The organism is Nocardia sp. CDC160 (assembly GCF_035818795.1).
Taxonomy (GTDB): domain Bacteria; phylum Actinomycetota; class Actinomycetes; order Mycobacteriales; family Mycobacteriaceae; genus Nocardia.
Map to the genome: position 1 here is coordinate 1 of NZ_JAYKYT010000010.1, position 57,671 is coordinate 57,671.

Below are 57,671 nucleotides of genomic sequence, written 5' to 3' on the forward strand. Positions count from 1 at the left end.
CGGCCGCGGTCGCGGTGGCGGTCGCGGCCTGCTCGGCGACCGGTGCCCATGCCTCGACCGCTTGCGGATCAACCAACCCACTCGACCCACCAGAACCAGACACCACACCCAAAGAACCCGAAAACACGGCTGCGTCCGTATCGGATCGTAGTCCAGCGATGGGCGAGGGCGGGGCAGACGCTGGTGAGATCGGAAGACTTGCAGATTGCCGGCTTATCGCCTGGATGCCTTGTCCACCACCCGTTGGATCGCGCCTTGGTTCCGGGGACGAGTCACTGGACAGTGGAGGTGTTGTGACGGACGAGGTTACTGATTGTGGGCGGACACCGCGACGGTGTGTCCATGGCGATATCTGGCTGACAGGTGAATCCGTAGCTGTGCCAGCACTATCAGTTTCAGTGTCCGTGATAGCCACGTCGGTCATGTCATCACCACGGCGTGAGAAGTGATCGCTGAGCGGGCGCATCCGCCGAAACGCGGTGTGTGGTAGGCGATAGCCTGCCACTGGTTCGATCCCACAGTTGACAATGCTGCCTCCTCCGGCCGCGGAAGCCCTCCGACTACTTGTTGCCGCTGCTGGTAGCGACAAGCCACACCCAATCTTCGCGAGTGCGCGTTCGACTGTGATTCCCAAACATGGGAATCACCGAAAATGAGGTCACCGCAGGTGGGCCGCGCCCCACTAGACATTCGGAATGCAACGGCCACGCTGTCGCTACAGAGTTGAAGGATGTGGACCATGGGCTGGCTCAAGGACATGGTCGTCGGGGCTGCGACGGCTGCCGGGGACGTCGTTCCAGAGCTCCTCGATGCTAATCCGGTCATTGGCTTTGTGGCCGCACCGCTTGCCGGAGCGGTGGTCGGTGGGCTTTGGACTGGTATTACAACCGGCAGCGTTAGCGCTGGTCTCAAGGCGGGAGCAGTCGACGGTCTTGGCGCATTGGGTGGTTGGGGGATTGGCAAGGCCATGACCAAGACGGCCGCTCGGCACGCCGGTCAAGCGGCCGCCCGGACAGTTGGACGGGCGACTTTGCAGTCTATCAACCGGGCGTTAAATGGGAGGGGCCGGCGAATCGTTTTTTCCGCTCTGGGTAGCGCGGCTGCAAGTCAGTTGACGCCGGACGCAAGACCAAGCAATAAATCTCAGCCTGATGTTTCGAGTCACAATGATATTTCGAACAACGAACTTCCTGCCCGCCTTCCGACTCGTCCTGCGGGTGTGCAATATAGAGGGGCAAATTCGGCAGCAGCTATACCGATGAAATTGTCGCGCGTTGACTCGCTCAGCGGGACGGTGTCGTCGTGACGATGCCGTTGCTGTTGGTTCCGGATCAGTACAACCCTCTCTGGCCGAAGTCGTTGTCGATCTCGCCTCCCGTCGAAGATTGGCTCGATGACGATACAGAGGAAGGCGTCAACGGAATTCTGCGCAGGGATTGGGAGAGTTTCGGTAGCGGATCGACGACGCCGCCCCCGTCCAAGGGATCTGTTCCGCAGGTTGATATGGCCGAAATCAGGGGCACTGGAGGTTCGGCGCTATCTGACAGCTATCTACCTGCGGCAGAGAAGTTGAAGTCGTCCTTCGATTCGATGCAGGCGTTGGACGCTAAAATCCAGCCATTGGTGAAGGGGTTGGCCGATAAGCGGGAAGCGGCGCAGAAGGAGATGGAAACTCTGATCCTGGATCTAAGCACACAAGCGTCTCAACCACCCGCGTACGGTCAGGACATGAACACCAGAATCCTGAGTTACGCAAACGACGGAGTGCAGCAAGCCAGGGGAATAATGGAAGACCTCCTCAACGACGTGCAGTCAGCAAGCGGCTCAATCGGCAATGCCGCAGGAGATCTCGCGGATATCGAGAAGAAGCTTGCGGACTTGACGAATATAGTCAACCAGCTGCAGGCCGGTCAGGGAAAAACCCCGCCATCCGGACCGAGCTGGCCCTGGGATCCTACTTCTAATCCCTTTACACCAGAAACCCCCGCAGTGCCGAGCGCTCCGTCCGATCCGACATCGAACGATGTCAGCGGCCAAATACAAAAAGCGATCGACAACCTCCAAACCTCGCTCGGCAATCAACCCGTCAGCCCAACCACTGACCAGACTCCGCCGTCTACAGGCGTCAACAACCAGGGTGCCGCACCAGGAGCGAATGGCCTCGATTCTCCGCTCGGTTCAATGGACCCGAGTTCGATGATCCTGCCTACGCTGCTGAGTCAAGCCATGCAGCAGCGGTCCGAAGCCGACCCTGGGCTCAACGGCCCACGCGAGCAAGCCGTACCACCGCCGAACTTCGACCGCAGTCCGCAATTGGCGGCCGCGGCGCCGAACGTCGCGGCTCCACCCGGGCCGAACCAATCTGTGAAGCCGGTGTCGGACTCACAAGCGCCTGCGCCGGCGACTCCCGCGCAAGCTCCTTCGACGACGCAACCTGGGGGCGGACCATCGGCCTCGACCCCACCGCCGGGACCGGACGGTCTCATACCGTTCCCATTCCCGGATGGACGGACACAGCGGGTCTTGCCGGTGGTCTTTCAGGCGTTGCATGCGGCCTTCTCGGGCAATCCCGATGTGACCGATGCGCAGAAAGCCTACGCGGCAACGTCGGCGAAATGGACCGACAGCAAGCACATCGGAGATCCGGTCGATCCGTCTCAATTGATGACCGGCTGTGTCGCCACCTGGGATAACCACACCGCCATCGCTGTGGTCTGGCCGGACAACGGCGGCAGTATCGATGTCATTGTCGATGGAAATTTGCAACCGTTTGCACCCCAGATGTCCAACGCGACTGGTGATTTCGGCAACTTTGCCGGATTCGTGCGACCCCATGGCGTCGGGCAGGCAGCAGATCAGAGCACCACCGCGATGCCTTCCGATCCCTCGGTACCGGTCGATCAGGCGAGCGCTGCACTGGGGTCGGCCGTTCCTGCGGTTCCAGCGATCGGATGAGACGAGGAGACCGTGGCTACGTTGAATGTCGACCCGCAGAGGCTCGCCGAAGTCGCGGTGGGACTTGCCGATCTGGCGCGTGAGACGACATTGGCCATGTATAGCGGATGGGTTGTGCCCGCCGGTGCCGATCCGATCTCGGCGACGATCGTGCCCGATCTCAACCAACAGACATCTGCCTTGCGTAACAGCTTGTTCGCGGTGCTGGCGGATACCCATCGGACTGCATTCGGAGCGGGAGCTTCAGCGGCCGACTACAGGGCAACCGACGGGGAGGGTGCTCGGATTATCAACGGGGGCAACGGTGATCTGCTCTCTAATCCGGTCGGGCCGCCGCAACGGTCAGCTGAGATAGAGCCGCCAGCGTTCAGGTTCCCGTCCTTGGCAGGGGCGATCGATCCGTTGGTGTTTGCACAACAACTCCACAGTGGTCCCGGACCCGGGCCTGCGATCGAATTCGCCGGTGCCGTCCGCAATTTCCTCGCTGGACCCCATGACGCGGCCACCAGCGGCATCGACAATGCGATGGCGGTCCTGCAGGATTGGACACCGGTGGGCGCCAGTGCCGTCGCCGAGCTGGGTCGGCATCGTGGCAGGCTCGATCAGCTCGGTTCGGATCTGGCGGATCTGATCGATGCGATCGAAACGTACGGGCAGGCGTTTGCAACGGCCAAGGCGAACCATCCGACGCCGCAGGAGATCATCGCTACGCGTCAGCAACTATTGGCGGCGATGCGGTCGAAGAACGAGTTCGCTGCCCAAGATGCACTGGCGAAATTTCAAGAGCAGCAAAGCCGTTCGGCGCAGACGATCGGCCAATACACCACGACGGTCAACACGAAGAATCCACCGAAGGCTCCTCAAAGTTCCGGCGGTGGAAGTGACCTCAGCTCTTTCGAGCAGATGCTGCCGCTGCTGATGAGTGCAATGAACACGAACACAGGTGGCCTAGCCGCGCTCAACCCGAACTCCGACCAATCCGCGGACAATCCGAATGACTATCTACCCGCGGACTACATCGATCCGAGTGGGCCATCACCATCCGACATCGGTGGCAGTTACGACAACACACCGATCGCTGATCCCGGTAGTCTGCCTGCCGCAGATCCGGCGCAGTCGGTCGAGGTGGGCCCGCTGCCGATGATTGCCCCTGTGGGGGCTCCGAACGCCGCGCTGCCGAGCGCGGCGGTGATCGAACCGTTGTCGACAACGACCACAGCCGCGGCTGCTGGTCGCTCCGCGAGTGGATCGCCCTACATGCCCTACATGCCGATGACACCGGGCATGGGCACACAAGGGGCCAGCGGCGGTGACCGTGCACGGGTCGTCGCATGGCATCCCGATCGTCTGATGTATGTCGATGACACACCACATACCGAGGCTGTGATCGGCGAGAAGCCGACGATAGCGCCGCTCGCGACTCCGGCGACTCCTATGTCGAGCCAGTCGCCGACCACCCCTGGAGGATCCTCGTGACCGATATTCATCCCGATGTTCAGGCGGCCCTCGACGCCGCACGCGAGCTGCGCAACAAGATCGCAGACCTGCGTGAGCGTATAGATGGGATACGGGCCCGCAGGCCCTCACCCAGCGGCGCGGTGGTCCCAGAGGTCGATGCGTTGGGCAGGCTCACCGGGCTGTATCTGGTGCCGGGAACGACGGCGCAGCTCGACAACACCGAACTGATCGCCGAGATCATGGCTGCAATCCGAGAAAGCACCCAGGATGCGGGGCGCCAGTATCGCGCCATCATGGATCAGCCCTTGGTCGATTCGGATTCGGCGTCGGCCGAGCTCGGGCAGTATTCATGAACGACAGTCCGGCAATCACGATCGCCGACGTGGTGCAGTGGCTACATGACGACGGTCTGGCCCGGCTGGCCGGAATCGCGAGCGCTCGCTCGAATCCTCTTGTCGCCTACACCGTCGAGGTGCAGACCGGGACGGTTACCGCATTTCCGGTCTCGGCATCCGACGCCGGATCGAATGCTCTGACACTGGCGGTCGACGACCTACCCGAGCCAGCCGATACTCCTCGACGGCTGGTCGCTGTCGGAGTGACAACCGCCGAGTCGGTTCTGGTGGTTGATCTTGCGGTCGCAAACACCGTGGCGATAAACGGCGATCAGCCGCAGTCATCCGCCCGAGCCTGGGCATTACAGCTATTACTCAACCCGGAGATCACTCTGACGACGAACTGCGCATACCTGGCGATCGCGGGTCAACCGCGCTTGCGCCATACATTCATCCCTGGCGGACGCACAATCGTCACGGTCGATGACTCACGGCCGCCGATCACCTCGATCATCCTCAATCACTCCGAGAACCTGACCGATCACCTCGATCTGGGTGTGGACGGAACAGCTGAGATGTATCTGGGTTCCAGATTCTGGAAGCTCCGGTCGGTGTTGAGGATGCACGACGAGACCTGGACCGAGCTGGTCGCAGGCATGACAGTTACGAGGCACCCCGAACATGTTATGGAGGGCGACTGATGTCCGCCATCGATCGAGCCCGTCCGGACCACTTCGATCACGAAGACGTCGAACCTGATTGGCGACAGCTCACCTACGAGGTGTTCAACCCGGACAACAACGTCGGCGTCGCATGTAACCGCGATGGTGAAGTCGTCGGCCTGCACATTACCGACGAAGCGCGGGACAACGGTGACGCTTGGCTAGCCGATGAAATTGTCCGGCTTGCACGGCTTGCGCACCTGAAGTCCCGGGTCGGATTGCGGGCAGAGATGGAGTACAAGGGCAGTTCGGCGTATACCGTCGACTCGTTCGACCTGCCGACCGAAGCCTCCTACCGATCCGCAGAGGCTTCCGAATTCGGTTCTCCAGGTGTGTGATCCTAGCAGGGAGCCCCTGCCCATCACACTCGATGTCGACCAGCCTGATGAAGTGATTGCGGCTGCTGCGAGATTCTCGAGCACGGTCGCGCTCGCCTCCGACCCTGTGCGGCAAGCGATTCGGGAGCTCTGGGTAGACGAGTGGGCGGAATCGGCCTTGGATCAAGCGATCATCGCGCATCTCGATCAGATGAGGGCCGTGTTACTCCGGGCTCTGTCGACCCGCGACCAACGCGCAGCGGCCGTATACGGGCGGGCTGTCGGCGCGGCGCGCATGCTGGACGAAACAGATGTTCGAGCCGCGATGGAGATCAATCGGTCGAATGGATCTTGAGACTCGCAGCCCATACTGGGATGCAATCGTCGGCGACAACTGGCCCTCGATTTCGCCCACCGTGTTGCGGGCTCTCGCGGCCTCCATCCGTTACGGATCCGTGCCGGACACCGATGGCGTTGAACAGGCCTGGCGTGAATTCGCCGATCGTGGGCGATCCAGTATGGGATTGCAACCGATCAAGAACGATATGTGGGCGCAAACGAATGACTCTCGAGCTGTGGCAGATGCACTGTCGATGACTGCTGACGTGCTCGGGGACAGCGCAGATCTGGTCGAGGAGACTCGCAATCGGATCCTCGATTGTGTCGATCATGCGACGCACAGCATCCGCGCGATAGTGCGCCCAGCCGCCGGCAGCACAGCGGATTCCGACACCGCTTCTCTGGTGCGGGATCAATTGTTTCACATCATTTCCCGTGCGGGAATCGATGTCGCGAACGCGGTCAACGACGCCTTGGCGGTGCATTCTTTGTCGAGTCGAAAGCTCGGGGAGATCGCAGTCTTGCTGGGAGTGCCCAGCCTGGGCGGCGCAGGCGGATCCGCCCAGGCCGGTGCGGCTGGACCGATAGACCATTCGTCCACAACACCCGCAGAGCCCAGCGAAATGACAACAACTCCAACGCTCTTCGCCGTACCGTCCCGAGTTTCCGAGGCAATCGCTGCTTCCAGATCCACGAACAATAGCTATCCAGAAGCCGCCGAACTGTCGCGGACGCCGACGACACCAGCTGCGTCCTTTATCGTCGGCGAGCAAGCCGACGGTGATCTGATTCTGGCGCGCAGACTGCTGGCCGGAGTCCTGGCAACGGCGGACTCCCCGCCGGTGGGGTTTGGTATCGCCGTATCGATGATGCGGCACAGTGATGGCGTCAAGGCCTTCGTCACATCGAATGACGGGCGCGGCTGGCTTCCGCGGGGCGTGCTTTTGCCCCGGCAGGTGTCGATGCCGTGGTCGTGGTCGGGGGTGGACAGCGCTGTGTGGGAGGGGTTTTCCGATCCAGCGCGCGTACTCGCCGAGTTCGGACTGGTATGGGGACAACAGTTTGGCGCCCACCTGACTGCCTTGGCTTCTTCTCAACGCATCACACCGAGCCTGCGTCGACAGATTGGACACGTGCCTGTCGACGAACGGGTGACGGGGACTCCTGAGTCGGACCCGCTCACCGCAGGCGCCGACCAGGTCGACCGACTCGGGCTTCTGATCACGCAACGATATCCGAATCGAGCGGCAGCCGTGTCCGAAACTTTGATCGGTCACAGATGTCTCGAAATGGCTTGGGACGCGAATGCTCTGGTGTCATCCATGGTGGCCGACTCGGTGGAGCTGCTCGGCACGCGGGGGCTGCGGGAGCGGATTCTGAGTGCTCTCCGTGATGATCGCCGACCGATCCCGGACCGGTGGTGGGATGAACTACGTGACATCGACGACCTGCTGGCTGCAACGACGATTCTGCGGCGCATCGACACAGAACGCATACCGCTAGGCGAAATACGCGATTCGCCTGATGCTCTGGCGGATCTGAATGCAATGCGCGCGTTGTCATTCCAACGGCGTTGCAACGAACTCGTGTTGTTGCTGTCGGAGAAACCGTCACAGCAGCTGTTTCGCGACGTGGCGTACACGCACATTCATGTTGTCGACCACCCGTCGTTCAGGAACCGGAATGTCGCTGCGCGCAACGCAGGACCGGCGTCGGTGATCGTGAAGTCACCCATCGAATGATCTGGCAGACCGCAGGTGATCGCACCTGAACGTCCTACCAACATCGCCATCATTGGGAAGGATCGACAATGGAATGGCCCGAGGCGGAAAGGATGCAGCGGTATGCCTGACGGGATAGATATGAACCCTGAGGATCTAATATTGTTGGCGCAGCATCATGAGACTGCAGCAGGCGATATTGGCGAGTGGTCGAAGCCTCCGCAGGAGTGGCTGGACAACTTCATTCCCACATACGGAACCATCTCACATCAGGTGTATGTCGCGCTCAAGGGCTATTACGCAGCCCGGCAACGCGCGGGTGAGCAGCTGCGCCAACAGCAACTCAACACCGCTGACGCGCTGCGTAAGGCCGCTGCCGCGTATCAACAGACCGATCACGACGGCGCAGCCGTTCTCCGTAACGCCAGTGATCAGTTCCCGGGCTCGGACACCCGACAGAGTTTGTCGTCGCCCAGATCGCCGCTGCCCCACGCTATCTCAACGCCACCGACCTTACATGCCAGCTCTACGGGGCCTGATGGGGGTCCAGCACGGCAAAATATCAGACCAGGTGGAGAACCGACAGGACAAAGCGATGCACCTGTAGGAACCACCTCGATACCGGGTTTGTCCGATACGCAAGCGAGTTCGACCGGCATACCTTTGAACCCGCCGAACAGCGTGGAATCCGGATCCGTGACCGACATCGGTCCTGTTCCGCCGCCTGTTGCCAGTGGTCCCGATGCTGGTGGTCCTGCAACCAGCGGCGGCCCCGCCACCGTCGGCGCGGGGCAAGGCCGTATCCATCAGGCCCCATCCTCGGGAGTCGCTGCGCCGGTGAGTAGTGCTCGAGTATCGACGTCGGCTTCCGGACCGTTCGCCGCGGCTGCCGCCGCAGCCGCAGAGAAGGCCGCCCGTCCTGCCTACATTGTCGGGGGCGAAGTGAATGGTGATCTGATACTGGTTCGAACGTTGCTCGCAAGCGTGCTGGCGGCCACGGACTCACCGATCGGAATGGCATGGGCCGCTTGTGCGATGCGTGGTCCCGACGGTGCGGGTATTTTCCTCACGTCGAACGAGGGGCGAGGGTGGTTGCCGGCTGGGCTATTCCTCCCACGTCAGGTATCGACACCCTGGCTATGGGATGACCTGCTCGGGTGGGAAGAGTCCGGGCCACCGTGGGAGGGTATCGCCGACCCGGCACGCATACTCGCCGAGTTTGGGACAGCATGGGGTGCGAAGGCCAACGCTCGAATGACCGCGTTGGTTTCTTCGAGTTCAATCGACCCTGGTCTGCGAGCCGCGATGTCCGACGTGGCGATGGAGGGGCCAGTTGACCCATCGTCCGACGTGGACTTGCGGACGCAACTAGCCGGAACAACTGATCGTCTCGGACTGACGGGATCGACCACCGCATTGGAATCCCTTGCAATGGCGGGGGACTCGTCCATTCGATGGCGGTGTGTGGAGTTGGCGGTCGACGCACATGTACAACTAGCGCGGTCAGTGCCTGCATCGGGGGAGTCGTCCGGTGCACGTGTGTTGCGAGACCGGATCCTCGGATTGCTCCGCGCTGGCGAAGCGGTCGGGGAAGACTTGTGGCAGCAACTGCGCGATGAGGACGCCATGCTTGTCGCGGCGATGATCTCGCTTCGTAGCGATGCTGGGCGGGTGGCGCTCGGTGAGGTTCGCGCCGACGACGCCGCAGGGAGGTTGCGTGGGGTGGTGTTCGAACGGCGATGCAACGAGTTGGTCCTCGGACTGGCGGGCGAATCGAATCGGCAGAGTCTTCGGGACGCGGTTTATGCACATGATCAGGTGATCACGCATCCAGCGTTCGTCACGGCACCCCCATTGATATCGGCACCAGTACCCGGCTCCATCACGGTCGCGGGCGAGTCCGTGCGACAACCTGCGGGACAACGAACAACGACGGAATCACCGGATTCCGACGCAAGTGTCGGGTCCTGATGGCGCTCCGCGTAGTTGATCACTGGAAAGATCCGGAATGGTGTGAGCCGCCGCGATGACTTCGAATGGACCAATTTCGGCGCCGTCTGATCCCAATCCGACGCCTTCGCCGAACGCGCAACCGACTGGATCGCCTGGATTCGCATTGAATCCATTGATCTCGGTGTCGGGCATGCGCTCAAATGGCACGAGTCCAATGCCGCCTGCTTCTGATCCGCCCTCTCCCGCATCAGACTCGCAGGAGGATGCCTCGGTTCTCCGCCCCGGCGATGCGCTACGTGCTGGTGAGTACCTTCGCAACGGCGATTACACCCTCAAGTATTACCCGTCAGGACAGCTCGTGCTATCAAGCGCTGAGCGAGGTGTTCTGCATACATGGACTCCGACCCTGATCTCTCCCCTGGACTTCGCCACCCGCGGTGGCGGGACCAGTCACCTAAGAGTGGATCCGACAGGAAATCTCTATATCGCTGCACCTGACCTCGCCGTACTGGGCGCGATGGGTGATCCGGGCGCTGTGATTGAGAACCTATACGGCGATTTCTTGCATGGCCAGAACATATCGAACAACCTGGGTCTCCAGTTGACCCGGGACGGCCGCGTAGCCGTCATTACCGCCCCGAATGTGGGTACCTATCTCCCCACCAGCCTGAACGCCGGCTTCGATCTGAACGACCCTTCGAGTTATGCAACGGATTTTCCTCTCTACCACCCGCTCGGCGCAAGCGAGAAATTGCGATTCTTGCTGAATGTAGGTGAGACTGTCGGTTCGGCTATCATCGCCCCACTTAAAACCAATAATCCGCAGGCCGTCCCCATCCCGTCCGGGCAGACATCGGGAAACCCGATCGAGGCACTCGTCGGCAGCGGGTTGTTGTCCCCCACGGACCACTCCGTCATGCTGGGCGCCCTGGATGCCAATCAGGCGAACATCCTGAACATCGTCAATCAAATCCATGCGAATCATCAATACGTCGCGACTAATACAAATCAAATACCGGGCAAGATCTCGAATACGCTGAAGGCAATCGACGCTCTTCGGAATGTCTTCAATACGTTATTGAGGTCGGCTGAATTGAGTAGTGTGCATCCAATGGATCAGATCGGTGGGTTCGGAAGGAATGAAACGGCGAACAACCTCATTCCACCGCCGATCGAGCAGGGCCTCATGAATGGTGTCGGAACACTGTTGGTGGGTGCCGAGAAGGAGGTGACCGACCTCTTGAACCAGATGAGTCAGGCAGCGAAGAAGACGCCGTCGGACCCCGCCATCGATCCTTCGTCTCACAAGGTAGGCAATCCCACCCCTCCTCCAGCGTCTGCGGCGCCCCCTGCCAACGCCGGAAACCAACATACTCCGGGCGACTCCACGCCCGGAGCAGGCAGTAGCAACCAGGTCGACGACAGTGGCGGCGACACCACGTTCCATCCCGTTGATCTGGGGATAAACCCTGATGCCACCAATACCACCACAACTACCGGCAACGCGGCCGCCGCAGCTATCCAAGCTCTAGCGGATGCGCTTGCAGCGACGCCGACGACAGGATCGAACAATGGTGAACCTTCGGGTGGATCCCCAACAGAATCCACCACAGATTCGGGCGTCACCACAGCCAGTAGTACAGGAGCTCCGGCGAGCTCGGGCTTCAACCCGATGATGATGATGACCCTCATGACGCTTCCCGGGATTATTCAGCAAGCTCTAAAGGGGGTCGGACAGACAACGAGTCAAAAGAACACACCGGACAAGTCCGATCGTAGGAGTCCCATCGCGCAGGGCCTGGAACAAACCCCACCGGCGAACGAGTCGGCAGATGCACCCGGTCAATCAGATCCAGCGGGCCCGGCAGCGGCTGACAACGCCACATCGAGCCTACCTTCGGCAGTGGACAAGGCTATCCACACTGAATTCGCTGACTCGAACGGTTCGAACGCGGTGGAAGCCTATAAGGGCACGACCGGAGAGGAAATACCCGGGAGCAAGCCATGGACTTGGATCGGCGGTGACCAGCTTCGAACCGGGGATGTGATCCAGTGGGAAAAGGGCAGCGCGCTGGTGGTGCACGACGACACCGGGCTGAAGGTCATCTATCAGGGAAACCCGATTCCGCTCGACCCCAACAACCCACCCAGCAAAGACTATGGCTCATTCCAGGGGTACAGGCACCCTACCGGCGCCTTCCCGGACGACGCCACAAGCATCTCGGCGCCTTCCTCGAGTACACATCCACCCGCTGTGAACTGAGCCGTTACGCCCAGAGGAGTCTCTGGGCGAGATCACGCGAGCACATCTGCAGGCTCGGCCTGTGTGGCCGGTGCCGTAGAACCCGTGACGTTCTCGTCCGAGCGGTCAGTGCTGATGTCGACGGCCTGGGGGTGGTTCTTCGGGTTCGGATCGCTCGCGGGGTCGGTCGGCGTTGGGTCAGCCGGATCAGTGCCGTCGGATGTTGTGCCGTCCTTACGCGATGGATCCTTGTGCTCGAGTAACTGAGGTATCGCAGCGATCAGTGGTGTTGCGATCGACGCAGCGGCGATCGCCAGCATCGGGAGGATGGAACCGAGGGAGCTGTCGCCGCCGGTACCGCCGTTGGAGCCAGTGGCGACGGAGTCTCCGTTCCCAGAACCACCGGGGCTGACGGTGTAACTCTGGGCGATAGCGGAGATTTGGCTGTATATGCCTTGGACAGTGTCGGATATTCTTCCGAGCAGCTCGGTTTCCTGCGCGCTGGTGAGCTTTGCGGCACCGACGGATTTCAAGTCGCTGTTCAGTTGGTCGACGTGATTCTGGATGTAGGCCATCGCGTCACCGTTATTGGCCGCGACTGTTTTCGACATCTTGGGAACTTGGTCGTCCAGCAGCCGCAATCGTGTCTGTCGCTCCTGTATCTCGGCGAGGGTCTGCTTGTATTCAACGGTGCCTTGGCTGCGGCTGAGGACTTCGTACGTGACAGGTTGTATTAGGTCATCGACATTCGGAGGCAGCATCGGCACACCCTGCCCGAGCAGGTCGACTGCGGTTTGGATTTCTGTTTGGGCCAACCCGATGAGAGTCTGAAGGGCCGGCGACGCACCTGGCGGTACTGCCAACGGTCCCACCGTTTTGTAGTGTCCATTACCTGCAGCGGCATCACTGACCATAATCGTGGCCTCCTCGATCTCGTCTCTATTTTCCGATCTTCCCTCGATTGGGAACTGGCGGCGTCGATCGACGGGTTGATTCCGGCATAGTCGATCTACTGCTATCGAAGGAAGCAGGAGCTCGGACGGGTTGGCACTGGCGGTGAACGAATGACGGAGTCGATCGGATGTCGTCGATCGTGACGGACAGTATGCAGGGGATACTCGAAGCATTGCTCGGGCTTTACGGCGAAGGGCTTCCCGTCGCGGTCGGTACCGCGACGGCAGTTCCCGCAGTCGCGGAGCTCATTTCCGGCCTGAGTGGATTTGCTGCGAACGGGTACGGCGACGCTCGAGTGCTGCAGTCATCGCTCGCCGAATCGCATACCGGTAGCGACGCTCTCGTTAACCAGGCCGTCGCGGAGTCGGGTGGCGCAGTGCTGGCTGGTCGCAAACTCGTCACCGATCAACTCGTCGACTTCCGGACTCGCATCCAGGCCATCGCGTCCGTCGGTGACACGCGGTTCAGCGGACCTGCCCTGTTGGATGCGGCCGGGACTGCGATCTCGAACGTCACCCGGCAGGTGGACGCGGACACGGCCGAATCAAGACGGCAGGCTGCGCGGATCGTGCCTGCAGCCAAGCCGCTGCGGCGGTCGACACGCTCGAACGCACACAGCGCGTCGCCGCGCAGAGGCCGATCGCGTCGTCGCTTCCGGATGCCATCAAATGGAACCGCGGGAGGCCAAGCCGTGAGGGCGGCGAGTTCGTGGCTGGGCAGCCCGTACGTCTGGGGTGGCGGTGGAGTGCATGGTCCAAGTGGCGGGGGCTTCGATTGCTCGGGGCTGACACAGTATGCGGTCGCTCGGGCGACTGACGGCCGAGTTGTACTTCCGCGCACTACCTACGACCAGATTCACAGTGGTGTCCGAGTACCGATGCAGGATGTCCGCCCAGGGGATCTAGTATTCCCGGCCGGGTCGTTCAGCGCCCGGGGGCCTGAGCACGTCCAGCTCGCCGCCGGCCATGGAATGGTCATCGAGGCACCGCATTCCGGCGCGTCGGTGCGTTGGACACCGATGCCTTCGAAAGCTGTGGTAGTGCGGGTGCTGTGATCACTCCGCGGATTCGAGAAGCTCTCGCCGCACCGGAAAGTGGCCGGTGGTTCGTGTCGGCACCGGCCACTTCCGAACGAGCCGTGCAAAAGAGTCCCTGACCAACGCGGCTCGATATAAGTCGGCGGCGGTAACCGCTGCGTCACCCCAGTAACCGCCACCAGTGGGATCGGGTTGTCGAGATGAGGGATCAGCAACCCAAATACAATGTATCGGCGAATAGCGGCACAGTCAATAGGTGCACATAGAACAACGACAGTCAGTGCGTTGCAAATCCGCTACTCACTCCCCACTGATGGGGACATCGTCGCGCCGACGGCTCGGTCCGGCTGTCTATGGTTCCGTCAGGCGAGATCGGCGGAAGGAAAGCCCGAGTTGTCAGCGGCCGAGGACGCGTTCTATACCGGGGTTCAAAGTCTCGGGTTGATCGCTGGAGGAGTACGGAACGAGCAGCATGCTCTAGCGGGATTTCGCGCGGCGACCGATCTGGATCCGGACATGTGCGACGCCTGGCTCGGCCGGGCGATGGCGGGCGAAGTCACCGGTGAGGTGATCTACGGGGCGTATCGCTCGATGCACAACTTGTATCGAGATCAGCAGCGGGCTGGACTGGTCGATCGATCCCTGTGGTGCCAGGTGGAGATCGGTGTCTACGCGTTGCGGGTGACGATGGCCGATCGTGACCAGATCGCCATAGCGCAGGCATGTCAATACGCCGCAGACGGCGAATGGGAAGAAGCTGTTGCGGTTCTCGACCAGATTCCGCGCGACGATGTGGCCGAGTTCGTGCGTATGTCTTTGTATTTCCGGACCGGGCGATGGCTCGATGTCATTTCGACGCGCTCATCGAAGCCGATACTCGGAGACGGATTGCTGGAGATAGCCGCACAATTGATGAACGCCCGCGCACTGGCGCACCTGGGCCGCTTCGACGAAGCACTGCCGGCCGCGCGGCGCGTGGTCGATGATTCGTCCTCCGGAAATCTCTCCTACATCTGGGCCGATGCGCACTTCTTGCTCGGAATGCTGTTGCGGCACACCGGGGACCACGAAGCCGCGGACCGGATGCTGAAGGGTCTGCAGGGGTCGGCGCTGTGGTCGCAACGTCAGGAGTGGCAAAGCGCCGTCCGTGATCGAAGCTATCTGCTCGAAATCACCACCGCCGAAATACTTGCCTCACGAACCGACCAATGGAACCCCGGGTCCGGTGACGACCCAGCAGAGGCTGCTGCGTCAGCGGCCCGCAGCGGGCGTGAGTCACTGCTGGCCGAAGCATCGGAAATGCTCCGATCGCAGATCGGTATGGAGTCGGTCAAAGAGCAGGTCGATCGTTTGAAGTCCGGTGTGCTGTTGGATCAAGTCCGGGCCAACCGCGGGCTCACAGTGGACGCGCGCTCGCACCACTTGATCTTCTCGGGGCCACCAGGCACGGGAAAGACCACTATCGCCCGAGTGATAGCGAAGATCTTCGCGGGACTCGGCGTCGTTCAGAACGCCGATGTAGTCGAGGTATCGCGCACCGATTTTGTAGGCACTCATCTAGGTCACACAGCGCCCAAGACCAACGCACTGATCGATTCCGCGCTCGGTGGGGTTCTATTCATCGACGAGGCCTATTCACTGATTCAGGAGGGCCTGTCCGGCGGGGATGCCTTCGGCAAGGAAGCCGTCGACACGCTGTTGGCCCGCATGGAGAACGACCGAGACAAGCTGGTCGTCATCATCGCGGGATATGAGGACCAGATCGATCGGTTCCTCGCCTCCAATGAGGGGCTGGCATCGAGGTTCACCCGCCGCGTCCGCTTCTCGAGCTACAACGTCGACGAATTGGTACAGATCGCCGATCACATTGCCGGCAAGAAGGATTCGATCCTCTCCGCCTCGGCGGCCGAAGTCTTGCGTGCCCGGTGCTCGGAGTTGCTCGGGCAGACCCGTGATGGTCGTCGAATGATCGACTTGGCCGGCAACGGTCGATTCGTACGCAACGTGATCGAGGCTGCGCAGGATGAGCGTGATTACCGATTCACTCGGGAAGGCGTCGACGTCACCCAATTGACGAACGAAGAGCTGATGACCATCGCCGCGTCGGATCTGACGGCAGCGTTGGCAGGCCTGGCACCGATCGCGTGATGTTGTGGCGCGCTTTCGGGTAGTCACCAAACACCAGATCTCAGGGTGGCGTTTTTTGCTGCGGCGTATCGAGCACGCCCTGATTCATCGCGATGCGTCGATGATCGACGATCCTCAAAGAGGACGATCGACTGCACTGTCGGTCGGGCTCGCGCTGGCCTGTCTGGTCCTCGCCGGATCTGCGGTGCTGGCATTCTTCAAGCCGGCCAAACAGATCGGGGATTCGCGAATTGTCGCCGAGAAAGACACGGGCGCACTCTACGTGCACATTGGTGACCGACTGTATCCGGCTTTGAACCTGACCTCGGCACGATTGATCGTCGGCTCCCCGGATGACCCAGTCCCGGTATCGAGCGACGAGCTGGCCAAATATCCTCACGGTCCCCTTGTGGGGATACCCGGGGCACCCCTAGCAATAGTCGACTCGGGCGATCGGAATTCGTCGTGGGCAGTGTGCGACACCACTCGCACAGGCGCGGCGGCCCCGGTGAATCCTCAAACGGGCCTTCCGACCATCGTCCATCCCGCGGTATTGACCACAGCGATCGGCAGTCCACTCATCGTGAACGGTTCCACGACACGGCCGTTGGCCGTGGATGAGGCGCGGCTTTTGCGCGACGACACCACCACCTGGCTTGTCTACGTCGATCACGACGGTGAGATCGTACGTGCTGCAGTCGATCTGGCTGATTCGGCCGTTACACTCGCATTGGGGATCGATGCCACGTCACCGGTCTCGCCCGCCTCCAAAGGCCTGCTCGATGCCATCCCCGAGACGCCGCCGATCCATGTACCCGATGTGCCAGGTGCCGGGTCGACAATGACGCTGGCATCGGGAATGCCGGTCAACGTTGGCACTGTGGTCACGACAGCCACCCCTGATCACGGCCAATCCTACTATGTTGCATCACAATCGGGATTCGTGCAGGTGAGTCCGGTACTTGCAGCGATATTCCGCAACGCTGACTCGCATGGAGCGGCGGCTGCGATGTCTGTGCGGCCCGACGTGATCGCGGCCGATCTACGGCCTGGCAACTGGCCCGGTACAGCCACCTTCCCGACACGGCAGGTTCGGATTGTGAATCCCGACGAATTCGGAATTACATGCTACACGTGGGCGAATAATGGTGATCAGCATGCTGTCACGGGATTGTTGGTCGGTCGGCAGCTACCGCTGCCCTCCGAGGACCAAAACCGGGTTGTGAATCTGGTGACCGCGTCGACCTCGCACGGGAACACTGCCGACGCTGCCTTTATGGCGCGCGGCACTGGCCGGTTCGTTCAGGTCACCGGGGCAGATCCGAGCTCGCCCCTGCGGGAATCGCTGTACTGGATTTCCGACAGCGGAGTCCGGTACGGGATCGATGCGCAAGCCCAGTCCAGCGGCGATGCCACGTTGACAGCGTTGGCCTTACACTCGCCGGTCAGTGCGCCGTGGAGCATCGTTTCGCTGTTCGCGATCGGACCAGCGCTATCTCAGCGGGATGCACGTGTCGCACACGACGGCCTCCCCCCGGACAAGGTGGTGGTGGGGCTGGGTGGTGGGTCGTGAGCGTAACTCGGCGGTTCGTGCGTCCGGCTCGAATTGTGAAGGGCCCCAAGGCGCCTGCGGTGACAGAGCTACGGCTGCAGCCGCCAACCGAGTTGCCCAAGCCGATACCGGCTTCGCGGCTGCGAACGATCATGCCTGTGGTGATGTTCGCAGGCATGGCCGGGATGATGGTGATGATGTTCCGGGGTGGGGCGGTTTCACCGACCATGCTGTTCTTCCCCGTGATGATGCTCGTGTCGGTATTCAGCATGATGGGCGGGGCCTTCGGTAGTGCGGGAGCTGCGGCACTCAACGAGGACCGCAAGGACTATCTGCGCAGCCTCGCTGAGAACCGTAGAACAGTGCACAAGTCGGAGAACGAGCTGCACGATTACCTGCGCTACACCCACCCCGGCCCGGCCGAGCTCGCGAGATTGGTTGGCGGCAAACGGATGTGGGAGGTGCAAGTCTCGAGTCAGCAGTTTTTGCGGGTGCGAATCGGCAGGGGCAGGATCGCGAACCAGGTGCGGGTGATCGTCCCGGAAGCGGCTCCGATAGCGGATCTGGATCCCGTCGGTGTGGTCGAGCTGACACGGTTCGCGAAGGCCTATTCGACCGTCGGTGGCATGCCGGTGGCGATCAATCTGTTGTCGGCGCCTCTAGTAGGTCTCGACGGTGATCCTGATATGGTGGCCGGTCTGGTTCGGGCGATGATCGCCGAGGTGATGGTTCTGCACGGGCCCGATCAGGTAGCTGTCGCAGCCGTGCTCGCGAACCCCGATGCACCTCAATGGAATTGGCTGAAGTGGTTGCCGCACACGCAGCATCCCACTGACACCGATGCGATCGGGGCCACCCGAATGGTCTATCGCACCGTTGCCGAACTGAGAACCAGGTTGCTTGCCGGGCTCAACCGCGGACCCTTCTCACCCAACAATCAGCCGACATTGGATCGCAAGCACTACATCCTCATCGTGGACGTCACCGGGCCTGCCAGCGAGCGCGACATCTCGGGCGTCGACGGCTGCACATGGGTGCGGCTTGGTCGTGCGGAGCAGGGCCTGCCGCGCGAGCTCCGGCTCATCGTCGACAGCGACCGGTCGCTGTCGGAAGCCACTCAGCGGGGAGTGCGGCGAATCGGGGTCGCTGATCAGATGTCGGCTTCGGCGATCACCGCGCTGGCGCGCAGTATTTCGCCTTATCGGCTGTCCAGCGTGGTCGAGGTGGTGGCGGCCGAGCAAGCCGGCAACGCCTCCTGGGCCGACATGCTGCGCATCCCCGACCCTGGTGCATTACGCATCGATCGCCAGTGGCCCCGGATCCGCGATGCGGACCGGGCAAGGCTCAACATTCCCTTCGGCCACGACCCAGCCGGCGGCGTGGTCTACCTGGACATCAAGGAGTCCGCCGAAGACGGAATGGGCCCGCATGGCATGTGTATCGGGGCCACCGGGTCTGGGAAGTCCGAATTCCTCCGGACATTGGTGTTGTCAGCGGTAACGACCCACTCGCCAGATTATCTGAACCTGCTGCTCGTCGATTTCAAGGGCGGCGCCACATTTCTCGGGTTCGATCGGCTGTCGCACGTCACGGCCGTGGTCACCAACATGGAGGAAGAGGCCGACCTGGTCGGCCGTATGGAGGATGTGATCAGTGGCGAAATGACCAGGCGACAACGGATCTTGCGTGATGCCGGCAATTTCGCCAGTGTCGCGGACTACGAGCGCGCCCGCGAGCAGGGCGCGAGGTTCGAACCGTTGCCGACGCTGCTGATCATTCTCGACGAGTTCGCCGAACTGCTCGAACAGTACCCGAATTTCGCCAAGCTGTTCGTCGCTGTCGGCCGCCTGGGCAGGTCACTGCGCATCCATCTGCTACTGGCTTCCCAGAAGGTTCCGGCCAGCCGGATGGGTGAGCTGGAGGCGCATCTGTCGTATCGAATAGCGTTGCGCACCAATCAAACCAGCGATTCCAGAGACGCTATCGGCACCGCCGACGCCTACCATCTGCCGAAGAAGCCCGGATCCGGATACCTGCGAGCGGGGTCCGGTGACCTGCAGCGATTCCAAGCGGCGTATGTCGGGGCTCCCTACATCGCACCAACGCAAGCGTCGGCTCTGGACGTTCAGCGGGCCCGCCGCGCGGGCGGCGGATACCGACCGCCGCAAGAGTTCACCTCCGCGCCGGTCGTCGATGTTCGCCCGGTGGAGCCGGCGCTTGCCGCGGTGGCGGCTGACGTTCCAGAAGGAGAGCCGGTGACCGTGATGGAGACGGTCCTTCAGCAGCTTGCGGGGCATGGCAAGCGGGCCCACCGGATGTGGTTGCCGCCGTTGAACATCCCTCCGACTCTCGATCAGCTCGTAGCCGAAGTGGTCCCCGGGTCGCTGCGGCTGCCGCTTGCTGTCATCGACAAGCCCCGTCTGCAGAGTCAGGACGTCTGGTCGGTCGATTTATCCGGGGCTGGTGGCCATGTCGCGGTGGTGGGTGGACCTCAGTCCGGGAAATCGACCACACTTCAAACTCTGGTGATCGCCGCGGCGATGACGCACACTCCGGAGCAAGTCCAGTTCTACTGTCTCGATTTCTCCGGAGGTCTGTCGGGGCTGCGCGGCCTCGCCCATGTGGGGTCGGTGGCGACGGCGCGCGACATCGACCGGATCCGACGGACATTCGCCCTGATCACTAGTCTCATCACGCAACGCCAGACGTTGTTCGCCGAGTTGGGTATCGACGGTATGCGGGAGTTCCGGCGCCGCCGTAGCTCTGCGCACGAGTCCGCCGAGTTGACCGACCGTGGGGATCGCCATGGCGATGTGTTCGTCGTAGTCGATGGGTGGGACCTCGGGTTTGCCGTCACCGGGCCTTTTTTCGACGAATACATGCCTGTCATGGAGTCGATCGCCTTGCAGGGGCTGAACTATGGCATACATCTGGTGATCAGCAGTTCGCGATGGGCTGCTATCCGTCCGGCGGTGAAGGATCTGCTGCAGACACGGATCGAGATGCGATTGGGCGACCTGACCGATACTGTCTTCACCGCCCACCGCAGCGTGGTCAGTGCGATCCCGGCGAATCGTCCCGGCCGCTGTGTGTCAACCGACGCGTTGCACATGTTGATGGCACTGCCTCGAAACGACGGTGAGGGCAATCCGGATACTGCGGGTGCTGGACTCGCGGTCGCGATCGAGGAGCGGAACAGGTTTTTCGCGGGGCGCTCTGCTCCTGAGGTCAGATTGCTGCCTGTGCGGATCGGCCTGGACGAAATCCGAAGCGGCATAGCCGAGCCTACGACTCTGGCACAACGTTTGGTCGTCCCGTTCGGTATCCGCGAATCAGATCTCAGCCGGGCCGCGATCGACTTCGGAGTCTCCGCCCACATGATCGTGCTCGGGTCCTCCGGATGCGGTAAGTCGACGGTACTGGCATCTTTGCTGGAGTCCATACGCCTGCAGTTCGATCGCGACCAGGCCCGAGTACTGCTGATCGACTATCGGCGTCGCCACCTGGATGCAGTTCCCGACGATATGCTGATCGGCTATCTGACCAGCGAGCGTGAGGTAACCGCGGGCCTGCCGGCATTTGTGGACAAGATGCGCAGCCGACGCGCTCCAGCAGGCGTCACTTCCAAACAGCTGAAAGAGCGCTCCTGGTGGAGCGGCCCGGAAATATTCGTGGTAATCGACGACTATCATATGGTCGCGCAACGGAGCATGATGAACCCCCTGGAACCATTGAAGGACATCATCGTCGATGCTCGCGACACAGGATTGCATATCATCGCCGCACGGAACATCGCTCAGGCCGACACTGCGCTCTACGACAACGTCCTCGGGCAGATGAAAAATCTCAATTCGTCGGGCTTGATCATGGACGGCTCGAAGTTGGACGGCATGCTCCTGGGCGATGTGAAGGCGACCAAACAACCTGTCGGACGGGGGATTTTCGTCGAGCCGCTGCTTTCGCGTCGTGATCTCGTTCAGGCGGCTCTCTTGCGGGCCAGCGAGTGATTCGGACTCCTACCGAGTGCTCCCACTGCTGGGAATAACCTAGCGTTTCCCCTGTAGCGCTCGCATCGAGCGTGCTCTTGGGAGGAGGCGACCCATGGCCTTGGATATCATTCCGGATCAACTTCCTGGCGTCAGTGCGAGCCAGACCACGAATGCGGCAAGTTTGGCATCGGTAGTCGGAGCGTGTGTGCCACGATGTGCTCCTGTCCCTGCCGCTGCGGATCTGGTGAGCACCACTGCCGCTATGGCGTTCGGCTTCTATGCAGTCCCCTATTACGTCAGCACTACGGTGGGTGTCGATCATCTGATCGAAGGCGCGCAAGTTCTTGTGCCGATCAGCACGACTTATCTGACTGCGGACGTTGTCGGGGGAGCGGAAGTCGGTTCCGGGGTTATAGGCGCACAGGCGTAAGGAATATAACGTGTCTTCGCCGATGTCGCTCGAGTTGGCATTCGATCTAGGTCTCTCGGAATTGGCCAAGCGTTCCAACCTGCTGGCAAATATCGTCGAGTACGTCACGTTCGGCTCAACGCCGCCGGAAACGAATGTCGCGTTGATCCTGAACGGACCAGGAATGGCGCCGATGTTGCAGACCGCCGGTGCCTACGCTTCCATGGCAGCAGCGCTGGGGACAGCCGCCGATAATTCGGACGGTTCGACGGCGGTGTTGTCGGGTGCGTGGCAGGGACCAACATCGATCCCTCCGCAGGAGAGGTTTCGTATCTATAGTGGTTGGCTTCGCGAGCAAGCGTCCATAGCTGCGCAGACGGCCAGCGCGGCATGGAACGCAGCCGGGGCGTACCAGGCTGCGCACGCGAGCATGATCGAGATAGCTGCCGAGTTGGTCGTCAATCATGTGACGAAGGCAGTGCTCATGACGACCAATATGGGTCAGAACGCGATACCCCTGGCCCTCAACGAGATCCATTACGGCGCGCTCTGGATGCGAGCCGCCGCCACCATGATGACCTATGCCGGTGCGACTTCCGCGGCATTGCAGTCGATGCCGTCGCCGCAGCCGGCCCCCTCGATCGCTGACTCTGGCAGCGCGGCCGCGACGTTGCCTACGCTGCTGGCTGACCTGACACGTTCGGTCGACACGACCACGACAGTTGGAAACCCATTCGGCGGACCGATCGTCCACAAGGTGGTACCGACGCCGCCCCCTCCCACCCCCCAACCGCCTCCTCCTACCCCGCAACCGCCTCCTCCTACTCCGGTTTCCCCGTCTCCGCCTCCCACGCCGGTCTCTGGATCGGACCCGCTGTTCTCTTCGCCGAGTGTGGGTCTTCCGGATCCCGGCGCGGGCGCCGAACCTCAAGTGGCTTCGGACCAGCAGCCTTCATCCGCGGCCGGTGCCGACGGATTCGGCAACGCAGATCAAGCGCAGCAGGGCTTCTTCGGCACCTCGCCCTATTCGCCGACCCTGGCGGGTTTGAACGGCGGTGGAGGCAGCCTCGTCGCCTTCGGTGTGGCCCGCGGTGGGTTGGCGGCGGTATCCGGTGCGGCGAACGGGTTCCGAATGCCGACCACTTGGGCGCGGCGCTCCGGTGGCATATTCGGCGTAGCCGACGAGCCTGAGCCTTCGCCGACGCCGGTGGCTCGAGGTGCGCAGGGCGGCGTCAGTGCTCCCGATACGTTGCGGCGACGCCGGAACAGCGACGAGAAGCGACCATCGAAGGTCATCGACCCGGGTGCTCAGGAAGAGATTCCTGAGCTCGACAGCCCGCCCGTGATCGGCGTCATCGAATACGCCGAACCTGGAGATGAAACGTCCTTGGTGAATATCTGAGGCGAGAAGAATATTTTGAAAGGAATGACAATGGCATCGACTCCAATAACCACGGTCGATCCCGCGTTCATGCAGACCACTGCAAGCAAGACGCAATCGCATCACGGGGAGATCGGAGCGCACCTACGCGCTCTTTCTGGATGCAGGGACGAATTCAGGGCTGCAGTTCAAGGGTATACAGGTGACTCGGTTCAGGCTGCTTTCGAGAATGCTGAAGTGGCCGGAAATAGTGTAATGGCGTTCCTGCAGGACATCATTCAGAAACTGCAGGCTGCCGGCATCAGTTACGACGCGAACGCTCAGGAAGCTGCAGGGCAGATCAATGCGGCGAATCTCGACGCTGCCCCGGACGTCCAACACCTGCATGCCGCCGAGCAGACGCTGATCGACAATCACTCATGGTGATAACCCGTGTGCGCACGGGACAAAGGAAAGGGATAGATGATGAGCAGGCCGATCCATGTTGACTACACGCATGTCGCTGAACTGGTTCAGCGGACCGATGTCATCGAACAGGCGATGTATGATGAATCGCTGCAAATCGATTCACTGAAAAATGCCATCGTCGCTACCATGCAGGGTGCAGGTGTCGACGGGTACAACGATGTTCAGACTCAATGGGACAGCAAGATGCAGTCCTACCGGGCCAGTCTTGCCAATTTGAACAGCAAGGTCAATTCTGTTCTGGGTCCTGGCGGCTTCGTCAATTCCAATGACATCGAACAAGGGAAACGGTTCCCGGTGTAGGTCCTGCAGTGGCCCATGATCCGGTAGCCGTCGAGTTGAACGTCGATGCTGCCCTGTTGCTGCGGCGTCTGGTCGGCATCGACTCGTACCCTCTCGTGCTGGCGCTGATGCCGAACGTGTTTCTGGTCGAAGACCAGGAGCGGGTCGATACCGTTGTTTCCGAGCAGCTAACTCGGATCGGTGTCTTGGACGACGGCATCGTGCACCCGACCATCGAACGATGGCTGCGCTGCTTGTACCGGCCCGACGTGGAGATGGACGCCCGCATCGTCGATACCGGCCCGGACGCCCGCCCTGACGCGATGTTGCGGCTGGCGCTCGTGCGGTGTGGAGAAGACCATGTGCTCGCGTTGCGCAGCGGCGACGAGGTTGTCATTCAGTCGGTTCATCAGCAGATGAACCAGTTGGATGCTATCTGTGCCGTACTGAAGGCGGCACTCGGCTCCTGTCCACCCGCGCGATTCGAGCCGATGACCGCGACACTGGAGCAGTTCACTGTAGTGCCCGAGGGCAGGGTTGAAAGGCGAAGCGCGCTCATGGAATTGGGTGCCACACCGCGGACTGCGAGGGTGCTGTCCCAGGCATTGGACGAGACCACACGCCGGGCCGAAGTGGTGATGATCGAGCACCACGACGGGGCCACCGAAAGCCCGGAACTCGGTTTAGTGGTGCTCGACACGAACCTCGGGCGGATCGTTGTGATACCTCGTCGCGGGATCGACGGCCAAATTTGGTCGACCTATACCCCAGGTGATGACAGTGCCATGCGGGCCGGAGCCGAAGGACTGATCGAGTTGTTGCCTGCGCGGAGCTGGTTCGGTACGAGCCGGAGTTGAAAGTCCGGCAGGGATTTCGAGAGGACGAGAAATGGATGCAGCACCGGGCGGATCCGGGGCATCCGGCCGGGCTCGGGGCTACGATGCCTTCTTCGCTCCGGGCGACGGGTTGTCCGGTACTGGACTCGGCTGGATTTCCGAGCGAAGGTCGGATGCAGGTCCGGAATCGGACGGCAGCGAAGAGAACGGATCTCCGCCACCCGGTTCGGCCGGTCCGTCTCCACGGGACGGGGGTCCCGCAGCGTCGGTGCAAAACCAGCCGGCGGCACCGGCTATGGCGGAGAGCGCATTGTCAGAGACGCCCATATCAGCTGCTATTGGTCAGGGCCAATCGCAGCTAGAATCTGGTCGGCACTCGTCCAATACCGCCCCGGCCCGACAGTCTTCGGCTGCAATCCCAGCCTCGTCTCGACCTCACGATCCGAGCGAGTATTCGATTGCGGTACAACCGGTTTCGGCGCATGGCTCACCCATTGCTGTCAACTCCTTGGACCTTCTCGCTGATATCGCGGTATCACGGCCGGCGCACCTGCGTTCGACCCATGGCATGCGCGGGGCGCTGAACCGAGTCGGCTTCCGGCTGGGTCTCTCACGCGCTGAACAGGACACCGAGGATCGGCGCGCGCTCGTTCGCCGCCAACTGACCAGCCCCTACCAAATTGCGGTGATCAGTGTGAAGGGAGGAGTGGGCAGGACGACAACGGTTGCCACACTCGGATCGACCTTCGCGAGCCTGCGGCCGGATCGAGTTGTCGCCATCGACGCCAACCCGGATTTCGGGGATCTTTCCGCGCGCACCGCGCGCCACCCATATGGGCTGACATTGCGTGATCTCGCGCAGTCGCCGAACACCGATGCTTTCTCTGCTGTGCAGTCCTATGCCTCGATCAATGATTCAGATTTGGCCGTGGTCGCCTCTCCGTGGTCGACGAGGGCGACCGAACCGTTGTCGGGGCGCGAGTACACCCGCGCAGTGGAGATCTTGCGCCGACATTACAACCTGGTGCTTGTCGACTGTGGGACCGGCATGTTGAACTCCTCGACTGCCACCGTGCTGGAATCGAGTGCCGCGGTCGTCATCGTCACCCCGCCGACAGTGGGCGGTGTTACCGGTGCTGTCGCCACCTTGAACTGGTTGGGAGCTCACGGGCTGCAGCATCTGTTCGGGTCGTCCGTGGTGGCGATCGTTCACCATCACCCGAAGAAGCCATCGGTCGATATCGGTCAGATAGAGACGTTGTTCGCGAGCGTCCAACGGCCTACATGCGTGCTGCCTTACGATGCCCATCTGGCCGAGGGCGGTTCGATCGATCTCAGGCTGCTGGACAAGCGCACTCGGCTGGCGTTCGAACAACTGGGCGCGGAACTGGCCGAAGGATTTCCCGATCACTTGACGGGTGCACCTGCGTCGTTCGGACGGCGGTGATGAGCACGTCATTCGCAGTGGCCCCTGCCACCTCCCAGAATTCCGCGGAGGTCGCGCGCGCGAGGGTCGCGGTCATGGTTTCCCGCTATCAGGTCGATGTCGTCCTACCGACGAGGTTCACCATCGAGACCTTCATCGACGACCTGCTCGCGGTGTTGACCAACGCCATCGACGACGACTCTGTCGATTTCACTCCACCAAGCGGGCAATGGAGTCTGGCCCGAGTGGGCGAGCCGCCGATACCCCGATGGCGGACCCTCGCCGATCACGATGTCGCGGATGGGACCGTCCTGATGTTGTCAGCGGTCGAATCGCCGGAAGTTTTCACACCGCTGGTGGAGGACATCACCGACGCGCTGGCCCGGACCAACGCCCGTCATTTCGCCGAATTCGATCGTGACACCGCGACTGTCGCGGGATTGTCTGTACTCGGTGTCGGTGCATCGGCCTTCGCAGTGATGCTGGGACTTTCGTGGATACGCAGCGGATCAACGCTTCCGTACGCGCTGCCTGCCGTGTTGCTGGGTGCGAGCTACGGTGCTGCCGCGCTGGTTGCAGATCGGCGCGCCGCTGCGGCCCGGACTGTACTGGGACTAGCGATCGCCGCACTGCCACTCCTGTTCATGGGTGGCGCAATGCTGGTCCCGCATGCTTACGCCGAGCCGGGACCTTTCACTGCGGCCAATGTAGCGGCCGGGGCGGCAGTGGTCGCTATCGCTGCGGCCGCGCTGTTGCGGTCGACACGAATCGGCGTCACCCCCTTGCTTGCCACCGCGGTGTCGGGCGTCCTGATAGCCGCTGCAGCGTTGTCGGTGACATACCTCGCCGTATCGGCACGTCATGCTGTCGCGGCGACGGTCTTTGCAGGGCTTCTGCTGCTGACCGCGGCCCCCCGGCTTGCTGTGATAGCGGCTCGGATTCGCCCACCGGATCTGCCCGACCCGGGCAGCGACATCGCTCCGGCCACGCTCACCGACATCTTCGACGAATCCGAAAATGGTGACGAAGAGGCGGAGGGGCAGACCGACGGTGCAGGGCGATGGCAGAGCAGGCTTGGAGCGGACATCGAACGTCGCGCTCGTCTCGCCGTCACAGGATTGCGGGGTCTGATCCTCGCCGCGTCAGCGCTTCTGGCTGGTTCCACAGTCATCGTCGCCGTGACAGCAGTAGGAGGCGTCCGTGAAATTGTGTTGGCCGTTGCAGTTTCGGGCCTGCTGGTGTTGAGGGCTCGCTGGCATCCGGATCGCGTTCAGGCGCTCGCGCTGATCGCTGCTTCCACGGCAATCGTCGTGGGAGCTGGATTCGGGCTGATCGACGCCTATTACTCGGTGTCGGCCAGGGTTGTTGTCGGAGCCGCGGTCGCCGGTGTCGCCGGTGTGGGATGCGTTGTGGCGCTGAGGCTTCCGGGTCGACGGTTATCTCCGATAACCCGAAGATTGATCGACCTGGCCGAATACACCTTGATTCTCGTTGTCCCTGTCCTGACCTTCTGGATCATGGGCGTTTACACCGCTGCTCGGGGGATCTGATGCGTTTGGCCGCCATGGTTGTGGCAGCGGCTGCGGCGATGGCGTTCGTACCGGTCATCCCGGCCGCTGCCGTCGAGCAACCGCAGGTCGTAGTCGGGTCGACGCCTCTGGACGATCCACCCGGACCTGAACTGTCCACCAAACAGAACCGTGGATGTCTGGGGGCGGGCGTGTTACATGACAGCGACCTGTCGCAGCCGCCACCACCCGAACTTGCCCTCGACCTGCGCCATGCGCGGGCGTTGAGCAACGGTGCCGGTGTAACTGTTGCGGTGATCGATACGGGGGTGACACCGAACCTGCGGCTGCCCAATCTGATCGGTGGCGGCGACTATGTCGTGCCCGGTGGCGACGGGTTGTCCGACTGTGATGCGCACGGCACGTTGATCGCCGGAATCATCGGGGCAGCAAGCGATCCCGGGGACGCGTTCGCCGGTGTCGCGCCGGCGGCCCGGATCATATCGATTCGCTCCAGGTCGGATGCATTCGATTTCGAGCGGCCCGCCAGCTTCGATTCTGCCCAGCAGAGCGCGATGGACGTCCGGACCTTGGCTCGCGCCATCACACATGCGGCAAACCAAGGCGCAGGGGTCATCGTGATATCACTGCCGATCTGTGTCACAACGACCGCCGCAGTTGACCAGTCCATGCTTGCGGTAGCGATCGGATACGCAGTGCGCACGCGAGGAGCCGTAGTGGTGGCCGGGGCCGGCAACACCGGAGATCCTGGCTGTCAGCAGAATCCGGACATCGATCCGACCAAGCCCGCTGACCCGCGCAATTGGGATGGTGTGAAGACCGTCTCGACCCCGAGTTGGTTCGCCTCCGACGTGGTTTCTGTCGGATTCACAACTGCAACCGGCGCGGAGGTTCCGGATTCCCTGACTGGACCGTGGGTTTCGGTTGCCGCGCCCGGTACAGGAATCGAATCATTGGGTCCTGGAGGCGGATTGATCAACGGGATAGGGGCTTCCGGGAGTCTGGTCCCGGTCGGCGGTTCATCGTTTGCGGCAGCCTATGCCGCAGGAGTCGCAGCGTTGCTGCGCTCACGATTCCCAGCCGAGACACCGGGCGAGATCGTAAACCGGTTGCGGGCCAGTGCCCACGCGCCGGCCCGCGGTGTGGACAACGCCGTCGGCGCGGGATCGATCGATCCAATGGCAGCGCTGTCCTATCGGACCCCACCGCAGTTGCCGGCCGGACTTGGCAGCCCGAGAACCCTCGCTATGGCAGCACCACCACCTTCGAAGGATGCTCGACCGGGTACCTACGCACTGATCATCATCGCCCTCGCCGGTGCGCTGGCCTTGTGTGTGGTCGGGGCCGAGGAAATCTTGCGGAGGCGGGAGTGAGTGCGCGGATCCGGCTGGCAGGGGCAGAACGTGCGCCATTCGCGGCCATGGTGATCGGTGGGGGACCGGTACTGGCCGGAATGTCGACGCGAGTTCCGTGGTGGGTTTGTGCGGCTAGCCTGGCGGCGGTATTGGCGTCGGTGACAGTGCGTGTGAACGATCGAACCGCTGTCGGATGGCTGTATGGGTGGGCCCAGTACCGATTCCGGCGTTCGGCACGCAGTCGTGCCCTGCTCGAACCGGCCGATATCCAGGACGTTGAGGTTGCTGCGGGTACCTGCGGAATACGCACAGCGGGAACAACTTTGGTGGCCATGGTGCAGCTGGCTCCCGATCTCGATCTGCCGACCGTGATTGCCGAGACCACCATTTATACAGAGGACACCGTTGCCGTCGCCGCGTTGATGCCGATGCTCGATCAATACGGCATCGATATCGATATCGATATCGTGACCACCGGGCAACGCGTTCGTTCGACCGGCAGCTACAGCATGCTCTACGACCAACTGGTCGGATCACATCCGGTGGTCGGTAATCGGTTGACCTGGCTGGTGCTGCGCCTGGATCAAGAACGCAACCTGGCCGCACTGACACAGCGTGGGCCGTGTGCTGTCGTGGCACCGAAAGCGCTCGCGACCGCTGCCCACCGTATCGCCGTGCGCTTGCGTGAACGCGGAATCGCGGCGCAGGCACTGCCTTCGGCAGCGATGCACGAGGCAATCCGGCTACTGCACACAGGAGTCGAACTGGCGGAATTGCGGGAACGATGGGGACGATTACAAGCTTCTCCAGGACGAGATGCGACCAGCTTCCTGGTTGATTGGGGGCGTCTCGACGCTGCCACGCTCGACGATTGCTGGGCCTGGAATCGGGGACACACCACGCTTGTGCTCGGATTGACCGAGTCTCAGCAAGGCCCGCGTGCACTTGTGCGATTCGTCGGCCCCCCGGTTACCGCAGCCCTGCCCGACTATTTGCGCAGATTGCCCGGCCACCAGGCCGTCGCGTTGCGTGCCTCTCTTCCGGCAGAGACGTCTTGGAGCGCAGTACCGCTGATCGAATCGGGGACCGATTTCGCGCCTGACGAGCTGCTTGCTGACCTCACCATCCCGATCGGGCCCAACGGTCAAATTCTGGGATCCATCAGCGGACAACCTCGCCATACGCTCGCGCTGGCCCTTTTCGACCCGGCCCAATACCAACCGCGGCGGCGCAGCGTGGATGTTCAGGCGAAACTGCCGGTCGCACAGCAGATCGTCTTGCGGGCAATGGCAGTAGGCGCTGATGTTGAAGTCCATTCGGCTCGCCCGCAGCGGTGGCGCCAGTTGATCGACGCCGTCGGCGACGAGCGATCTTTGAGACTTGCCGTCGAAGAGGGTGTCCACGCAGCCGATTCCGAGGTCGGTCAGCGGCAGGCGACGATTGTCGTCTTTGATCAAATTCCGCCGCGTGCCTCGGCGGCTCCGACTACCGTCACCATCAACGAGCCCGGAGGAGGCCGCCCGCCACGGCGGACCGCGGATCTGCAGATCCGCCAGGTAAGTGAGACTGCCGTGGAGGTGAGCATTCCCATGCGAACCTTGCGTGTGGATCTCATCGAGCCGCGAGGTGAAACCCGATATGTCGATGAGCTGGGCGATCCCACCACGGCGCGGACCGAAGCGGGTCACCCGGAATCGGTGACCAACCATCCGGGGCGTTGACTGAGTTGGGAGTGAGGAATGACTATTGGCGTGATGGCAGAACGTGATGCTGACAGCGGCGACATCGAAGGCCGCGAAGACAGTGACGTCCCGACTCCCAGACAGGCGGCTGCGGAGCTGTTTTCCAGTCGGCTGTCCGAGCTCATCGCCGAATCGATGGTGTCGACCGAGGACGGATCGACACGATCTCTGACGTTGTATGCGCTGGCACAGCATCTGGAGTTGGCCTATCCGGATGTTCCGGTCTCGCAGTCAGGGCTGTACCGGCTGATACACGGCGACGCGATTCCGCGGCTGGATCTGATCATCGCCCTGGCTCGGGTCTTTGACGTGCCGCCCGAGTATTTCGTCACTGGCGACAAGAAGCCCTGATTCGGATGCGACCGGCTTCTCAGGGCTGGTAAGACTCCGGTCGGGTTTCGGGCTGCGGAGAAATACGATCCGGATCATGTCGGATACCGACCTCGGCGACTCTTTCCAACGCCACCGCGGTGCGGTCTTGAAGGCGCTGCTGTCCGAACCATCACTGGAGGTTCAGGCGGCAACGCACGATAAGCCGCCACGTGTCGTCGCGTCCGTTGGTGTACGTCCCGAGGAGTTCGAGGTCGAAACCTCAGCACCGAAGGCGGGCCGTCGGCACGCGGTCGGGCCGCGGGCGAGCGATCAGATTCTCGCGCTGCTCAATGGCGGGGTATCGGAGATTGCACCAGAGGTCGAGTTTCCGCCGGACTATTCCGAGCGCACCGCCTCCGAACCTAAGTCTGCGCCCGCAGAGGATCCACCATCGGCGGGCAACGGCGCTGGGGCGGCCGCTGAGGTGGTCCGCAACCTCTCCGCGCGGGTCGCATTCGCCTGGCTCAGACGACCGAAGATCGCTTTGGTTATCGGTGGCGGGCTGGTGGTGTCGCTGGTGCTGTTGCTAACCGTTACTCAGGGCAGCCATCAATCCAAACCGGCCGCCATTGAGACAGTGACCAATTCTCCGACGGCGGCGCCGTCTGTTCCGACCACGACCACGGTTGTCGGAGCTGTCATCCAGGTGAAGTCGGCGCAGTCGCATTGTCCGCCCGGCAGCACCGCGGGGATGGACGCTTTCGGCGGCCAAGGGAAGGCTTGGTCGTGTGTGCGCGCCTACAAGGTCGACGGGCAGGTTCTGACAATCGATCTCGGTAAGACCTATCAACTCGATTCGGTCGGCATAGTCCCCGGATGGGACAGCGTTGGATCCGATGGGGTAGATCAGTGGCCCAAATACCGTACGGTGAGCCGAGTCTCGTACCGTTTCGACGATCCCAACGCGACCACTGACACCCAAGAAACGCTCGGCCAGAGAACCCTTGTGGTCACCCGGTTGAATCCGCCGATTACCGCATCGCACATCACGCTCACGGTATTGGAATCGAAGGGTGATCCCTCCACCAACGTCGTTGCGATCTCCTCGATTGTGATCACCGGACATTGACCGTTCCCGCTTTCGTCTGCAGATACTGCTCGCACCGGAACAGCGGTGCTGATTCCCGCTGTTCCCACTGTGGAGCGCCGATCTCGGACCCCGAGCCCGCGACGTCGTCGGGCAAGATTGTCAGAGCGATCGAGGTGGTGGGGAAAGACGCGCTGGTGGAATCGGAAAGGGTTGGTGCCCACCAGCTTCGCCGCTGGCAGTGGAAGGCTGCTGGAGTGGGTGTGGCAGCCTTGGTCGGTTTGGCGATGGTGACTGTGCATTCTTGCTCGGTCCCAATCACGATGCCCACCACTTCGGTAGTGGGCAACCAGCAGCTTCCGGCAATGCTGGGCGCGGTCACTACCTGCGATCGGCCCGGGCCGGCTGGATCGGTCGACAGATGTGTCATTGCGGCCAGCGAGCCACTGCTAGCCGGGGGGATCGCCGGCAATCAGGAACTGGATTGCTACGTGCAGGTCGAGCGGCCTGATCAGGTGGCCTCGACGATCCGCAAATGGCGGGCGACGGGCGCCAAAGTCGTGTCGGACGGCAAAGTCTTCGTGGCGATCGGGCCCTCGGACAACGTGTGGTACGCGGACACCCGAACGGGGTTGGAGATCGAGACTGGCACCTTCGTTGGTTCTGCGGCGGCACTGGCGTTCGTGGTGCGGGCGGGGCTGGCTTAGTGCCTCCGCACAGATGATACTCTATATAATGCGCCGTCAAATAACGGTACACTAAGTAAGTAACTATGAGGCTCTGAACATTACTCGGAGTCCAGGAGGCGTAGGGCGATGGTGGCGAGCACCAGGCAGTCGATGCCATGGAGAGGGTTGCAGAATGAGCCCACTGCCTTGGCTGCAGCCTATTTCCGCTGGATACAGCCAGGAACGTCGGCGATTACCGAACGTGCCGAACAGATCTTCCAGAGCCATTACGAGCTCGCGGCTCAACGTGAACCGGGAACCGCCGTCCTGCGCACATACAGAAGTGACGATGCCATCGGTTTGGGTGCGGCAATCCAGATCGTCAATGACGACATGCCGCTGCTGGTCGACTCGGTGACCGCGGCGCTGCGCCGGGCAGGGGCCGTGGTCACCGAAGTGGTACACCCGGTCTTCGACGTGACCCGTACCAGTGACGGCCGATTGCAGGCGGTCGCTGAACGGGACAGCGATATCGAGGACGGTGACCACTCTGCCGGACACGGGAGCTTCCATGAGTCGTGGATTCATGTTCAGCTGAAGGCTGACACCGCTGACCAGGTCCTCGAACGCGCCGAGCGAGAAATCGGCCCGCTATTGCGCGACGTTCGCACAATCGCGAATGACACTCACGCGATGGCCGAGACTCTCGCTGGTGCCGCCGAACGATTGGGACGATCCGCCGACCGCCGGCACTATACCGAACTGGCCGACTACGCACGGCTTTTGCGGTGGCTGGCGGAGGGGCGATTCACCCTCCTCGGCTATGGCTATTATCAGGCGCGTCCAGGCGTCGATTCACACCAGGTACCCGGCACCGGCCTCGGTGTCCTGCGTAACGGTGCGAATTCCGATGTCCCCATTGCGGCCTCGACTTCCGCTGGGCCAATGGTGCAGCTGACCAACGGTACGGTCGATTCGCTCGTGCCCGGCGCTGGCGACCTCATCTTCGTCCGCATCGCCGACTGCAGTGAGGAGACCGAGGATTCGATCGGACCGGACGGTATGGTCGAACCACTGCCGGGCGACCACGTTTTCGTAGGTACGTTCACCGTCGCCGGACTTCACGAGAACATCCTCGATATTCCGGTAATCTCGAGGCGGGTACATCAGGTCCTCGAGTGGGCGGGCGTCGCCTTGAACTCGTTCACTGGTCAAGCAATGCTCGAGATGATGCAGACCTTTCCTCGAACCGAGCTGTTCTCCACGACGACCCGCCGGCTGTTCGAGACAGTGTCCGCCGTAGTTAATGTTGGACTACGCCGACAGGTGCGGCTGTTTCTGCGAGAGGATGTGCGCAGCGGGTCGATCTACTGCCTGGTGTATGTCCCGCGTGATCGCTACTCGACGGCTGTTCGATTGCAAATGGAAGAACTCGTTCGGGCAGAATTCCGCGGTGAACAGGTCGACTACTCGGTCCGGGTCGCCGAATCAGAGTTTGCGGTGTTGTACTTCACCGTCCACCGCGGGCGGGATACGGAACCTGCCGACCTCTCCGAGGCCAATCGGAGTCGGATCGAGGACCGGCTGTACGAGTGCGCGCGAACGTGGGGCGACCGGCTGGTCGCGGCGGCCGCTGGGATCGGGTTGGTGCCGGCGACTCTCATCCAGCAGTACGCCGACGCCTTCCCCGCGTCGTACCGGCACGAGTTCGAACCCAGCCGAGCATTGAAGGATGTGACACGACTGATCGGGTTGGCCGGAGGTGGGATCGACACACGTTTGTATCGGGAAGCGGATGCGCCAGACGACCAGTGGCGCTTCACCCTCTATGTGGCCGGAGATGAAGTGTCATTGAGCCGGGTGCTCCCGGTACTGCACAGTCTTGGCGTGGAGGTCGCTGACGAGCGGCCCTATCGAATCCCGTTGCCGAATGGCGAACCGCGCTGGATCTACGACTTCGGACTCCGGATGCCGGTGCCCGCGTCCGAGGATTGGGGATCGGAAGATGTTGTCTGCGAACGCTTCTCGGATGCCTTCCAAGCGATGTGGAGCGGCCGGACCGAGGTCGACGGTCTGAACGAGCTGGTTCTCCGTGCTGGGCTGTCGATCCGACTGGTCGTCGTCCTGCGGGCCTATGCAAAGTATCTGCAACAGGCGGGATTTGCCTACACCTTCGCCAACATCACACGAGTGCTGCTGGCGTATCCTCTCGCGGCTCGACTGTTCACACAGTTGTTTGCCGCGCAGTTCGACCCTGACCGCTCGGCCCGGTCCGATGAATCGCGGGCTGACGAGCTGGCGGAAAAGCTGAGCGTCGAGATTGATGCGGTAGCCGGCCTCGACACCGACCGGATTCTGCGTGCCATCCTGGGATTGATAACCGCCACCCTGCGGACCAACCACTATCGTCACGACCACGACGGGCAACCACCGGCATACCTGGCGCTCAAACTCGATCCTCGAAAGATCGCGGAGTTGCCGCAACCTCGACCGCGCTACGAGATTTTCGTGCACTCCCCGCGAGTGGAAGGCGTGCATCTGAGGTTCGGTCCCGTCGCGCGGGGTGGTCTGCGATGGTCGGATCGGCTGGAAGACTTTCGAACCGAGATCCTGGGGCTGGTCAAAGCACAAGCGGTCAAGAACGCAGTGATCGTGCCGGTCGGGGCGAAAGGTGGATTCGTCGTGAAGCGACCTCCCGCGCCATCGGGGAATGCCGCCGCTGATCGACAAGCGTTGCAGGCGGAGGGCGTTGCCTGCTATCGGACTTTCATAGCGGGCATGCTGGACCTCACCGACAATGTGGACCGCGATACCGGTACTGTGGTGCCTCCTGACCGAGTTGTGCGTCGAGACGGGGACGACACCTACCTGGTCGTAGCCGCGGACAAGGGCACAGCAGCATTTTCCGACATCGCCAACGACGTCGCCAGGCAGTACGGGTTCTGGTTGGGTGATGCGTTCGCCTCGGGCGGGTCGGTCGGTTACGACCACAAAGCAATGGCGATCACCGCGAAGGGCGCATGGGAGTCAGTGCGGCGTCATTTCGCCGAGACGGGTGTCGACACCCAATCCCAGGATTTCACGGTGGTCGGTATCGGTGACATGTCCGGCGACGTCTTCGGTAACGGGATGCTGTTGTCCGAACACATCCGGCTCGTCGCGGCCTTCGACCACCGCCATATCTTCCTGGATCCCGATCCGGACGCTGCCCGTTCGTTCCAGGAACGACAGCGAATGTTCGCGCTTACGCGCTCGTCGTGGGCTGACTACGACAATGCACTGATCAGTGCCGGCGGCGGAGTCTGGGAACGCACAGTCAAGTCGGTTCCCATCAGCTCTCAGGTCCAGCGAGCACTCGGATTGGCTCGTGATGTCACATCGATGTCGCCACCAGATCTGATTCGGGCGATCCTGCTCGCGCCCGTCCAGTTGCTGTGGAATGGCGGGATCGGTACATATATCAAGGCGTCGAACGAGTCCGACGCCGAGGTCGGAGACAAAGCGAACAACACCGTACGGGTGGACGCGAATCAGTTGCGGGTCAAGGTGATCGGGGAGGGAGGCAATCTGGGCATCACCGCCGCGGGCAGGATCGAGTTCTGCAGGCAGGGCGGCAAGTGCAACACTGACGCCCTGGACAACTCGGCAGGGGTCGACTGCTCGGACCGTGAAGTCAACATCAAGATTCTGCTTGATAGTGCGATCTCGAGCGGCGAATTGCCCGCTGCCGAACGCAATCCGCTGCTGGCGTCGATGACCGATGAGGTCGCCACACTCGTGTTGAGTGACAACATCTCTCAGAACAATCGCATGGGCCTGGCTCGTACCAGCGCGCCATCGCTGGTCGATGTGCACCGGCGACTGTTGGCCGATCTGGAGGCACGGCGCGGCCTACAGCGCGAGATCGAAGGACTGCCTTCCGACGCCGAAGTGAAGCGCCTGGCCGAGGCGGGCCGAGGATTGACCTCGCCCGAGCTGGCGAACCTGCTCGCGCAGGTCAAACTCTCGATCAAAGCGGACCTGCTCGATAGCGATCTCCCCGACAGCGCCGCGTTCGCCGCGATGCTGCCAGCGTATTTCCCTGCCCCCCTGCGTGATCGACTGTCGCACGGAATCAGCAAGCATCCTCTTCGGCGCGAGATCGTGTCGACCATGCTGGTAAACGATATCGTCGACAACGGCGGCATCACCTACGTCTTTCGGCTGATCGAAGAGACCGGCGCCACGACCACCGACGCGGTACGCGCCTTCACGGCTGCAGTCGAAATATTCGGGTTGCGGGACCTTTGGCACCGAATTCGCACGACGGCAATGCCTATGGCGGCGAGGGACGCCCTCGAGCTGGAAACCGAGCGCACATTGGATCGCGCCTCGCGATGGCTGCTGATCAACCGGCCCCAACCGATAGCGATCGGTGCCGATATCAGCCGGTATCGCGAGGGTATTGGCGCGCTGGCGCCCACAGTCCCGGCTTGGCGGCCCGGTCACATTGCCGACGACCTGCTCGGCCGGTCGCGCACGGTATTGGGCCTCGGCGCTCCGCGAGAGCTCGCCGAGGAGGTGTTCCTTCTCATTCACCGTTTCCCACTGCTGGATGTGCTCGACGTCGCCGACATCTGCGAGCGTGACGCTGCAGAGGTTGCGGACCTCTACTACACACTCAACGAAACCTTCGAAGTGCAACGGCTGCTAGACGCGGTCGGCCGCATGGAAGCCGGCGATCGATGGACTACGCTGGCGCGCTTGGCGGTTCGAGACGATCTCTACTCGGCGTTGCGTGCCTTGACAATCGATGTGCTGACGACAACGGAGCCAGTTGAGTCCACCGAGCAGAAGATCACTCACTGGCAGTCTCTGAGCCGGTCTCGTCTGGCCCGTGTCACTGCGACACTGGCCGAGATTGCCAGCGCTGGCCGCTATGACCTCGCGACCTTGTCGGTGGCGGCCCGGCAGGTCCGCAGCGTGGTCAACGGTGGGGAATTGAGTCTGACAAGCGGGAAATGAGCGGGCCCCACATCTGCTCGGTACCTGCTTGCTGTCGACACGGCTTCGCGCGAGCGTGCTTCCGCTCAATCGACTGATTGGCCGCATTCGGGACAGAACCGGGCAGCTGTGGGGAGTTCATTGCCGCAGCGGCATCGCCGGCCGGTGGACCTGCGTTCGATCTTTTCGCCACATTCGATACAGAAGCGGGCGTGACCTGCATTGACGGTGCGGCATCGCATGCAAACCTGTTGTTCAGAGCTGGCCACCGACGCGGGGTGAACTCCAGCGCCGATTTCCAAGTTTTGGCGAATCGCGTTGAGCCCCAGGGTGGTTCCTATGAGGTTGCCATCGGCTCTGCTCTCGCCGTGGGCAAGACCTTGACTGGCGCCCAGCGCCAGTTCGCCGGCGGCGTAGCGCTGGAAATCTCCGGCCAGGCGGATATAGGTGAGGTCCTTCGCCAGTCTCTTGAGTCGATCGGCATCCTCTGGGGCGAGTGTCAGATCGAAGTTGCCGAGTCTGGGGATCCGCAGCCCATACTCGTACAAAGTAAGGTTCGCGCTCCGCACCACCTCGTTCTCTACCGGCCCCAGCTGAGCCGACATGCCCAGCACCTGCCACTTCCCGCCCGAGATCCCTTGGGTAACAACTACTTTCATTGCCTTGAGAAGGATCTCGGCACACCATGACTCCAGTGTGGCGGGCTGGGAGAGGTCGGCGGTGCCCGCCAACGAGGTGAGCAGCACTGTGGGGTCACGTACCGACAGGGCGAATTCGCCGAATACCCGCAGCGTGACAACCTGTTCGCTGATCGGATCTGCGATGTCGGCGATCCGTCCACCAAACTTGATCGCCGGGAACTCGCGCGTCGAAACGAAGTACAGCTCCGCGCGGTAAAACCTGCCACCGCTGATCGTGTCGATCAATGCGCCCAGGCCGGGCAGTTCGTCGGTGTCGATCCGGTGTCTGCCGGGTCCGAGAGCTGCGACCACGTGCCCAGACGTGACGAGCAGCGCGGTTTCATCAGCGTTGACAATCGCGCGGCTGTAACGGCGGATGCTGACATCCGGCCACTTGTAGACAAGTTGATTCTTGCGGTCGTCGGGTACCGCAATGAACTCGCGATCGAGCCATGCCATCTGCCACTCCAACTATCTGACGCGTCAAGCGTATCGACCCATGGTGATCCGCTGGACGACTGATCTGTCCGCCGACGCCTCAGCCGGCCGGCGCTGCGACGAGTCGAGGATTCGAGATTGAACGGGCCGCTACTTAACGGTACATTAATTGGCGGAATAGTATTGCCGTCGAAAGGCTGGCTCATGACCACCGTTCCAGGTCCCGCAGAGGTGCCGCCGGATGTTCTGCACGCTGAGGATGTGGGCTATCACAAGGCGTTGCGTCCTCGTCAGTTGCAGATGATCGCGATCGGCGGTGCGATCGGAACCGGACTGTTTCTCGGTGCCGGTGGCCGGTTGGCCAGTGCCGGCCCAGGCCTGTGCCTGATCTACGGTGTTTGCGGAGTATTCGTATTCTTCGTCCTGCGAGCGCTTGGCGAACTGGTGTTGCATCGCCCGTCCTCGGGGTCGTTCGTGTCCTACGCGCGTGAGTTCTACGGCGAGAAGCTGGCTTTCGGTGTCGGATGGATGTACTTCTTTCACTGGTCCATGACCGGGATCGTAGACATCACCGCGATTGCCACCTATGTCCACTACTGGGGAGCCACCAGTTTCATACCGCAGTGGTTGATTGCATTGATCGCTCTGACACTGGTGGTGAGTATCAATCTCATCTCGGTGCGCTGGTTTGGCGAGATGGAGTTCTGGGCGGCCCTGATCAAGGTGGTCGCGCTTGCCACATTCCTGGTAGTGGGGACCGTGCTCCTGGTGGGACGCTTCAAAATCCAAGGTGCGCAAACCGGATTCACCATGGTTAGTGCACACGGGGGCCTGGCACCGCTCGGTGCCACACCCCTGGTCTTGGTGACGACCGGGGTTGTGTTCGCCTATGCCGGAGTCGAATTGGTCGGCACCGCGGCGGGCGAAGCGGAGAACCCGGAGAAGATCATGCCGCGGGCGATCAACTCGATCATCGCTCGGATTGTGGTTTTCTATGTCGGGTCGCTGGTGCTACTGGGACTCTTGTTGCCATACACCGCGTTCAAAGCGGGAGAAAGCCCGTTCGTCACCTTCTTTGCGAGACTTGGTGTCAGCGGTTCCGGTTCGATCATGAACGTCGTCGTGCTGACGGCCGCGTTCTCGAGTCTCAATGCGGGCCTCTACTCGACCGGCCGGGTCCTGCGCTCGATGGCGATGAATGGTAGTGCGCCAGGCGTTGCAGCGCGGATGTCACCGAGCGGAGTTCCATACGTCGGAATCCTGGCGACCGGAACCGTCGCGCTGACCGGCGTCGGGCTCAATGCGGTCGTACCCGCGAAGGCTTTCGAGATCGTGCTGAATATGTCCGCGCTCGGCACCCTGTCGACCTGGTCGGCGATCATTATTTGTCAGCTGCAACTGTGGCGGAGATGGCGCAGGGGCGAGACGCAGCGCCCGGCATTCCGGCTGATGGGCGCGCCCTACACCAGCTTTGCGACGCTGGCGTTCCTGGTGACAGTGGTCGCGATTATGGCTTTCGGGGGCAGCGGCACCGAACGAGCCTCTGTGATCTCCGCGGCGGTGATCTTGTTGCCTCTGCTGCTGATTGGATGGTTCCTGGCCCGCGAGCGAGTACTGCAGATCGCCAAAGATCGGGTCGGCTACACAGGGCAGTTTCCGATCGTTGTGGAGCGGCCGTTGCCGCGCAGCGAGGCCCTGACAACAGCCGACCCGTCCGAACAGAGCTAGTTCGGCTGTGTTCGCGCCAAGACAACGGGTTTGCAGGCAACAGCGAAATCTGCAAAGTGGACAGTCGATCCAGAACGGATCGGGAGATCCCGATGTCGGATGATCGAACAACTTCCGGCCAGGAAGCATCCGCCGATGCCTGGACGAATCGGCCGGGTGGGTGGCCGACTCTGCGGATGACGAAGGCAGTCGAAGGCCTTCCGAACAGGCAACCGCCCGAAGGTGGCTCGACCCAACGGGTTTCGCCTCAGGGGCGCGATCAAAGTGACAAGGCAGATGCCGAGACCTCACGCCCCAGCGTCAAGCGGTTGGCAGGTGGTCTGGTGGCTATGCCGAGTACCGCGCCGATCGACCCACGAACTGTGCTTCTGTCTGATCCCGAAGTCCCGGAGTCGGAGCGCTTCTGCTGGAACTGTCAGGAGCCAGTCGGACGAAGTGATTCGGATCAGCCGGGCGTTCTTGCAGGCCAGTGCCCCGTCTGCAGGTCGCCGTTCAACTTCCGGCCCTCGCTGAGCCCCGGAGACCTGGTAGCGGGGCAGTACGAGGTTCAGGGATGTCTGGCGCACGGCGGACTCGGATGGCTCTACCTGGCGATTGACCGCAACGTGAGCGACCGCTGGGTGGTCCTGAAAGGCCTTCGGAACCCGCTCGACTTCGAGGCACATGTCGTCGCACTCGCTGAACGGCAATTCCTGTCCGAGGCCGCGTATTCCAGCATTGTCAAGATCTACAATTTTGTCGAGCACAGGTCGACCCAACACGCTCCCGACGGTTACATAGTCATGGAGTACATCGGCGGACGTTCACTGCGCGCGCTACTCGATCGGCAATCACCGTCTCGAATGCCGGTCGCCGATGCAATTGCCTATGTGATGGAAATTCTTCCCGCACTGGACTATCTGCATTCGTGTGGACTCGCCTACAACGATCTCAAACCTGACAACATCATGGTGGCCGATGGAGAAGTCAAACTTATCGATCTCGGCGCAGTGGCGGCATTGGGTTCGGGCGGCAGCATCTACGGGACGCCTGGATATATGGCGCCTGAGATCACAATGACCGGGCCGACCGTCTTGTCCGACATCTACTCGGTTGGCCGGACATTGGCCGCCTTGATCATTGACATGCCCAGGGACCAAAACGGGCACCGCTCGGCGGGTATTCCCGCACCAAGCGAGCGAGCGATTTTTAGGCGGTACCCGTGGTTGTACCGGTTCCTGGTCCGGGCAACAGACCCGGACCCACAGCGCCGCTTCACCTCTGCCTATGCGATGCACTCCCAGCTTGCTGGTGTGCTCCGTAAGGTACTTGCCACCGACACCGGGCGTGAGCATCCTCAAGCCTCGATCGCATTCGGTTCCTTGCGAGGAGATTTTGGAATCGAAACAATGATCGGGCAGATCGATGGAATGATCGAGGGAACGGGCTCCGGTCGAGCGATTACCGCTCGAGAAGTCATCGCCGCGCTCCCGGTACCTCTGATCGATAGACGCGACCCCAGTTCGGCTATGCTATCGAGCCTGCAGCACGGAGATCCGGCGCACACCTTGGAGGCGCTGCGCCAAGCTCGTCAGCGGATTGTCGACGGGACCATCGAGAAGCCTGAATCCTTCGGCGTGGAAAGCACTCTCGCCGCGATTCGGGCGCACTTGGATCTAGGACAGGCTGATGTCGCCAGCCAGTTGATAGACGGTCTTGCGATCGACACCAATGCAGATTGGCGCGTCGCATGGTATTCGGGGATCGCCGCGATGCTGCACGACGAACACGCCTGCGCCTACCGACATTTCGACGCTGTTCATTCGATACTGCCAGGCGAGATCGCGCCTGAACTCGCGCTTGCGGCGACAGCGCAGCTTCACCTCCAGCAGACCGAGGACGACGACATCGATCGCTGGCACACGGCCGCGGTAGTTCACTATCGAACAGTCTGGCGCACCAATCACGGAGTGATCAGCGCCGCGTTCGGGCTCGCGCGGCAGCTGGAGTCCCGGGGCGCGAGGTTGCAGGCTGTAAGTGTTCTCGACGAGGTACCCGTCGCGTCCCGACATCACAATGTCGCGCGTCTGACCGGCTGTCTGCTCCTGCTATCACGTCCGGTCGCGGAGCTCACCTCGGTTGATCTGGATGCTGCCGCCGAGCGCGTGGAGTCACACCGCGACGATCCACGGGCGATGCCGCTACGGACAGTCGTGTTGTGGGTCGCGCTGGCATGGTTGAATGCCGGAGGCCGACCGGACGATGCCGATCGTATTCTCGGATACCCGGCCACCGAGCGGGGACTTCGCCTCGGTCTCGAAGCCTCCCTGCGCGTATTGGCCAAGCTCGCGCCCGACCGCTTGCATCGCTATCGATTGGTGGACCTGGCCAACCAGGTTAGGCCGAGAACACGATGGTAGGAGTCCGGGTCGATCGTCATCCGGTCGCCGGTGAGTAGGGGTGCCAGTAAGGATCATGTCACCAGCCGCAAATGAGGGTTAGTTCCGCGGTGTGGCACCGGTGGTGATGCGGTGGATCGTCGTGCGTGCCGCGAGGGGCATTTTCGGATTTCCTTGCCTCGCCGTCGGGCCGTGGCGCGGGTCTTGGCCATGCCTTTGCGGGTGCACATGTGGTTCAGGTTCGCCTCGAACTTGGCGACGATGCCCAAGGTTTGCAAGAACAGCTTGCCGAACAGATCGTCCCGGCCGAAGGTTTGGCTGCCGAGCCCGAACAGCAACACCCGCGTCGCACAGGTCGGTCGGCATTTACCGGCTTCGGCGAGGTTGCGGGTGAATCGATCGAATTTCGTTGTGGTCAGTACCGTTTGGCGGCTCTCGGTTGTTGCTGCCGCCGCCGTGACCACTGGCAGGGTTACACCAGCTTGCCCTTCCGCTATTCAGCGGTACTATGTACCGGTAGTCATCGCCACTAAGTAGCGCGAGGAGGTGTTCCGTGGGCAAGCAGATCACGGAGATGCTGAAGGGCACGTTGGAAGGCATCATCCTGGCGATCCTGGCCGTGCGGCCGGCGTATGGGTACGAGATCACCTCGTGGTTACGGGACCAGGGGTTCTCCGATATCGCCGAGGGCACCGTCTACGCCCTCCTCGTCCGGATCGAGAAGAAGGGCCTGGTCAACGTGGAGAAGGTCCCATCGGAGAAGGGGCCGCCGCGCAAGGTGTACCGCCTGAACGCGCGGGGACAGGAAGACCTGGACGAATTCTGGGGGACTTGGAACTTCCTGTCCGAACGGCTCGCAGAGCTGCACGAAGGAGGCAAATAGCCATGCCAAATACCGAAGATGGCGCCGGTTCGATGACGACACACCAAGCTCCCGCGATCGATGTGCGGGATCTGGAGAAGTCCTACAAGGATCTGCATGTGCTGCGCGGCGTGAATTTCGACGTCGCACGTGGCAGTATCTTCGCCCTGCTCGGCTCCAACGGGGCGGGCAAGACCACGATCGTACGCATCCTGGCCACGCTAATGAAGGCCGACTCGGGCACCGCCTGTGTCAACGGATTCGACGTCGCTACCCAAGCGAATGAGGTCCGCCAGTCTTTCAGTCTCACCGGACAGTTCACTGCGGTTGATGAAATCCTTTCCGGGCGTGAGAACCTGGTGCTGGTCGCGCGGCTGCGACACCTGAGGAACCCGCGCCGGATCGCCGACGATCTGCTGGAGCGGTTCGGACTGACCGACGCGGCCACGCGAAAGGTTTCCACCTATTCCGGTGGCATGCGCCGCCGCCTCGACATCGCGATGAGTCTGATCGGGGATCCGGCGGTCATTTTCCTCGACGAGCCGACGACGGGGCTGGACCCACAGGCCCGTGTCGAGGTGTGGAAGGCCGTCACCGAACTTGCTGCGAGCGGCACCACGGTGCTGCTCACCACGCAGCATCTCGACGAGGCCGAGCAGCTCGCCGATCGGATCGCGATCCTGCACGAGGGCCGCATTATCGTCAACGGCACCCTCGCCGAACTCAAGGCACTGCACCCGCCAGCCACCGTCGAGTACGTCGAGAAGCAGCCGACCCTCGAAGACATCTACTTCGCCATCGTCGGCGACGGCCGGAGGGATGACGCCGCTGCCGACCGCGGTGTCGGCGCGAAAACCTAAGGAACACCGATGAACAAACACTTCTTCGGCGACACCGCCGTTCTGCTGGGACGATCGTTGCGCCATATCACTCGCAGCCTGGACACCATCATGACGACGGTCATCATGCCGATCGCGTTCCTGCTGCTGTTCACCTATGTATTCGGCGGTGCGATCAATACTGGGATGCACTCGTACGTGAAGTACCTGCTGCCGGGCATCCTGCTCATGACTGTCGCCTCCGGCATCGCCTACACCGCTTTCCGGTTGTTCCAGGACAAGAACAACGGCATCTTCGAACGCTTTCAATCGATGCCGATCGCCCGCTCGTCGGTGTTGTGGGCGCACGTGCTGACCTCGCTGGTCGCCAACTTGATCTCGCTGGCTGTCGTGGTGGGCGTCGCGGTGGCGATGGGATTCCGCACCGGCGCAAGCGTATTCGCCTGGCTGGCGGTGCTGGGCATCCTGGTCCTGTTCACCCTGGCCCTGACCTGGATCGCCATCATCCCCGGTCTCACCGCGAGCTCTCCGGACGGCGCCAGCGCGTTCTCCTACCCGCTGATCTTCTTGCCGTTCCTCAGCTCGGCCTTCGTGCCCACCCACACCATGCCCGGCCCGGTGCGCGCCTTCGCTGACAACCAGCCGGTGACCTCGATCGTTGATGCGATCCGCGACCTGTTCGCCCAACAGCCGGTCGGCGACAGCATCTGGATCGCGCTGGCCTGGTGTGTCGGCATCCTTGTTGTCGCCTACGTTTTCGCCATGATGGCCTACCGTCGGAGGATTTCCTGATGAACTTCTGGGACAAAATCACAGGCAACGATCTCACTAGGGAATGCGCGGCCTTCGAAGCTCGAGCCAAGGCCCTTCCAGTCGAATATCAAGCGGCATGGGGCGAGATCAAAGCCCATCTGTTCGTCTACGGGGACTTCACGGGTCGCAACATGATGCCGATTCTCGACGGTGCCCTCGGGCTGCTAGAGGAGACAGCCGCGGACGGACAGAGCGTCCACGAGGCGCTGGGCGACGATATCAAGGGCTTCTGCGCAGCGATCGCCGGCGAAGAGGGAACCAAGAGCTATCGCGACAGGTGGCGCGAGCAGCTGAACCGCAACGTTGCACGCAAACTCGACCGGCGAGGAGAATAAGGTGGGTATCCGGGACATCGTCGAAGATAAGCGAAAGTGGCGTGCGCATATGGCTCGCGTCAGAGCGCTCCCGACCGACTACGAGATTGTCTACCGGGAGATTCAAAAGTACTTGTTCAAGACCGGGCCGGTCGAGCTGGCGGACGAGAGCTTGCTATCCGGGATTCTCGACTTCTTCGAAGAAGGGATCGCTGCAGGCAAAGGAGTCGTGGAACTTATCGGCAACGATGTCGCCAAATTCTGCGATGACCTCGTCGAAGCCTCACGGTTACAGGATGACTGCTGAATTCGGCCTGGCTGAACGGTGCCGCCGGGAAGGTGCGCCGGCTGACACCCTACGGGGTCGGCTGATCGGGTCAGCCGATTCGGTAGTGTTCGGGCAACGGTTGGGAACGATCAGCAACCAACGGTCCGGTTGAGTCGGTCACACCCACCGAGGGCGAGGCGGCTGCTGCTCATGTGAAGCTTGATCTCTCCCCATACGGGTGTGTACATGCGACGGCTTGAGCGCGTCCGAGTAATACTGCACGTGATCGACCTGAAAACCCGTGCGCGTCAACGTCCGCCGGACCACCGGCAGGAAATCCACCATGAATGCCGCAGGTTGGTCACCGTCACCGGCGGACCGTCTTCGGCGAGCTTCTCCGCCCACACCGCCGCCGGGGGGCGGGCGGGCGGGTTGTGACGCTCGTGATACGCAATTCCTCACGGTCGCACCCGGATTGACGATCGAGGCCGTCAGACACGGCTCGTTGGGCTCGGCCACGCCGTGGCGAGTCCAGGCGCGCGGGCTTTCGGCTCCGAAACTATGTCGCGGTCTATGCAGATACCAGCCCGGCCGCGAGGCCAGGGTGGGTCACTGTGTTGTTGGAGGGCGGACTGCCGACGCCGATGTCATCCGCGAGTCACAGACGATCCTGCCGTTGCAATCCCGTCAGGTGGTGTCAAATTTGCCGATACCAACATCTTCCGGACCCATCGGTACCGTGGCTCACCAATAACCGATGTCGAGATTTGCGGATGCAGCTACCGAGTGCGGCGAATCAGCAGGATCAGCACGGCGGCGGCGACCAGAAGCAGCGAGAGTGGATTGCCGGTGGCCGCGAACAACGCGGTGGCAGCGATCGTCAGGAACGTGATGACTACCGCGAGTGGGCTTACCGTGGGTTCGGCAGGGATCTGTGAAGGCCCTGGCGTGTTGACGGGCAGATCGATGAAAAGCTGGGCCAATTGATTCAGGCTGGTTGCTGTGGTCACCGCCGCACTGCGGTCCTCGAACTCGGTCAGAGTCAGCCGTCCATTACCGAAATGCTGCGACAGCTCGCGCAATGCACGCTCGCGGTCTGCCGTGCTGATCCGGGGTCCGTCCATATCCGACAGAGTAGGACCCGAGAACGCGGCCGGCGTTCGTCCAATTTCCAACGACGGGAACAGGTATGCACGGCTACGCGTCGGTTAGCTTGATTTCCTCTTCGAGATATCGTGCGACGAATCGGTTGATCAGGTCCGAGGTTGCGCGACCCGGTAAAGCACGAGCAATGGAGAGTTGTTCGCTGTGTGCAGCCCGGGCCGCGAGGTTCGTGTCCTCGAGGTGCGGGTCACGCGTTGTTCGCTGGAAGACATCGACGAAACGGCGGGCGATCCGATCGCAGTCGATTCGCAATCTCTCCAGTTCGCTGACAGCCTCGTCGAGAGGTATACCCGCCGACACGAACTGGTCGACGATCCGAATCAGCTGTGGGTCGATTACGCGGTAGGTCGCCGCGTCGACGGGCTCGTACATGCCCGCCGCGACGACACGGGCCAATCCGTTAGGCACGTCGGCATATCGATCGGCCAGCTCGGTCGCCGAAAGCTTCTGAGACTCGACCGATTCCTGAGGAGCGGGCGCTCCCGGAGCCATCTCGCCCAGGACCTCGCCGAGGCCATCTCCGCGATCCCACGCGTTGAGCAGCTCCTTGATGCCGTTGAGCTTTATTCCTCGATCGAGCAGCCGACTTATGGTGTGCACCCGGTTGAGATGCTCGGGCCCATAGAACCCGGTTCGCCCCTTCAAAGTGGGGGGTGGCAGCACTCCGCGCTCGTGGTAGACACGCAGACTCCGCACGGTCGTACCGGCTTCACGTGCCAGCTGATCGATCGTGTATTCGACACCCGCGCTCATGCTACTAAGCAAACCACATCGGCGTCCACGTGGACCGAAAGGAGTCGGACGATGGCGGTGGGGTAACCGGATCGGGTTCTCACCCTCGGCATCTAGATCGATAGCGGGTAAGGAATCAACACAGGGGAACGAGCTGATCTACTCGGCGGCCCTGCCTCCGAAGGCAGAGCGCCAGATCGAGATCTGCCCACGGGACGCTGACCGTGACAGATGTATCTCGTATCTCCAGCCATACCGAACGGCGTATGGCGAGGTTGGCTCCGCACGGCCACCCGGCGGCGAGGTCGAAGATCTGGGATCTGTGACGCGTTTGCCGATCGGCGTCCGCGGTCGGAATCTTGAGCCCGATATGTGTGAGATTGGTTCTTGTGACCGCCGCCGTTTCGGGATGTGTGGATAGATGGCGTGAAGTCGTTCGGGCCCAATCGAATTCGACGCGAGCGTCAGGACGAAGATGCCCAATGATGTCGCTGTCGGCGGCATCGAACCCGAGGTTGCGCGCGGCGACCAGCTCGAGGCCGGGCTCAGTAATCAGGCGGATCTTCTCGGTAATCGATGAGTACACCCCGACGATCCATTGGGTGTCGTCGACGCTTCCACGGTCCACAACGATGATCTGAGCGATTGCTTCTTGCCTGGTGAGTCGATCCAGGCAGTAAGGAATGTCAGTCGCGTCGTTGAGGGCAGTGATCACGGCCGTCACATCGCCCACCGAAGCCTGCTCGGTCGAGGGGTAACATATTCGGGCCTGCTCTCGCCCAAACCTCCTGCGGGCCACAGTGTTCGGGCAAGAGGGCACCTTCGGCTCGATCATCGGGACTCCCTGATAGCTGCCAAATTCCACGCGGTTCTGCACGTACCGACCGAGCGTGGGATTTTCGAGGTAGTGGGGCAGGTGAACGCAAATCGGGTTGCTGTCGCGCTAGGCATGCCGAGCGGGCCACCGACGTCGTCGTGTCATCGAGATTCGAGCATCGTAGATCGATTTCACACAGGTTGTCTGACGGGTGGGTGCAGGTCCAAGTGGAGAACTCATTGCTTCTCCCTTGCAACAGGTCCTGGGAGCAGGTCCCTGACGCTATGGAGGCCGAACGCTTCGGCCACGGCTGTTAGATCTTCCATGGTCAACCGCGCCGGTGTGGCGATGGAGGGAAGCGGTATCGAATTGTGGTTTGGGGCGACATAGCTGTCCATCAACGGCGTCCTCGAGAAGCGTGGATCGATCGACACTGATCGTCGTTGACGCCGAAGAGGCACAACATCCGCCACGGCACCGAATCCGAAGACGCTAACCGATTGCCGACTACGGCTGCTCGATCGAAAGACGATGGCGGAAGTTGTTATTGGGATCCCAGTCGGCTTTGATGCGTTGAAGTCGCGGGTATCCGGAACCGTAATAGAAGCCATGCCAGGGGAGCGAGGAGGTGTTCCATTCCGGATCCGCCAGGTCGGGGTCGGGATAGTTGATGTAGCAGCCGCCGTTGCGTTCGTTGGGTACTGGTGCGAACCCAGTATCAGAGTAGAGCTCGCGGTAGATCTTCCGCGCCCAGGACGCGAGTTGTTCGTCGTTGGCGGGTTCGCGCCAGGCCGCGTGGATGAGCATCTTCATGAAGCTATCGCGGGCGGGCATCGCGGTGGCGTCGACCGCGACCGCGTTGATCATGCCGCCGAAGGGTGCGAATTCGACGAAGGAGTCCGCAGTCATCACCGGATCGACGAGTCCGCGGTACAGGGTTTTCAGCTGATCGGCCGAGTATGGTTGGCGCAACAGTGCGGTTTTGATTTTTACTCGGAACGGGTTGGCCGGTCGTGGCGCATAGAACTGGTCGATACAGTCGATGTAGGTGACCCGCACTGGTGGCAGAACAAGTGGTGCGGGCTTAACTTTGCTGGTCACAGCGGTCAGGAATTCGTCGAGTTGGGCATAGGCTTGGTCACCGTCACCGTGTGAGAAGACCAGTAGGTCAGCGAAGCTTTCGATGATCGGGTGGAAGTTCAGTCGAGCGAAGACAGCTGCATACCGGTTGCGGGGCTGGCGATACCGGGCATAGAAGTCGAGGTAGTTGTTCAGTAGCTGCGCGAACGAGTCCTCGGACGACAGCGGCATCGGCATCACTAGGTGTCCAACGACCACCGAATCCGGTACTGGAGGCAGGGCCTGTGACGGATCGGAGCCGTCTGAGGTCGGTGTGCGCAAAAAGAATCGGGTCACGATGCCGAAGTTTCCGCCGCCACCTCCGGTGTGTGCCCACCACAAGTCTCGATTCGGGCCCTCCCGCGTCGCGATTGTCAACGCTGACCGACCACTGGAATCGACGGTGACGATCTCAACGCCATACAGATGGTCTGCGACAAGACCGTATTGCCGAGATAGCGGGCCGTAGCCTCCGCCGCTGATGTGGCCGCCCACACCGACATTCCGGCAGATTCCGCCGGGGATCGTCACGCCCCATCGCGCCAGTTCCCGATAGACGGTCTCGAGGTCGGCGCCAGCACTGACCGAGAACGCTCCGTACTGGTGGTCCCAGTCGACTGAGTTCATGCGCTGTAAATCAATCAGTGCTCGCGTGTCGGGACTGTCGACGAAGTCATCGAAGCAGTGCCCGCCTGATCGGACTGCGATCCGCTGATTGGCACGGATCGAGGCGTCTACCGCGTCCTGCACCTCGATAGCGTTCGACGGCACGAAGATCTCATCCGGGTGGGCAATGAACCGTCGGTTGTATCCTCTGAGCGTCAGTGTGTTGTAGTCCGAATCAGCGGGAATCGCAGTCGCTGGATCGCCGTACGAGGCAGCCTCGCCCACAAATGCGCTGGTAGCGCCCAGTGTTGCGGCACCAAGAAATTTCCGACGGGACAACGACATGCGTGCTTCTTCCAGACAATGATGGCTTCGGGCGCGGTGGTGGCGCTTGGGCATCTCTACAGGTACGCCCAGGTTCGATGATGAATACACCCTCGAATTCGTCCTGTCAGGACGCCCGCATGCAATGCCCACAGGCCGGTGGGAACCCATTTGCGCATGAATACGAACGCCGGATTGCACAGAATGACCACCGCGACGGTGATCAGAGTCGAGCGCAGAGGGTAGGGCGGGCAGCCTCGTGAGGAGTGCTTCAGATAGACATCGACCTGCGTTCGGCCGTAGCCGACTGCTTGGCGGAACGCCTGCCACAACCTGGGTCTCAATCGATAGGCGACCAGGGCGTCAGGTGCGTGTCCGAGGGTCATGCCCGCCTCCTGGATACTCCAGGAGATATCGATGTCGTCACCACAGACCATCGACTCGTCGAACCCACCTACCTTCTCGAATACTGTGCGCCACATGCCGATATTGTTCCCGTGAGCCCAGTACAGGTAATGGGATGTGAATCGCTCGTTCGGTGCCGGGGACGGCCGCCAGCGAGCGACCTTCGGGCTGTTGAGGGTCACGGTCTCTATCGGGCCACCGACTGAGTCGTAGTCGGCAGCGGCCGCGACCAGTGCACTGAGCCAGGTGGGATGAACTCTGTCGTCCTGATCTGTGAATGCCAGGAAATCTCCCTTTGCTGCGTCTGCGCCAACATTTCGTGCATGAGGGGCACCCGGCCGGTCAGAGCTGTCGACTCGCTGTAGGCGCAGCGACTCCCGGAGCGGGTGGCGGTCAATATAGTCGGCGAGGCCGTCGGTGGATCCGTTGTCGCTGATGATCACCTCGAATGATCCTGAATAGTCCTGCATTCCGAGGCCTTCCAACTGCATCTCGAGCAAGGGGAGGCCATTGAAGACAGGGATAATCACCGAAACCAGGTCCGGCTTTCTCGACCGCGGTGTGTCGTTGTCGGGCATCTGGTTCCTCCAGAGCTCGGGCGTTGGTCAGGATCGACTGGCATCCAGACGCTAACGCCGTCCCATCAGTGGGAACCCGAGGCATGCGACCACAGTGATTGTGGTCGCATCGCCCTGTTGATCGAATCTGGTCGGAGCAAGATGCCGCTATAGGTTATCGATGCTGGATATCCCAGTGACGCACCCGTCCGCGCAAATGTGCAGGCGATAGTGAGCGACTCTGTCAGAGCCCGTGAACAAACTGTTCATTCCGTGGGTGGGTGCGGCAGGCCCAGACCACCCTGGTCATGGTGGATAGTTCGTACACCCGGGTCGGGCACTACATCCGGATCGGGAATCCTGGGAGCTATGTTGCCTGTGGGGTGTCGCAGGGTCGAAGCTCGTCGTCGCGGCAGTCGATCCAAGTATCCGGGTTGTCGACCAGGTCTTCGGAATCAGCGGTCGTTGACGGCGCAGCGCTGGCGGGGTGAACACTGTAAGACCAAGGGCCGTAGGGGATGTCGGGGGCGATTAACCGCTTGACCGTAGCGGCTAATCCGGTGTTGGTGACGAGCACTGCATCGCCTGGCTGGAATCGGGGCAGCGTCCATGCTTCTACCCAATCGATGCAGGCCCAGACCAAGTTGTCATGGAGAAACCGGGAGTTCGGGGCGCGCCGCCGGTCGAAGACCGCACTGCTCAGGTCATAGGCCGACCACCAGCCGTCTCCCGCATCAATTCCCATGGCTTCGAGGCAGATATGGGCCCGATCAGGCGGGACGACATAGGCGTTGAATTCGATCCGGTCGTCGCATTCGCCGTCCTCGCTGAGCTCTCGAACCTCCCCGTATGTCGCGAGCGTTGCACGTAGCGCTGCAGCGATCTCCCCGCTGCGGATGAGTGGCTCTTCCACGAACATCTGGAGGAACACCGCCCGGAAGGGCGGAAACTCAGGCGGTTCGATTCCCATCTGGTCAGGCTGGCACAAAGAGTTCGGCCTTCCCGCCGTTGAGAGGGGAGACCCGAACAGTGGAAATGGGTCGTATGGCGGCTGTGGCGGTTTGAGCTGGGTGAGTCCTCGTGGCACTGTCGCTGTGGTGGGTTCGCGGTTTGTGGTCGGAATGGGGATTTGGTCGGTGTCGAGGCGCGATGGTGGCGTGGCGCGAGGAGGTCACGCGGCGCGAAACGGCGGCTGCTGAGCGGGTGCAATTGTTGCGGGAGCAGATCGTGGAGTTGACCGAGGAGTTGGCCGTGGCCGAGCATGTGCTGTCGCGACCGATGAGTCGATCGATTCCGATGTTTCCGAGCCGACCGAGAGCGCGAATGCCGAACCGTCACCGTTGGTTTCGAGATCCCGCTCACCGATCGGGTTGATGCTGGTGCCGCGGCGGCGGCCCGAGATGGACGTGGCGGTGGTGCTGCTGGGAGGACTACTGCGACATTCTCGCGGTGTTCGCCGAGGCGGGTCACGGGTTGCAGGTCGGGCAGGTTGCCGCCGAAGTGGGCGTTGCCCGCACAGATCGGTCGACGGTCGAGGGGGTTGCGTTCGAAGTTGAATCGTCTGGCGGCGCACGGCTGGCTCAGCCGCGCCGGCCGCACCACCTCCAGCATGGACTTCGACGTCCTACGTCGAACCATTCCGTACCTACTCAGGCCGGTATCTGAACCGATGTAAGCGAAAGCCTGATCGCCACCCATGAAATGGGAAGTCGGACAATGTGTTCGCCGCTATGACAAGGGTGGAAGGGCGGTGACTCGAATTATAGATATGTATATCTGGATATGCGCAGGTAACCATGTGTCTCGGCCCACGTTAACCCAGCCAATGCGGTGTTCTGCCCCGGCGCCTTCCCGCTCCTGGGAAGTTTTCTACGGCATTTATGGTCGTGGAACCTTGCGATTTCGAGCAGAAGTGCAGATTGGGGATCATGAGGCTTGCTGCGCTGAAATTGGATTACGGCAGGTAGGAGCGCAGAATTGATAATGCGAGATATACGGAGATCGTGGGTTGTGTCCGGGGCTGTATTAGCGACGTGCATATGCGCCTCGTTGATCGGGGTTGCTTCAGCGCAGCCACCCGATTCTGGTTCGTCCGGCGGTTACCACGCGCCGCCGAACAGTAGCGCCGAACTCGCCAAACCGGCCATCACCGGTATCGAACCGATCACAGACCGATGGATCCGGGTGTTCGTGGCGTCTCCGGCGATGCGCAGGGTTGTCCAAGTGCAGGTTTTGCTGCCTATCGATCGCAGTCGCTCTCGGCCCACGCTCTACATGCTGGACGGCCGCGGGGCTCCGGAGAATGAGAGTAATTGGACGTCGAGCGGGCACGCGGTGGAATTCTTCGCTGACAAGGACATCAATGTCGTGCTGACTGTAGGGGGTCCGGCCAACCTGTACACCGATTGGCAAAACCCTGATCCAGTGCTCGGCGTCAACCGTTGGGAGACGTTCCTGACTCGAGAGTTGCCCCCTTTGATCGAATCACGGTTCAACGGTGACGGCCATAGAGCCATCGAAGGGGTATCGATGGGTGCAGAGGCAGCGATGATGCTGGCCGTTCGCAATCCGCGTTTGTACCAGGCAGTCGCAGCGCACAGCGGGTGCTACACGGTTGCCCCGGGCCCAGGTCAGCTACAGGCACGCTCGATCGTGGAAACCTACGGTGGAAACCCTGAGAACATGTTCGGCCCCCTGGATGACCCTGACTGGTTGGCCCACGATGTGCTAGCTCATGCCGACGGCCTGCGTGGCACGGCGGTCTATCTGTCCAGTGGTAGCGGGATTCCCGGCGAACACGACGCGCCTGGGCAGGTTGAGTTGCCTGACGCAATCACCGTGGGTGGGCCCCTCGAGGCTGGCGCAAGTGTGTGTACGGCCGCGCTCGCTGCCAGGCTTGCGCGATTACAGATTCCGGCGTCGGTGAACATACGTCCGCGCGGCACCCACTCCTGGCCCTACTGGGCTGACGAAATGGCTCAGTCCTGGCCGCTGATTGACCAGGCGCTGGTTGCCGGCAACTGACCTTGGCCCTGGCGTGCCAGGTCACCGCCGATGCCGACGAGCTGTGCCCAACACGGAGAAGGACCGCGAATATTCCCATGAGTGGGAAGTTGGTGCGCTCGCGGTCGGCGGCGGAGGCAGCTAGTTTCGTGACGCAGGGTCAGAGCGGGTCGGGACTGAACTATGAGGGGAAATGCAAATGAGACTACATGCCTTCGCTGGTACAGCCCTGGCCACAGTAGCGATTTCGATGATTGGTACTGGAACCGCTAGTGCAGAGGCGTTGAACCCGAACGACTTCCTGATCGGGGATACTGTTTACTTCAACGCAGGTTACGCGCAGTGCTCGATCAAACCGGATGGCACCACGGGTTGTGATATCGCACCCGGTATCGCCAAGTGGTTGAACATGATTCCCGTGACGGATCTGGCAATCGATCTGGCTTTCCTCCCCGCGCACCCTACCTTCGGCCTGCTCGGTCCGCACGGCCGATCCGATGCAAATAGCCTGCCAGTGACCGAGTTTAGCTCGACGATCACCTACGCTGGCGCTACCTGCACCGGCGGCGGGCGCGGCGGCATTCAGTGCGTTTCGAAGGGGCATACCTTCAGTTTCGGCTGGTCCGGCACCACCACGACGTAGCTTTGAAGATCGTGCCGGATTGCCATCGCTTGTGTTTGCCAGCCACCCGGAAGCGCCTGGCGGGCGTTAGTGCCGCTTTGCCCTGTCGGTGAGCTGGTCGAGCCGCCGGTACGCCGCGACGCCACCGCGGTAGCGAGCGGCGGCATCAGATTCTTTGCCCATCTCGGTCCGATGCAGCCTTCGGTATGGTGAAACCTGTTGTACAGCAAGTGAATAACATGGTCAGGCGCGAGTGTTATTGCTCACTGTGCGAGTTGCCTTTTCCAGCTCCGCTAGAGTCCCGCTTCTCATTGATGCCCTGAGGTCGTCCGTCTCCGACTCCTCAGAATCGGTCGGTCTGGCGGAGGTCAGATGAACCGTCGTGCCAGCTGTCCCGTCCGCAGGTTCGATCCAGCGGATAGCTGGCGATGAACTAGTTCCAAGTTCCGCTATCGACGACCCAGATACCGCGGCTGCCTATCGTCACCGGTTGGGAGCAATGCAAGGCAACTTTGCCGTTGTCCTGATTGGTGATGACGATGATGTCCGCAAAGGGTCCGGTGTTGGCCTGGACGTTCGTCCATCCGAACCGTTGCATTGCAAAGGTCTTTGCGACCTGGATCTCGTCCAGGCGCCAGGCCTGGTGCCCGCCGTCTACAGATTTCTGCAGATCGGAGGATTGCTGTGCAGTGAGACCTTCACCGGGGAAAGGAGTTCCAGCAACAGGACGACTGAGGGTTGGTGCTGGCGTGCTGGTCGGGGGTGCGGATGTGATCGGTTGCGGATCGGTTGTTTCCGTAGGAATTGTCTGGTCCGAGCTTGTGGGCACAGCAGTGACATCTGGCTGCCAAGGAGGATTCGGCCCGCCGTCCGGGCCTGAGGAGGTGACTGCGATGGGGTCGGTACTGACGATTGTTTGCGAGGTGGAAGTCGACGTTGTCGCTGAGGGCGTGCATCCACTGATCGCTGCCATCCATACACTCACACCAAGTGCCACCGTGACGCGGGCTCGCGGTGACAGGTGATACCTATTCGGCATAGGTCGAAGCATTGGTTGACTCCCAGTTCGATGGGCATTCCGCAGTCGCGGCACCGCGCTGTCGTGATTCTCGTCGAAGGTGTTCCTTGCATCGGCTCCCCTGTTCCCGCAGTTGACAAGGGTTGCGATCACTCTGCAGGACCACCGGAACGGCCGCGGTCCTGAGCGTGGGGGCCTGGCGGGCGCCGATGGCGGCTCTGTTTGTCGCGCACAGCCGATGTGTCGATCGGCGGATGCACAGTGTGGTGGAGGTGCTGTTGCTTGGAGTGTCCTAGGTTCAAGGCCACGGCTCAGGGCACAAGCACGTAACGACCGCGCACCCCACCCTTGGCTACAGCGCGATGTACGTCGGCGACCTGAGCCATCGGCACGACCGCGTGTACACGGGTCGGGAGCCGACCGGCTGCGGCACGGGCCAGGAGTTGGCTCAACTGTCGGCCATCCGACTGTGTCACGAGCACGCTCACGGCGATGTCGCGCTCGACGGCAGGCACGAGATTGGGTCGGACACCGACGAAGATCCCTCCGTCACGGACCGGCGTCAGACCCCAAATCTGCATCGGCGTGGCATCGACGACGGCATCCCAGCCCCGCTCGACGGTGTCGGTGAACTCGGCGCCGAGGCTTCGCACGAATCCCTCGTCATCGGGTCGGGCCAACCCGGTGACTTGCCAACCACGGTCAGGTGCGAGCGATACCACATTTGCTCCGATCGCTCCCGCCGCCCCTATCACCAACAGTCGGTTGCTAGCCGTAGGTGCGTCACCGAGCATGTCTACTATCTGTGC

At 61.8% G+C, this 57,671-nt stretch carries 48 protein-coding genes and 1 pseudogene (1 of these 49 running past the window's edge); 35 read left to right on the forward strand and 14 right to left on the reverse strand.

Annotated features, from left to right (window positions below; translation table 11 throughout):
- Positions 1-739: 739 nt before the first annotated feature.
- From VMT40_RS36815 to VMT40_RS39470, 8 genes and pseudogenes are all read left to right on the forward strand, one after another.
- Positions 740-1,306, forward strand: coding sequence for a hypothetical protein (locus VMT40_RS36815; protein WP_326364288.1), 567 nt, complete (start codon positions 740-742; stop codon positions 1,304-1,306).
- Complete coding sequence (locus VMT40_RS36820) at positions 1,303-2,955, forward strand: hypothetical protein (protein ID WP_326364289.1); 1,653 nt, start codon at positions 1,303-1,305, stop codon at positions 2,953-2,955. The genes VMT40_RS36815 and VMT40_RS36820 overlap by 4 nt, the downstream gene beginning before the upstream one ends.
- Positions 2,956-2,967: 12 nt before the next feature.
- Positions 2,968-4,431: a PPE domain-containing protein gene (locus tag VMT40_RS36825; RefSeq protein WP_326364290.1), complete on the forward strand. Its 1,464-nt coding sequence runs from the start codon at positions 2,968-2,970 to the stop codon at positions 4,429-4,431.
- Entirely contained in the window at positions 4,428-4,766 is a 339-nt protein-coding gene (locus VMT40_RS36830) for a hypothetical protein (RefSeq protein ID WP_326364291.1), read from the forward strand. The genes VMT40_RS36825 and VMT40_RS36830 overlap by 4 nt, the downstream gene beginning before the upstream one ends.
- Positions 4,763-5,449 (forward strand): hypothetical protein, encoded by a 687-nt coding sequence (locus VMT40_RS36835; protein WP_326364292.1) that lies wholly within the window; start codon positions 4,763-4,765, stop codon positions 5,447-5,449. The genes VMT40_RS36830 and VMT40_RS36835 overlap by 4 nt, the downstream gene beginning before the upstream one ends.
- On the forward strand, positions 5,449-5,808 hold the full coding sequence (locus tag VMT40_RS36840; protein ID WP_326364293.1) for a hypothetical protein: 360 nt from the start codon (positions 5,449-5,451) through the stop codon (positions 5,806-5,808). Before VMT40_RS36835 ends, VMT40_RS36840 begins: the two co-directional genes overlap by 1 nt.
- Before the next feature lie 323 nt (positions 5,809-6,131).
- Entirely contained in the window at positions 6,132-7,868 is a 1,737-nt protein-coding gene (locus tag VMT40_RS36845) for a hypothetical protein (RefSeq protein ID WP_326364294.1), read from the forward strand.
- Between the two features lie 120 nt (positions 7,869-7,988).
- A pseudogene (locus VMT40_RS39470) lies at positions 7,989-8,252 on the forward strand (type VII secretion target); the annotation flags it as partial.
- Positions 8,253-9,350: 1,098 nt separating this feature from the next.
- Here the strand turns inward: VMT40_RS39470 and VMT40_RS36850 are convergent.
- The gene (locus tag VMT40_RS36850; RefSeq protein ID WP_326364295.1) at positions 9,351-9,677 is read right to left on the reverse strand and encodes a hypothetical protein; all 327 of its coding nucleotides are present in this window, start codon (positions 9,675-9,677) and stop codon (positions 9,351-9,353) included.
- Positions 9,678-9,785: 108 nt separating this feature from the next.
- A complete protein-coding gene (locus tag VMT40_RS36855) occupies positions 9,786-9,992 on the reverse strand; it encodes a hypothetical protein (RefSeq protein WP_326364296.1) in 207 nt (68 codons plus the stop codon).
- 268 nt (positions 9,993-10,260) lie between these two features.
- On the opposite strand from VMT40_RS36855, the gene VMT40_RS36860 reads away from it, so the two are divergent.
- The gene (locus tag VMT40_RS36860) at positions 10,261-12,063 is read left to right on the forward strand and encodes a hypothetical protein (RefSeq protein ID WP_326364297.1); all 1,803 of its coding nucleotides are present in this window, start codon (positions 10,261-10,263) and stop codon (positions 12,061-12,063) included.
- Between the two features lie 32 nt (positions 12,064-12,095).
- Here VMT40_RS36860 and VMT40_RS36865 read toward each other — a convergent pair whose 3' ends face one another.
- Complete coding sequence (locus tag VMT40_RS36865; protein ID WP_326364298.1) at positions 12,096-12,956, reverse strand: hypothetical protein; 861 nt, start codon at positions 12,954-12,956, stop codon at positions 12,096-12,098.
- A gap of 698 nt (positions 12,957-13,654) precedes the next feature.
- Here VMT40_RS36865 and VMT40_RS36870 point away from each other — a divergent pair.
- From VMT40_RS36870 to VMT40_RS36940, 15 genes are all read left to right on the forward strand, one after another.
- Entirely contained in the window at positions 13,655-14,050 is a 396-nt protein-coding gene (locus VMT40_RS36870) for a C40 family peptidase (protein ID WP_326364458.1), read from the forward strand.
- A 375-nt stretch (positions 14,051-14,425) separates the two neighbouring features.
- Positions 14,426-16,180: a type VII secretion AAA-ATPase EccA gene (gene eccA / locus VMT40_RS36875; RefSeq protein ID WP_326364299.1), complete on the forward strand. Its 1,755-nt coding sequence runs from the start codon at positions 14,426-14,428 to the stop codon at positions 16,178-16,180.
- Between the two features lie 4 nt (positions 16,181-16,184).
- Positions 16,185-17,732: a type VII secretion protein EccB gene (gene eccB, locus VMT40_RS36880; protein WP_326364300.1), complete on the forward strand. Its 1,548-nt coding sequence runs from the start codon at positions 16,185-16,187 to the stop codon at positions 17,730-17,732.
- Between the two features lie 59 nt (positions 17,733-17,791).
- Entirely contained in the window at positions 17,792-21,718 is a 3,927-nt protein-coding gene (eccCa, locus tag VMT40_RS36885) for a type VII secretion protein EccCa (protein WP_326364301.1), read from the forward strand.
- A gap of 94 nt (positions 21,719-21,812) precedes the next feature.
- Positions 21,813-22,130, forward strand: a complete 318-nt coding sequence (locus VMT40_RS36890) for a PE domain-containing protein (protein ID WP_326364302.1) — start codon at positions 21,813-21,815, stop codon at positions 22,128-22,130.
- 10 nt (positions 22,131-22,140) lie between these two features.
- Positions 22,141-23,511: a PPE family protein gene (locus VMT40_RS36895; protein ID WP_326364303.1), complete on the forward strand. Its 1,371-nt coding sequence runs from the start codon at positions 22,141-22,143 to the stop codon at positions 23,509-23,511.
- Positions 23,512-23,541: 30 nt separating this feature from the next.
- Positions 23,542-23,916 (forward strand): hypothetical protein, encoded by a 375-nt coding sequence (locus VMT40_RS36900; protein WP_326364304.1) that lies wholly within the window; start codon positions 23,542-23,544, stop codon positions 23,914-23,916.
- Between the two features lie 39 nt (positions 23,917-23,955).
- The gene (locus VMT40_RS36905) at positions 23,956-24,258 is read left to right on the forward strand and encodes a WXG100 family type VII secretion target (protein ID WP_326364305.1); all 303 of its coding nucleotides are present in this window, start codon (positions 23,956-23,958) and stop codon (positions 24,256-24,258) included.
- A gap of 8 nt (positions 24,259-24,266) precedes the next feature.
- Positions 24,267-25,094 (forward strand): ESX secretion-associated protein EspG, encoded by an 828-nt coding sequence (locus tag VMT40_RS36910; protein ID WP_326364306.1) that lies wholly within the window; start codon positions 24,267-24,269, stop codon positions 25,092-25,094.
- Positions 25,095-25,581: 487 nt separating this feature from the next.
- A complete protein-coding gene (locus tag VMT40_RS36915; RefSeq protein WP_326364307.1) occupies positions 25,582-26,520 on the forward strand; it encodes a MinD/ParA family ATP-binding protein in 939 nt (312 codons plus the stop codon).
- Positions 26,520-28,049: a type VII secretion integral membrane protein EccD gene (eccD, locus tag VMT40_RS36920; RefSeq protein ID WP_326364308.1), complete on the forward strand. Its 1,530-nt coding sequence runs from the start codon at positions 26,520-26,522 to the stop codon at positions 28,047-28,049. Before VMT40_RS36915 ends, eccD begins: the two co-directional genes overlap by 1 nt.
- The gene (gene mycP, locus VMT40_RS36925) at positions 28,049-29,401 is read left to right on the forward strand and encodes a type VII secretion-associated serine protease mycosin (protein ID WP_326364309.1); all 1,353 of its coding nucleotides are present in this window, start codon (positions 28,049-28,051) and stop codon (positions 29,399-29,401) included. The genes eccD and mycP overlap by 1 nt, the downstream gene beginning before the upstream one ends.
- A 47-nt stretch (positions 29,402-29,448) precedes the next feature.
- Complete coding sequence (gene eccE / locus VMT40_RS36930; protein ID WP_326364459.1) at positions 29,449-31,104, forward strand: type VII secretion protein EccE; 1,656 nt, start codon at positions 29,449-29,451, stop codon at positions 31,102-31,104.
- 18 nt (positions 31,105-31,122) lie between these two features.
- The gene (locus tag VMT40_RS36935) at positions 31,123-31,476 is read left to right on the forward strand and encodes a helix-turn-helix domain-containing protein (RefSeq protein ID WP_326364310.1); all 354 of its coding nucleotides are present in this window, start codon (positions 31,123-31,125) and stop codon (positions 31,474-31,476) included.
- A 76-nt stretch (positions 31,477-31,552) separates the two neighbouring features.
- Positions 31,553-32,566 carry a discoidin domain-containing protein gene (locus VMT40_RS36940; protein WP_326364311.1) on the forward strand — a complete coding sequence of 338 codons (1,014 nt, stop codon included), beginning with the start codon at positions 31,553-31,555 and terminating at the stop codon, positions 32,564-32,566.
- Here the strand turns inward: VMT40_RS36940 and VMT40_RS36945 are convergent.
- Positions 32,553-32,858: a hypothetical protein gene (locus VMT40_RS36945; protein ID WP_326364312.1), complete on the reverse strand. Its 306-nt coding sequence runs from the start codon at positions 32,856-32,858 to the stop codon at positions 32,553-32,555. The two genes, VMT40_RS36940 and VMT40_RS36945, sit on opposite strands and share 14 nt — an antisense overlap.
- Before the next feature lie 7 nt (positions 32,859-32,865).
- Here VMT40_RS36945 and VMT40_RS36950 point away from each other — a divergent pair, with 7 nt between their 5' ends.
- Positions 32,866-33,231 carry a hypothetical protein gene (locus VMT40_RS36950; protein ID WP_326364313.1) on the forward strand — a complete coding sequence of 122 codons (366 nt, stop codon included), beginning with the start codon at positions 32,866-32,868 and terminating at the stop codon, positions 33,229-33,231.
- Positions 33,232-33,339: 108 nt separating this feature from the next.
- Positions 33,340-38,196, forward strand: coding sequence for an NAD-glutamate dehydrogenase (locus VMT40_RS36955; protein WP_326364314.1), 4,857 nt, complete (start codon positions 33,340-33,342; stop codon positions 38,194-38,196).
- A 65-nt stretch (positions 38,197-38,261) separates the two neighbouring features.
- On the opposite strand, the gene VMT40_RS36960 is transcribed toward VMT40_RS36955, so the two are convergent.
- Positions 38,262-39,314 (reverse strand): SPFH domain-containing protein, encoded by a 1,053-nt coding sequence (locus VMT40_RS36960; RefSeq protein ID WP_326364315.1) that lies wholly within the window; start codon positions 39,312-39,314, stop codon positions 38,262-38,264.
- 183 nt (positions 39,315-39,497) lie between these two features.
- Between VMT40_RS36960 and VMT40_RS36965 the strand changes: the two genes are divergently transcribed.
- Positions 39,498-41,021 carry an amino acid permease gene (locus VMT40_RS36965; RefSeq protein WP_326364316.1) on the forward strand — a complete coding sequence of 508 codons (1,524 nt, stop codon included), beginning with the start codon at positions 39,498-39,500 and terminating at the stop codon, positions 41,019-41,021.
- Positions 41,022-41,197: 176 nt separating this feature from the next.
- A complete protein-coding gene (locus tag VMT40_RS36970; RefSeq protein ID WP_326364317.1) occupies positions 41,198-43,420 on the forward strand; it encodes a serine/threonine-protein kinase in 2,223 nt (740 codons plus the stop codon).
- Between the two features lie 53 nt (positions 43,421-43,473).
- Here the strand turns inward: VMT40_RS36970 and VMT40_RS36975 are convergent, their stop codons facing one another.
- On the reverse strand, positions 43,474-43,863 hold the full coding sequence (locus tag VMT40_RS36975; RefSeq protein ID WP_326364318.1) for a recombinase family protein: 390 nt from the start codon (positions 43,861-43,863) through the stop codon (positions 43,474-43,476).
- Positions 43,864-43,952: 89 nt separating this feature from the next.
- Here VMT40_RS36975 and VMT40_RS36980 point away from each other — a divergent pair, with 89 nt between their 5' ends.
- The 5 genes from VMT40_RS36980 to VMT40_RS37000 are packed head-to-tail and all read left to right on the forward strand — an operon-like array spanning position 43,953 to position 46,534.
- Positions 43,953-44,282 (forward strand): PadR family transcriptional regulator, encoded by a 330-nt coding sequence (locus tag VMT40_RS36980; RefSeq protein ID WP_326364319.1) that lies wholly within the window; start codon positions 43,953-43,955, stop codon positions 44,280-44,282.
- A 32-nt stretch (positions 44,283-44,314) separates the two neighbouring features.
- A complete protein-coding gene (locus VMT40_RS36985; RefSeq protein WP_326364460.1) occupies positions 44,315-45,121 on the forward strand; it encodes an ABC transporter ATP-binding protein in 807 nt (268 codons plus the stop codon).
- A gap of 9 nt (positions 45,122-45,130) precedes the next feature.
- The gene (locus VMT40_RS36990) at positions 45,131-45,892 is read left to right on the forward strand and encodes an ABC transporter permease (RefSeq protein WP_326364320.1); all 762 of its coding nucleotides are present in this window, start codon (positions 45,131-45,133) and stop codon (positions 45,890-45,892) included.
- Complete coding sequence (locus VMT40_RS36995; protein ID WP_326364321.1) at positions 45,892-46,248, forward strand: DUF1048 domain-containing protein; 357 nt, start codon at positions 45,892-45,894, stop codon at positions 46,246-46,248. Before VMT40_RS36990 ends, VMT40_RS36995 begins: the two co-directional genes overlap by 1 nt.
- 1 nt (position 46,249) lies before the next feature.
- Positions 46,250-46,534, forward strand: a complete 285-nt coding sequence (locus VMT40_RS37000; RefSeq protein ID WP_326364322.1) for a DUF1048 domain-containing protein — start codon at positions 46,250-46,252, stop codon at positions 46,532-46,534.
- Between the two features lie 740 nt (positions 46,535-47,274).
- Here VMT40_RS37000 and VMT40_RS37010 read toward each other — a convergent pair.
- The 6 genes from VMT40_RS37010 to VMT40_RS37035 form a co-directional block, all read right to left on the reverse strand.
- Complete coding sequence (locus tag VMT40_RS37010) at positions 47,275-47,619, reverse strand: DUF1707 SHOCT-like domain-containing protein (protein ID WP_326364323.1); 345 nt, start codon at positions 47,617-47,619, stop codon at positions 47,275-47,277.
- A gap of 73 nt (positions 47,620-47,692) precedes the next feature.
- Positions 47,693-48,412: a MerR family transcriptional regulator gene (locus tag VMT40_RS37015; protein WP_326364324.1), complete on the reverse strand. Its 720-nt coding sequence runs from the start codon at positions 48,410-48,412 to the stop codon at positions 47,693-47,695.
- Between the two features lie 115 nt (positions 48,413-48,527).
- A complete protein-coding gene (locus tag VMT40_RS37020) occupies positions 48,528-49,226 on the reverse strand; it encodes a glycosyltransferase family A protein (RefSeq protein ID WP_326364325.1) in 699 nt (232 codons plus the stop codon).
- A 489-nt stretch (positions 49,227-49,715) separates the two neighbouring features.
- Complete coding sequence (locus tag VMT40_RS37025) at positions 49,716-51,278, reverse strand: FAD-binding oxidoreductase (protein ID WP_326364326.1); 1,563 nt, start codon at positions 51,276-51,278, stop codon at positions 49,716-49,718.
- A 56-nt stretch (positions 51,279-51,334) separates the two neighbouring features.
- Entirely contained in the window at positions 51,335-52,240 is a 906-nt protein-coding gene (locus tag VMT40_RS37030; protein ID WP_326364327.1) for a glycosyltransferase, read from the reverse strand.
- A 346-nt stretch (positions 52,241-52,586) separates the two neighbouring features.
- Positions 52,587-53,189 (reverse strand): hypothetical protein, encoded by a 603-nt coding sequence (locus VMT40_RS37035; protein ID WP_326364328.1) that lies wholly within the window; start codon positions 53,187-53,189, stop codon positions 52,587-52,589.
- Between the two features lie 1,013 nt (positions 53,190-54,202).
- Here VMT40_RS37035 and VMT40_RS37040 point away from each other — a divergent pair.
- Both VMT40_RS37040 and VMT40_RS37045 read left to right on the forward strand, forming a co-directional pair.
- Positions 54,203-55,243 carry an alpha/beta hydrolase gene (locus VMT40_RS37040; RefSeq protein WP_326364329.1) on the forward strand — a complete coding sequence of 347 codons (1,041 nt, stop codon included), beginning with the start codon at positions 54,203-54,205 and terminating at the stop codon, positions 55,241-55,243.
- Between the two features lie 178 nt (positions 55,244-55,421).
- A complete protein-coding gene (locus tag VMT40_RS37045) occupies positions 55,422-55,865 on the forward strand; it encodes a hypothetical protein (RefSeq protein WP_326364330.1) in 444 nt (147 codons plus the stop codon).
- Between the two features lie 412 nt (positions 55,866-56,277).
- Here the strand turns inward: VMT40_RS37045 and VMT40_RS37050 are convergent, their stop codons facing one another.
- Both VMT40_RS37050 and VMT40_RS37055 read right to left on the reverse strand, forming a co-directional pair.
- Entirely contained in the window at positions 56,278-56,817 is a 540-nt protein-coding gene (locus VMT40_RS37050; protein WP_326364331.1) for a hypothetical protein, read from the reverse strand.
- A 356-nt stretch (positions 56,818-57,173) separates the two neighbouring features.
- Positions 57,174-57,671: the 3' portion of an NADP-dependent oxidoreductase gene (locus VMT40_RS37055; RefSeq protein WP_326364332.1), read on the reverse strand. 465 nt of this gene lie beyond the right edge of the window; 498 of the gene's 963 nt are visible here — the last part of the coding sequence; its start codon lies off the right edge, out of view; its stop codon occupies positions 57,174-57,176.

Bases quoted from the DNA above. Each gene is read 5' to 3' on its own strand.
- VMT40_RS36815 (WP_326364288.1), top strand. From the start codon at position 740: ATGGGCTGGCTCAAGGACATGGTCGTCGGGGCTGCGACGGCTGCCGGG.
- VMT40_RS36835 (WP_326364292.1), top strand. From the start codon at position 4,763: ATGAACGACAGTCCGGCAATCACGATCGCCGACGTGGTGCAGTGGCTA.
- VMT40_RS36840 (WP_326364293.1), top strand. From the start codon at position 5,449: ATGTCCGCCATCGATCGAGCCCGTCCGGACCACTTCGATCACGAAGAC.
- VMT40_RS36845 (WP_326364294.1), top strand. From the start codon at position 6,132: ATGGATCTTGAGACTCGCAGCCCATACTGGGATGCAATCGTCGGCGAC.
- VMT40_RS36850 (WP_326364295.1), bottom strand. From the start codon at position 9,677: ATGCGTGATCACCTGATCATGTGCATAAACCGCGTCCCGAAGACTCTG.
- VMT40_RS36855 (WP_326364296.1), bottom strand. From the start codon at position 9,992: ATGCCCGACACCGAGATCAATGGATTCAATGCGAATCCAGGCGATCCA.
- VMT40_RS36865 (WP_326364298.1), bottom strand. From the start codon at position 12,956: ATGGTCAGTGATGCCGCTGCAGGTAATGGACACTACAAAACGGTGGGA.
- VMT40_RS36870 (WP_326364458.1), top strand. From the start codon at position 13,655: ATGCCATCAAATGGAACCGCGGGAGGCCAAGCCGTGAGGGCGGCGAGT.
- VMT40_RS36890 (WP_326364302.1), top strand. From the start codon at position 21,813: ATGGCCTTGGATATCATTCCGGATCAACTTCCTGGCGTCAGTGCGAGC.
- VMT40_RS36900 (WP_326364304.1), top strand. From the start codon at position 23,542: ATGGCATCGACTCCAATAACCACGGTCGATCCCGCGTTCATGCAGACC.
- VMT40_RS36905 (WP_326364305.1), top strand. From the start codon at position 23,956: ATGAGCAGGCCGATCCATGTTGACTACACGCATGTCGCTGAACTGGTT.
- eccD (WP_326364308.1), top strand. From the start codon at position 26,520: ATGAGCACGTCATTCGCAGTGGCCCCTGCCACCTCCCAGAATTCCGCG.
- mycP (WP_326364309.1), top strand. From the start codon at position 28,049: ATGCGTTTGGCCGCCATGGTTGTGGCAGCGGCTGCGGCGATGGCGTTC.
- eccE (WP_326364459.1), top strand. From the start codon at position 29,449: ATGGTGATCGGTGGGGGACCGGTACTGGCCGGAATGTCGACGCGAGTT.
- VMT40_RS36935 (WP_326364310.1), top strand. From the start codon at position 31,123: ATGACTATTGGCGTGATGGCAGAACGTGATGCTGACAGCGGCGACATC.
- VMT40_RS36940 (WP_326364311.1), top strand. From the start codon at position 31,553: ATGTCGGATACCGACCTCGGCGACTCTTTCCAACGCCACCGCGGTGCG.
- VMT40_RS36955 (WP_326364314.1), top strand. From the start codon at position 33,340: ATGGTGGCGAGCACCAGGCAGTCGATGCCATGGAGAGGGTTGCAGAAT.
- VMT40_RS36960 (WP_326364315.1), bottom strand. From the start codon at position 39,314: ATGGCATGGCTCGATCGCGAGTTCATTGCGGTACCCGACGACCGCAAG.
- VMT40_RS36965 (WP_326364316.1), top strand. From the start codon at position 39,498: ATGACCACCGTTCCAGGTCCCGCAGAGGTGCCGCCGGATGTTCTGCAC.
- VMT40_RS36970 (WP_326364317.1), top strand. From the start codon at position 41,198: ATGACGAAGGCAGTCGAAGGCCTTCCGAACAGGCAACCGCCCGAAGGT.
- VMT40_RS36985 (WP_326364460.1), top strand. From the start codon at position 44,315: ATGACGACACACCAAGCTCCCGCGATCGATGTGCGGGATCTGGAGAAG.
- VMT40_RS36990 (WP_326364320.1), top strand. From the start codon at position 45,131: ATGAACAAACACTTCTTCGGCGACACCGCCGTTCTGCTGGGACGATCG.
- VMT40_RS36995 (WP_326364321.1), top strand. From the start codon at position 45,892: ATGAACTTCTGGGACAAAATCACAGGCAACGATCTCACTAGGGAATGC.
- VMT40_RS37010 (WP_326364323.1), bottom strand. From the start codon at position 47,619: ATGGACGGACCCCGGATCAGCACGGCAGACCGCGAGCGTGCATTGCGC.
- VMT40_RS37015 (WP_326364324.1), bottom strand. From the start codon at position 48,412: ATGAGCGCGGGTGTCGAATACACGATCGATCAGCTGGCACGTGAAGCC.
- VMT40_RS37020 (WP_326364325.1), bottom strand. From the start codon at position 49,226: ATGATCGAGCCGAAGGTGCCCTCTTGCCCGAACACTGTGGCCCGCAGG.
- VMT40_RS37025 (WP_326364326.1), bottom strand. From the start codon at position 51,278: ATGTCGTTGTCCCGTCGGAAATTTCTTGGTGCCGCAACACTGGGCGCT.
- VMT40_RS37030 (WP_326364327.1), bottom strand. From the start codon at position 52,240: ATGCCCGACAACGACACACCGCGGTCGAGAAAGCCGGACCTGGTTTCG.
- VMT40_RS37035 (WP_326364328.1), bottom strand. From the start codon at position 53,189: ATGGGAATCGAACCGCCTGAGTTTCCGCCCTTCCGGGCGGTGTTCCTC.
- VMT40_RS37040 (WP_326364329.1), top strand. From the start codon at position 54,203: ATGCGAGATATACGGAGATCGTGGGTTGTGTCCGGGGCTGTATTAGCG.
- VMT40_RS37045 (WP_326364330.1), top strand. From the start codon at position 55,422: ATGAGACTACATGCCTTCGCTGGTACAGCCCTGGCCACAGTAGCGATT.
- VMT40_RS37050 (WP_326364331.1), bottom strand. From the start codon at position 56,817: ATGGCAGCGATCAGTGGATGCACGCCCTCAGCGACAACGTCGACTTCC.